Origin of the sequence: Shewanella sp. 10N.286.52.C2, assembly GCF_002874545.1 — a bacterium.
GTDB lineage: Bacteria > Pseudomonadota > Gammaproteobacteria > Enterobacterales > Shewanellaceae > Shewanella.
Genome location: NZ_MCTV01000017.1, coordinates 1 through 57,671 on the forward strand (window position 1 = coordinate 1; position 57,671 = coordinate 57,671).

Sequence of the window (57,671 nt, forward strand, 5' to 3'; positions counted from 1 at the left end):
CCGTGGTGACGTTACATGATGCTCTAGCAGGTTTTGTTACTTCAAAAGAGAAGTCAGGCATTAGACCACTCTCTATTAAACAACTTGAACAGCGAACCTGTCACTTAATTAAGTTACTGCCAACAATCGGTAACCGGTCATCAAAAAGCACTCAAGCTATTTGCACTAACGATATTACCCCGGCCGATGCGATGAAGTACCGTGATGAACTGCTTACACAGGGCAGAAGCTATAAAAGTAATAAAGAATACTTAGCGGCCGTATTTCAGTTTTAATTCGTATGGTCGATGACATAGTAATTGAGTGGAAAAAGAGGCAATAGCACGTTATATATATGAAGTAATTTCAGTTTCTGAAAAACAAAATCATGATAGTCAATTTGAAGTTCCACAGGGTAATAAAACTCAAGATAGACAATAAAAAATAAGAAGTTCTAGAGGTTAGATTTTAAAACTGAAATTAATTAATTTTATGATTAAGATCAGCTTTAATTGGTAATTTCGAAGCTTGTCGCGATTTACTCATATTGAAGTGAATTGAACTCAACTCTTAGCTACGACTTATGGTTGAAATAATTATCATCTTGAGTCGTTATTTTGCTTTAATAAAATATATATAGTGTGTCTATTTTTGAATGAGTCACTTACTTATTGATTATATGAGATAATATCTGTTTTTATCTGTGGCATTTTTTTTATCCGCTTAATTGTTCATTGGCTGAAACTGTGTAGTGCTACAGGCAAGGTTGATGTTTATCCTGTTTGTTGATATTTGTAGATTTGATAATTTACTAATCTGATTTAGACTTAAAACTGTCATTTTTATGGCGTATTTTTAATTTAGGCTGTTAAAGGGTTATTTGTATTTTATTAGACCAAGCTACAATTGATAAAGCTTGCTGTTATGGCTAAATTCAATAAATTGCATTAGTTAGAGTCGAGTCTTGAGGGATCGAATCTGAACTTTACTCAAACAACATAGGTTAATGATTCGGTATGTATTGGGCGGCATAGTAGTTGCGGCTACGGACCAATACTCTATGAGTATTTAGTAGAATTTAAGCTTAACAGCGTCTGCTTTGAAGCATCAGGCTGTAATCTATGAACATTGGAGTTTGCTATGAATTATAAGTCCTTTTGTGATTTGAGTGATGATATTAAAAATAATATTCACAAAATCAATCAACAAGACTTTGATTTAATTGTAGGTATTCCAAGAAGTGGAATGGTACCTGCATATATGGTGGCGTTATTGCTCAATGCTAACAGTATCGATTTACCTGCTTTTATTCGCAATGATAAGTTAGGTAAAGGCATTACTCGTGATGCCAAAAAAGCCTTAAACTTCCCCCATGAAGCAAGCAACATTTTAATTGTCGATGACAGCATTCTAACTGGTGGTTCGATGATAGATGCGCTAGCCAAAATACCTAGCAGCTTCCAAGGCAAGGTGACCACAGCTGCGATTTACACCACTGCGCTTGTCAGTGACAAAGTTGATATCTTTTTTGAGCATGTGGACTTTCCACGGGTTTTTGAATGGAACTTATTTCATCATCCTATCGTGACTGAGGCTTGTGTCGATATTGATGGTGTCCTGTGCCAGGATCCAACTGAGGAACAAAATGATGATGGGGAGAAATATATTCAGTTTCTCGCTGATGCGACTCCTCGATTTATCCCAACCATGAAAGTTGATGTGCTGATAACTAATAGGTTAGAAAAATTTCGACCACATACTGAGCAATGGCTGGCAAAACATGGCGTTAATTATAACAAACTAGAAATGTTAGATTTGCCTTCAAAAGCCGCAAGACGGGCCCAAGTAGATTATTTTTCCCATAAGGCAGACTACTTTAAGCGTAGCCCAAATGTGTTATTTATCGAAAGTGATTATCAGCAAGCAATTGAAATTGCTAATCGGTCTAACAAGTTTGTTTATTGTGTTGATACAAACCAAATGATTGCGCCTAATGGTCTTAAGCGGTTTAAAAATAAAAAATACCTTGCTGAGACGATTAGAATGCAATTTTCAAAAATTAAGCCATTAAGAGCGATATACAAAAAAGTTAAAAATCTGGCTAGGGCTTAATCTATAAGCTCTAAACCTTTATCTGGCGTGAAAAATGGGCAGATTATTACCAGCTGCAGATGTTAGATTTTTAGTGGTGAAATTAAGGTCTTGATTTGTCTAATTAGGATTTTTCATTCTGTAGGAATGCTTTTGAGTTGATCTTTATACTTGCTTTGCTTTTTTAATATTAGGCAATTAAAACCAAGCAGCTTTTAAAGAATACACTTAATTTAAAATAGATTCTTAAGTAGTAATAGTAACAATATACATCGCAATTTAATGCAATTCCCCAGCAAGGGCCTTCTCAAACGGCCGTTCAAATCATTAGTTAAAATCAAAATGTTAAATCAATAACTTAAGTAAAGGGCTTAAACACAGCTTTCTTGCTTGTTCATTGAGCTAGAGTGTTGAGTTTTGAGCAAAAATAATCCTATACTGACGTTAATGTAACAACTCTACTATTTATTAACATTATTGGCTCATGCAAGCCGTTAATTTAAAAAGTAATGCAATTGATTTCAATGCAAGGGAAGGGTATGGCAGATAAGCATAACGATATTTCATCCACTGAATTACCGGCAAATACACCGGAGCAAGCCGTTTTATCAACGCCTACAGATGACATTCATGTTGCTAATGGCGCAGCGGATAAGTCCAAAAATCAGAAAATAAGAAAAGCGACCAATATCATACTGATAGTGGTCGCTTTTTTGTTTGTATTCCATCTTATTGCTGATCGTTATATTCCTTCAACTGATTTAGGTCGAGTTCGCGGTTTTGTGGTCCCCATTACCCCGCAAGTCTCAGGGGAGGTAATTGAAATTTTAACCACGCCAAATACCTTGATCCGTAAAGGGCAGGTGCTTGCGAGAATTAACCCAAGAGATTATGAGATTGCATTATTTACCGCTGAGCAAAATGTGACGCAGGCTGGGCAAAATATGGGAGCTTTAACCGCTAATGTCACCGCTGCAAAAGCAAAGGTTGTTAATGCGGAGGCAAACTTTACTAATGCAAAAGTACAATCTAAGCGTATTTTTACCATGGTTGAGCAGCAGGTGATGTCAGAGGCTGATGCCGACAATGCTAGAGCGGAACTTGCTAGCGCAGAAGCGGGTGTCGCTAGTGCTAAAGCAGATTTAGCCAAAGCAGAAGAAAGGTTGGGCTCAGAAGGTGAAAACAATACCGCGGTAAAATCAGCGTTATTGGCCTTAGAGCAAGCTGAACTTAACCTGGCACGCACCGAAATTAAAGCGCCCACCGATGGCGTGGCATCAAACTTTCGTTTAAAAGAAGGTTTTTATGCTAACGCTGGTCAACCGGTAATGACCTTTATTTCATCTGAAGATGTGTGGATTGAAGCGAACTTTAGAGAAAATAGCTTAGGCAATATGCAAGCGGGCGATAAAGTCGAGTTTGCACTGGATTATGCTCCGGGTGAGGTTTTTACTGGGAAAGTAGCCTATATCGATTATGGTGTTGATTGGGGACAAAGTGAACAAACGGGAAAGCTGGCTCAAACAACAGGCCAAACAGGTTGGTTAAGACAATCTCAGCGATTTCCTGTAACCATTCATTTTGATGACGAAGAGGCTAAAGGGTTGCGACGTGTCGGCGGTCAAGCGGATGTCATGGTGTATACCGAAGAAAGTTCACTGATGAACTTATTTGGTAAGTTTTGGATCCGAGTCGTTAGCTGGTTCTCCTATGTCAGATAGCGAGCTAGCCTTTAAAGCCATTAATGCTCAATTTGCTGAGGCGATATTTACCCGTCGAGTATTACGCTTCACTTTGGGGATAGGCATTGCAGTGGCCATAGCTGCGGTGTTTGATTGGCAATTAGCTTTTATACTACCGGTGTTTGTCGCTAAGTTTTTAGTTGATAGAGTGGTGCCGACAGTGCAAACCATTTACGAATTGCTTATTTCAATGGTGGTCACTATTGCCATTGCTTGGATGGTGAGTTTTGGGCCGGTTCAATATCCATTTGTACTGTTGCCATTACTCGCATTAATGATGCTATGGGCCTATTACCTGTTTTCTGATCCCAAGTGGAATTTTTTCGCCACTATATTAATTGTCTCGACATTAGTATTACCCTATTTAGGGATTTTACATCCAGGTGCGGCGATTTTTTTTGGTGTCGGCTTAAGCTTTTCAGGCGTGGTGGCGGTCATCATTTTTACTTTATTGCATATTTTGTTGCCTGATTTAGCACCAGAAAAAGAAACTCATTCTGAGTCAGAATTATCTAATGACGAGCGGCTTTACGAGTCAGTTAGGGCATTAATTATTTCATTTCCGGTGATCACCTTTTTCTTTTTATTTGAGGTGACCGGCGCATTACTGACCATGATATTTATTGCAATTTTATCTTTGCAAACGGCCGGCACTAAGAGCGTTAAAGTGAGTTTGTTTTTATTACTCACTAATGGCATAGGTGGTGTGCTGGCGATTATTTTTTATAACATGTTAGTTGTCGTGCCTGAGTTAGCGTTTTATATCGGGCTCACTATGATAGCCGCGTTATTTTTTGCACAAAAAATTTATGATGATCCTGCTAAAGCGCCTATTTTTGCGGGGATATTTTCAGCCTTGCTAGTGGTTGTCGGCTCGACGGCTTCGTCAACAGATGCCGATGTCGCAACCAACTTCTATATTCGTATTGCGCAGCTATTTATTGTCGGTGTTTATATGGTTGTGGCTTCATTTTTTTTAGAAACCAGAAATTGGAAGTTCTTACAAACTAATCATGATTAGGCGGTTTTATTGTAGCCGCTAGGCTATATTTTATTGAACGCTAAGTGTTGATTTAATGGAGGAAATCAAATTTTCTCGTTTATCAATACTAGGTTTACTGAAAAATCACCTATTGTTGTGATGGCTTTTCACTGCAATAAGTTCGATGTTCATAAAGGTGTCAATACATTAACTAAGGTTTAATTTTAAAACGCAACAGCATTTAATTAGGGATAGATAAGTTATGAGTGATAAACCAATATCAAGCTCGAAAGAGTTTACTCATGCGGCAGTGGATGCCGCGATTAAAATAGCCCTGATTTTTATCATGGTCATATGGTGTTTTAAGATTATTCAGCCTTTCATTATGCCCATTTTATGGGGCGGTATTATCGCCATTGCGCTGTATCCAGTGGTGTTATTTATCAGTAGCAAGCTGCGATTGTCGGTGAGTAAATCTAGCCTGTTAATTACCTTGCTGGCCTTAGCCATATTATTGGTACCTACCTACTTATTTTCAGGTGCGATAGTTTCAAGCACGCAGGACTTTGTCGCAGAAATACATGACGGCACTTTAGTTATCCCCGCGCCGAAAAGCTCTGTAGCTGAACTCCCGATTGTTGGTGAGAAACTATATGAATTCTGGTCAGACGTCTCTGCAGATCTCGAGCATGTGGTAAAAACCTATGCCGATGAAATAAAAAGCTTTTCGACTAAGGCTGCCAGTGCTTTTGGTAGTTTTGGTATGACAATTTTGCAATTTTTAATTTCAATCATTATCGCAGGGGTGTTTATGGGTAAAGCATCTGGCTCAAGCCAAATGTTCCATAAAGTCTCAGTCAGGCTAGCTGGCAAACATGGTGAAGAGTTTTCTGAATTGGCCGTTGCAACCGTCAGAAGTGTGGTTCAGGGGGTGATTGGGGTAGCCTTTATTCAATCAATATTAGCAGGTGTTGGGCTTGCTTTAGTCGGGGTGCCAGGAACCGGGATTTGGATGTTACTGGTGCTAATACTCGCGATTATTCAATTGCCACCGATTTTGGTTTTAGGTCCTATTATTGCGTATGTATTTTCTGTTGAATCATCAACCACCGCGATTATTTTTATGATTTGGAGCATTTTAGTGAGTGCCAGTGATGCATTTTTAAAACCGATGTTGATGGGCCGTGGCGTTGATATACCTATGTTGGTGATTTTGTTAGGCGCTATCGGTGGGATGATCCTCTCGGGTATTGTTGGCTTGTTTGTTGGCGCGGTGATTTTAGCTTTAAGTTATAAATTATTTTCAGCATGGCTAGTGGTTGAAACGGCTGAAGTTGATGGTGATGAAGTGTTACCGAACTCAGAGAACTCACAAGGGTAGTTGTTGCAATGGTTAAACCTATGTCTGAAGAAGATAACTTCAGCTACCTACTGGGGTCGTTGGTGTTAGTGCTGTTAAGTTCAGCTTTTGTGGAACAGTTTTTTGAACAGGGCCAGCTCATTGTTGTTTCGACAACTGTGATGAGTTTGTCTATTTCAGTGATTGGATTAGGCGCGAATAAACACTGGTTTCGCTCAAGTTTCGGGGTGATGTTTACTATCTTAGTGGTAGCCAGTATCGGCTCAGTTTTTGAATTGTTGAACCTTGATATTATCGCGCTATTTACCATTTTAACTTTTTTTATTTTGGCCAGCTGGCGCGCCGCTAAGCAGGTCTTGTTTAGCGGGGTTATTTCCACTAATCAAATTATCGGATCTATTTGTATATTTCTGTTACTAGGGCTTATTTGGGCATTTATTTATCTATTGCTGATTGAGATTTTTGGTGTGGCTTTCAATGGTATTGAAGCCCAAAATTGGACCGATAATTTAACGACTGTGATTTATTACAGTTACATCACTTTGACTACAGTCGGTTATGGTGAAATATCACCAGCAGTGCCAATGGCGCGTTTTTTCGCTTTTTCTGAAGCGATTACAGGTCAGTTTTATATGGCGATCATTGTTGCCAGTTTAGTTGGAGCCAAAATGTCCAACCACGAACCGAAATAACCTGGAGTGACTTATCATCAACTGTACGCAATATTTATAGCGATAACTGCAATAAAGCTGAGAGATTACGCAACTAACTATTACTCAAAAAGCACTCATTGCGACGTGATATTCAAGGTCAACCGTCTCGCACAACAGTATGGGGAACAATAAACATGAATCTATTATTAAGCCTCGTCATTGTTGGGTTATTGCTATTACTAGGTTGGTGTTTTTGGCGTCTAAAGGCGCAAGTTAATCATGATATTGCCCGCTATTTTGAAGGCGATAAAAATAGGATTTACTTTAGCCTCATCATTGTTTCTTTCTTACTGCTCATCTCATCTATCGCTGCAATTAGTTTGAATGTTGCTTATAAGCATGACTTGCAAAAAAGTGGCTTAGCCTTGGAGTCGGTGTCTAAAACCACTGATGCAGCCTTGGCATCTTGGTTTTTAGGCTGGCAAAACCGAGTGAGTGCAGTGGCCACAAATCCTTTATTACTTAAGCGCACTGCAATGTTAGCTAAGTTAGACTCGAAAAAAGCGCCACTTGTCGGAAATCAACATGTGCTTTGGTCTCGCGAAGCTTACGGGCGTTATAGTCAGGCCTTTGGCACCTTAGGATTTTTTGTTATCTCAGTTGATGGAGTCAATATATCTTCAAGTCGTGACAGCAATTTAGGTCAAATCAATATCGTTAAACAACAGTATCCGATGCTATTTAATCAAGTCTTGGCCGGTAATATTGTCATTACTCCACCTATGCCATCAGAAGTGGCGTTATCAAACCCATTTGGGTTGAAGCAAGCTGAAACACTCACCATGTTTGCCTTAAGCCCCATTACTCAAGATGATGGCAGTATCAGTGGCATTTTGTCACTTCGTATTGACCCTTACATTGAATTTGCCAAGCTGACTCAAAGTGGCGCGGTGGGTGACACTGGTGAATCATACTTTGTCGATGCCCAAGGAAGAATGCTGTCTCACAGTCGCTATGAAAATGACTTGGTGTCACTGGGTTTATTAAAAGCAGGTCAGGTATCAGTACTTAATTTGACTGTGACTAATCCGCAGAGATTATTATCAGAAAAGCAACCTGCTAACGGCCGTCGGGGCAAGGGAGCGTTAACCCTAGCAGCAAAAGAAATTAGCCTTAAACACGATGGTTATAGTTATCAGCCTTATCGTAATTACTTGGGGCAATATGTTATCGGTGTCTGGACATGGGATGAGCGCTACGGTTTTGGTATTGTGACGGAAATGACCCTTGAAGAAGCCAGCCGAAACTATTTATTTTTTCGAAATATTGTCGTGATGCTGATTGGTATTATTGCCATTTCTTGCTTGCTTCTGACATTTGGTGGTTGGTGGCTAAGTCGTCATGTACATCGGCGCTTTAAAGCTGACAATGAAAGGTTAGAAAAAACTATTTCAATACGAACCCAAGATTTACAAGAGCGTGAAGAGCGCTTATGGGATTTATATGAAAACTCTGCTGTAGCTTATGCCACATTAGATCTTCAAGGCCGCTTCACTAAACACAATAAACAATTTGCACAGATTACTGGTTATGACCGCAAAGACTTCTCGTCGTTAACTTGGCATGACGTACTCGCCACTAAGCACGCTAAAGGCGAACAAATCTTTAGCCAAGCGTTGCAAGGCATTGATACGTCTGATGCACGTGTAGAGCTTGTTAATCATTCAGGTCATACCTTAATTGTTTCATTATCGACCCGTGTTGAAACCGATGTTGCGGGTGAATTTAGTGAAATCCGTTTATCTCTATTAGATATTAATGAGCAAGAAACTGTCCGTGCTGAGATGCTACAAAATCAACATCAATATCAAACATTGGTTGAGAATATTCAAGGCGCAGTATTTAGATATAAAGTCACTGATTTTGACATAAACCATTACCATTTACAGTACATTAGCCCCAACATAGAACCAATAACTGGCTATAAAATGGCAGACTTTATCGGTGAACATCCAGTTAGAAGACTTGCTGATATTGCTTTTGAAAATGATATAGAGCATTTAAAAGTCATGGTTGAACAAACCATCAAAGCGCAAGATAAAATTGTCGCGGAGTTTAGAATTATTAATCGCTCAGGTGAGCTACGCTATTTACAAATGAATGCTCAGTTTGACGGTAATGGCAATAACATGTCAGGTTTTTTTGATGGCATTGTGTTTGATATTACCGAACAAAAAATTGCTGCCAATCGGTTACTCGCATCAGAAGAAAAGTTAGAAGTGGCCTCAGAAAGTGCGCAAATGGGAATGTGGGACTTTTATCCTAATGAGCAACAAGTCGTGGTTAACCGCATGTATTCAAAGATGCTAGGTTATGAACCAACTGATTTATGTCAAGAGGATGACAAGTGGTCGCCATTAATCAATGGCGCGCAAACCTTTATTGATTTAGTCCACCCCGATGAGCAAAACTTGATCTCCAATCCGCAACAAGCATTGGCTGCAAGTGACAATAAAATTCTTCGCCATGAACTGAGAATGCGCAGAAAAGACGGCAGTTACGATTGGATTTTAAGCGTTGGACAACCTTACTCTTTTGATAAGCATGGGGTTCCCGATCGGATCAGTGGGGTTCATATCAACATTAATGAAGCGCGAGCATTACAAACTAAACTTGCCGCCGCTATTTCAGCCGCTGATAGTGCAAATCAAGCAAAAAGTGATTTCTTAGCCAATATGAGTCATGAAATTCGTACACCGATGAATGCCATAATTGGCATGTCCCATTTAGCATTAGACACCCAGCTGACCCCTCAGCAACGCAATTATATTGAAAAAACCCATCGCTCGGCACAATCCTTATTAGGGATTATTAATGACATTCTCGATTTTTCTAAAATTGAAGCGGGTAAGCTAGCTTTAGAACATATCGAATTAGATATCGAAGCAGTGTTAAACAATGTTAATAACCTCATTGGGATCAAGGTCGCAGATAAAGGTTTAGAGCTGCTATTTGATATTGATAATACTATCCCTAAAAACCTATTAGGAGACCCACTTCGCCTAGGGCAAGTGCTCATTAACCTCGCCAATAACGCGGTAAAGTTTACTGAACGTGGCAATATTATTATTGCAGTCAAACTCGAAAGGTTAACCAGCCAACAGGCTTTCATTCGCTTTTCAGTAACAGATTCCGGTATCGGAATGAGTCAAGAACAACAATCAAGATTGTTTAAAGCCTTTTCCCAAGCTGATGCTTCAACTACCCGAAAATACGGCGGCACAGGCTTAGGTTTAGCCATTTGTAAGAATTTAGCCGAATTAATGCAGGGCAGCATAACGGTAACAAGTGAGCTTGAGCAGGGAAGTACGTTTAGTTTGTATTGTCCTTTTGAGTTAAGTCGTTCAACGTCAGTGACTCTCGATACCTTGGAAAAACGTCGCTTTGATGGGCAATCAGTGTTGCTGGCTGATGATAATGATATCGCTCGCTCGATACTGACTAACCTATTGGGCTCAATAGGTTTACAAGTAGTAGCCGTTGCCAGTGGCCGTGAGGCTATACAATATATTGCGGCAGGTAATAAGCCAGATTTTGCTTTAATCGATTGGCAAATGCCAGGGGTTGACGGTGTTGATGTAGCTAAGTTTATTGGCGAGCTTGCGCCCGAGCTTAAACCTAAACTCATCATGATTACCGCTTTTGGTAGAGAAGAGCTACTCATGAGTGTAATGTCTGTTCACATCGACCATATTTTAACTAAACCTATTACGTTAACAACATTAACCCAAAGCCTATCTTCATTAGTGTCTGGGAAATCTTTAGCAGATCCTCGAACTAAGGTTCAAAGCCCATTCGATAAGGCGATCACCTCTTTGGTAGGAGCAAAGGTGCTTGTTGTTGAAGATAATGATCTCAACCAAGAGTTAATTGAAGAGTTATTAATTAATAAGCAAATTGATACTGTTTTGGCTGAGAATGGTCAACAAGCCATTGAGTGTTTAGCGCAGCAAGATTTTGATGGGGTGTTAATGGACTGCCAGATGCCGGTGATGGATGGCTACACTGCGACCTCGTTACTCAGGCTGCAGCCACAATTTCAACACTTGCCCATTATTGCCATGACAGCGAATGCCATGGCTGGTGACCGTGAAAAAGCGTTAGCCGCTGGGATGAATGATCATATCTCTAAACCTATTGACGTTGAGTCGATGTTTATCACTATGGCCAAATGGATAAGCCCAACGGTTGCCACTAACACGACTAAGCCAGCGAAATCGGCAATAGAAACGACAGATGCCGATGTCGTTAAGTTTGCCCTAAACCTCAATTCAATTGCCTGTGATCATATTGACGTAGCCCTAGGCTTGAGCCGAATTCAAGGTGATATAAGCTTGTATCACAAATTATTAGTAAGATTTATCCGAGGGCAAAAAGCTTTTCCGCAGTATGTTGAACAAGCTGTTATAGATAATGATACCGAACTGACTCAGCGGTTGGTACATACCTTAAAAGGGGTTGCTGGCAGCATTGGCGCACAAATGCTTGCCACATTGGCAGCAAAGTTTGAACAAACGCTTGATAGTCTATCTGAAGCACACTATGAGCGGGTTTTTACAAAACTATCAATAGAGTTACAAGGAGTATGTCATGACATTGAACGGCTATTGCCTAAGCGACTACAAATATCAGAGCCATTGCAATTATCAAAGCTACAACCAATAGGTGCTGATTTCGCCCAAATTGCATTAGAAAATCAAACTTTGAATAAGTCATTAGCAATTGAAACCTTAGAAGTCCTCATTTCAATGCTATCGAATTTTGATATGGAAGCCACAGAGTATTTTATTAGCCACGGACAATGCTTAAACTTAAAACCATTAATACATGAGTATCAACAGCTTGATTATCAATTGTCGGAATACGAGTTGGATCGTGGTCTCGAAATTGCCAACCAAATGCTTGAGAAAGTAACAGCCATGTAATTGAGGCTTATTCACTAAAAATTTTTGCGTTTAATAGGAGTTCAAATGGAAAGGCAAACCATTTTAGTGGTCGATGATACCGCTGAAAATATCGATGTGTTGGCCGGTGTATTAAAATCTGACTATCAGATTAAAATTGCCAAGAACGGCAAACTCGCGTTAAAAATTGCTAAGGCAATGACATTAGACCTCATTTTGCTCGACATTATGATGCCCGGTATTGACGGTTTTGAAGTTTGCAGGCAATTGAAACAAGATAAACGCACCCAGCACATTCCGATTATATTTGTTACCGCAAAAATATCTGCGGCAGATGAATTAAAAGGGCTCGAGTTAGGGGCTGCAGATTACATCACTAAACCCTTTAATCCACCGATAGTATTAAGGCGAGTGCAAACCCAGTTAGCCTTAACCAGTCAAAGCCGCTTGTTGGCCTTACAGGTAAGGCAAAAAACAGCTGAAATTGCCCAAAATCAATTGAACGTGATCCGCCGCCTTGGGCGCGCTGCTGAATATAAAGATAACGAAACCGGCATGCATGTTATCCGTATGAGTTATTACACCCATATATTGGCCCTTGCAGCAGGGTTAAGCGAAGACGATGCCGAGCTATTAATGCACGCCGCCCCCATGCATGATGTGGGTAAAATCGGCATATCGGATGCCATCTTAAAAAAAACCGACAAATTAGATTTTGACGAATTTGAACAAATGAAAAAGCACTGTGAAATCGGCGCTGAAATTTTAGGCGAGCAAGACTCTGAATTAATGGATGTTGCGCAAACTATAGCCTTAACCCATCACGAAAAGTGGGACGGCAGTGGCTACCCCAATGGTTTAAGCGGAGAGGATATACCGCTTTATGGCCGTATTGTGGCAGTGGCAGATGTGTTTGATGCACTCACCAGTAAGCGTCCTTATAAGGAAGCCTGGCCCGTTGAAAAGGCGCTTGAATTACTTAAAAAAGAAGCTGGAACACACTTTGATCCGCAGCTAGTGCCACTTTTTGTTGAAAAATTAGATCAAATTCTTGAAATAAAGGCTAAATTTAATGAAAGCGATACATAGTAGCAGTTTAAAAGCATGTAATAAAAGTTGAGGTGTTGGGAGTGTTTGTCAAAATTTTGCTATGAATTAGGTACTGTTATCGTCAGTTATTGTTGGATTCACAAGCAGTTATTGGCTAAATAAGCCATTTGTGATTTTAAACGATGAATAGCGAGTATGATCCGAATATAAGCGGCTCATATTCTTGATGTGCCGTTAAATGCTGTCATTAAATACACTCGATAATTGCTATGGCTAAATACATATCGCAATACTTGTTCAACAGAGGAAATATCAATGTCTAATACGCTTTTCAGTAAAAAAATGCTGCTGGCTGCGGTTATGCTTCCAGCACTGTTAACCGGCTGTGCTACAGGTGATACACCAGAGGCTAAAAAAGCCAATGCCCGCAAGGAAACCCAAGCCGCATTGCAAGAAATTTATGCTGAGCACAATGAAGCTAAAGCTGCGGTAGCGAGCTCTGTGGGATATGTCGTGTGCACTGGCAGCAATAGTTACTTATTTGCATTATCAACCGGTGGCGGTGTTTGCGTACTCACCTCTAAAGGCCAAAACTCCTATTACCGTTTTGCAACCGGAGGCGTCGGTGCTGGCATTGGCTGGAAGCAAATGGCATTCGTGCAAGCATTTATGAATAATAATGCTATGACACGTTTTAAAGAGTCAGGCTATGAAGGCCAAGCTCAAGCAGAAGCGAGCGCTAAATATGAAGACAGTGGCGATCAAGCTTCAGCTAACCAATCAGTTGATGTAACAGGTGTAAAAACCTATCAAGTTAACTTAATGGGCGCCGCAGCTCAGGCAACCGTACAAGGTTATAAGTATTGGGAAACCGATTTTTCTGATGATTTCATGGAAAATAGTGAAGACTAATTTTTTCTAATGACTTGAAGCACAAAAAATTAAAAGCCGTAGTAGGCAACTGCTACGGTTTTTTGTAGGTTGTTATATTTGTATATCGCAACAGTCTAATAATTAACCGCCAACAGGGGCTAGTTGTTAGTGGTTGCATAAGGAGTGAACAATTATGCCATTATTGTGGTTAATATTGCTTTGCGATACTCGTTCAATAGGCTAAATTACAACGGTAAGGATATGATAAAAATTCAGGAAGAATACGCTTAAGGTGGGTTGAAGTTGATTTCAGTATATTTAGTTGATGATCATGAGCTAGTGAGAACCGGTATTCGACGTTTATTGGAAGATGAGCGTGGTATAAAAGTGGTTGGCGAAGCGCCGGATGGCGAAACCGCCGTGCAGTGGTCACGTCAAAATGAAGCTGATGTTATTTTGATGGATATGAACATGCCCGGTATGGGCGGTTTAGAAGCGACCCGTAAAATTTTACGTTATCAACCTGAAGCTAAAATCATCGTATTAACCGTACAAACTGAAGACCCTTTTCCTACCAAAGTCATGCAAGCTGGCGCCTCTGGTTATTTAACCAAAGGGGCAACACAGCCTGAGGTATTAAGAGCCATTCAGCAGGTATCTCGGGGGCAACGTTATTTATCTCCAGAGATTGCACAGCAAATGGCCTTGAGTCAGTTTAGTCATACAGACGAAAACCCTTTTAGCAGCCTGTCAGAACGTGAGCTTCAAATTATGTTGATGATCACCAATGGTGAAAAAGTCAACGACATTTCTGAAAAGCTCAATTTAAGCCCGAAAACCGTTAACAGTTATCGCTATCGTTTATTTGCCAAGTTGAATATTGGTGGTGATGTAGAGTTGACCCGTTTGGCGATTCGCTACAAAATGCTTGATGCCAGTTCTTTTTAGTTAATAGGTGTTGAATCAAACTGGTATTTCACACCTATTTTAGGATAGTTGATGCCATCTCGTTTTAATCCAAAGTTATTTCTCAAGAATGTTTCTTCTTCGCCAGGTGTTTATCGGATGTACGATGACAAGGGCGAAGTCATTTATGTTGGTAAAGCAAAAGATCTTAAAAAGCGCTTATCATCTTATTTCAGAGCCAATATTCCCCATGTAAAAACTCAAGCATTAGTGGCGCGTATTGCCAATATTGATGTCACACTGACCCACAGTGAAACCGATGCGTTATTGCTCGAAAATGATTACATCAAGCAATACATGCCCAAATACAATGTATTGCTGCGTGATGACAAATCCTATCCTTACATTTTGCTCAGTGGCCATAAGCATCCACGACTTGCTTATCACCGTGGCCCTAAGCGTGAAAAAGGCCATTATTTTGGCCCATATCCAAATGGCGGTGCAGTTAGAGAAAGCTTACATCTGATGCAAAAGCTGTTTCCTATTCGTCAGTGTGATGATCTTTATTATAAGTCGCGCTCTCGACCTTGCTTGCAGTATCAATTAGATCGCTGCAGTGCACCCTGTGTTGGTCGCGTAAGCGATGATGAATATTCCGAGCAAGTGAAATTAGCCAGCCTGTTTTTAAAAGGCAAAGATCAGCAAGTGATCAGTGAGCTAGTGGTGAAGATGGATAAGGCTGCCAATGAGCTAGAGTACGAACATGCAGCGCAATTTCGCGATCAAATCACCGCCCTAAGGCGAGTGGCTGAGCAGCAAGAAGTGTCTAATCACAAAGGCGATATGGACGTGATAGGGGTACATTACGCATCAGGTATCGTTTGTTTTCATTTATTATTTATACGAGATGGTAAAATCTTTGGCAGTCGCAGCTATTATCCAACCGTGCCAGCACAAACTGAGCTTGAAGAAGTACTCGTCTCTTTTATGGGGCAGTTTTATTTAAATGCCGACATCCAGCGCACAATTCCTAAAGAAGTATTATTAAGTCACTCCTTTGAAGAACTAACTAGATTACAACAAACTATATCTGCGGCATTAGAACGAAAGTTTGAAATCAAAACACATGTCAGAGGTGAGCGAGCAAACTTTTTACGCCTAGCACTAACCAATGCCACCAATGCGGTTAATACGCGCCTGTCCCACAAAAATACCGTTGAGCAGCGCTTTCAATTATTAGAAGAAGCATTAGAGCTAGGTCACCCAATCCAGCGGATGGAATGTTTTGATATCAGCCATACCATGGGCGAAAGTACCGTTGCCTCTTGTGTGGTGTTTAACCGTGAGGGGCCTCACAAGTCCGATTATCGCCGCTACAATATTAATGGCATTACCGGTGGTGATGACTATGCTGCCATGGAACAAGCCTTAAGTCGCCGATTTGATAAAATTGATAGCAAGGGTAAGGTGCCAGATATTGTATTTATTGATGGTGGTTTAGGCCAGTTACGTATTGCACAGCAAATAGTTGATGAAAAATGTGTGCATTTAGATAATGCGCCTTTACTGATCGGGGTAACGAAAGGCGAAGGTCGTAAAGCAGGGCTTGAAACCTTTGTGTTTGGTGGCTCGGAAGATACCTTTGAATTACCCAGTGATTCACCAGCATTTCATTTAATTTTGCATATCCGTGATGAGTCCCACCGCTTTGCAATTACAGGCCATAGAAATAAGCGCCAGAAAACCCGAAATACATCGACGCTAGAATCCATTGCTGGTGTGGGGCCTAAACGGCGCAAACTATTGTTACAACATTTGGGCGGTATTCAAGAAGTGAAGGGCGCAAGTGTCGCTGAATTAACAAAAGTTCCTGGAATTAGCCTAGAAATGGCACAAACAATCCATGATGCATTGCGAGGGGGATAAAATTAAGGCAAGATTGGCGCTGCTTCTGACTATTTGGTTTCGTTCATGCCTTTTAATTTACCTATAGCATTAACTTTATTTCGGCTTGTTTTATTGCCGGTATTTGTTGTTGTGTTTTATCTTCCCTATTCGTGGGCCCCTTTTGCTTCGGCATTTATCTTTTGGCTTGCTGCGGTAACTGATGCGTTAGACGGTTATGCGGCGCGAAAATTAAAGCAGTCGACTCGCTTTGGTGCTTTTCTTGACCCGGTTGCCGATAAAATAATGGTGACCACGGCGTTAGTATTACTAGTGCAGCAAAATGATAATATTTATCTAACCTTAGCGGCATTATTCATGATCGGCCGAGAAATTGTGATTTCTGCGCTACGTGAATGGATGGCAGAAATCGGTAAACGCGGTGTTGTCGCAGTATCATGGATTGGTAAATACAAAACGGCGGCGCAAATGGCGGCGATTGTTGGTTTGATCTGGCAGCCGAATGAATTTTTGACCGATGTGGCTTATGGCTTGTTTTATATTGCTGCAGTGCTGACTTTCTGGTCGATGATGAGCTATATTTCTGCAGCATGGAAAGACTTAACGGCTGAGTAGCGCAATAAAACTTCAATACGTTTACTTAGTGTTCACTCAGTTAATTTTGTTGAAAACAGCAATTGACACCGGCACTGAAATCGGTAGAATGCACCCCCGTAGACAAGGATGCTTCGGCTTATAACCAAAAGGTTTTAGCTACAAGACATCAGGTTTATTTGAAAAGATAAACAAATGATTTACGCGACATTAGCTCAGTTGGTAGAGCGATACCTTGCCAAGGTATAGGTCATCGGTTCGAACCCGATATGTCGCTCCAAATCATGTTTATATCGGCGCGATGGCAGAATGGCTATGCTGCGGATTGCAAATCCGTCGACCTCGGTTCGACTCCGGGTCGCGCCTCCACAAATTTTGTTTAGTTGTTATATTAACAATTAAAACAACACTTATGCCCGAGTGGTGGAATCGGTAGACACAAGGGATTTAAAATCCCTCGCTTAATAGGCGTGCCAGTTCAAGTCTGGCCTCGGGTACCATCATTTACATACGACTTAGTATTAAGGTGTATGGTACAAAAAAGCCTCAACGTAAGTTGGGGCTTTTTTGTATCTGAAATTTGTTGGAATGAATGATTTTACTAAAAAATCCCTCGTCGTTTTAAGATAGGGCGTGCCAGTTCAAGTCTGGCCTCGGGTACCATTATTCTTCTATAAAGCGCTTACATACGACTTAGTATTAAAGAGTATGGTGCGAAAAAGCCTCAACATTAGTTGGGGCTTTTTTGTATCTGAAATTTGTTGGAATGATTTTACTAAAAAAAACCTCGTCGTTCTAAAATAGGGCGTGCCAGTTCAAGTCTGGCCTCGGGTACCATTATTCTTCTATAAAGCGCTTACATACGACTTAGTATTAAAGAGTATGGTGCGAAAAAGCCTCAACATTAGTTGGGGCTTTTTTGTATCTGAAATTTGTTGGAATAAATGATTTTACTAAAAAATTCCTCGTCGTTTTAAGATAGGGCGTGCCAGTTCAAGTCTGGCCTCGGGTACCATTATTCTTCCATAAAGCGCTTACATACGACTTAGTATTAAAGAGTATGGTGCGAAAAAGCCTCAACATTAGTTGGGGCTTTTTTGTGCCTGTAATTCGAGCGTTGGCGAAAGATAAAATCCCTCGTCGTTTTAAGTTGGGGCTTTTTTGTATCTGAAATTTGTTGGAATGATTTTACTAAAAAAAAACTCGTCGTTCTAAAATAGGGCGTGCCAGTTCAAGTCTGGCCTCGGGTACCATTATTCTTCTATAAAGCGTTTATATACGACTTTTAGTATTAAAGAGTATGGTGCGAAAAAGCCTCAACATTAGTTGGGGCTTTTTTGTGTTTGCAATTTGGCTATATCAATTTCATTTCTTAAAGTTATTTTGAAGGGGTGTGGTTGAAGTCTGGCTTACGCTTTCACCTTAATCATGTCGCATGCTTGTTGTCCCCAGTGGGCATAAATAACCTCACTTGGATGAAACCCATCAATGGCCATTGGCGCATCAGCTAACGTCAATTCCATATTAAGTTGTTCGCATGGCAGTGAGCTTGTTTGAACCCAATTAGAAAGAGCTAAGTTGAACTCTCGGCTTCTTGCGCCTAAAAACCACCTAAAAGGCTGTGGTAACGCTGGAAATCGATCCATTGGAGGCACATTAGTAATGATAATTTGTGTTCCACCTAACTTTGATGTGATCAATGCGCACAACTCACTTAATTGTAATATCCATGTTTTTGCCGATATTGGACTCAGCACATCATTTACGCCCAGAGAGATAACAATAACATCTGCTTTTGTTAGCTGATTTTGATGGGTCATGAGTTTGACTTTATTGAGGCAGTTTTGGGTGCTATAGCCACTTTGGGCCACCAGTTGCCAATTGAGCTGATAATCATTAGAGAGCCGCTTAACCATGTTTCCCGCCAGTGCTTGTTGCTGGTGGCTTACCCCTACTCCCGCTGCAGCAGAGTCACCTAGGATCAGTAGCGACAATTGTGGCGAACGGCATGAGGCATTAACGCGCTCGCCGCTTGGCTCTGGTAATTTTATGGTGGTTTTTTTTACCCAAATAGCCTGTACTAAATAAATAGGCCATAAAAATATTAGTGTTAGATAGTGCAATGTTACATTCCTTTGTTATGTGCTTATTTAAGGGGTTACGACCTTAAATTTGATTTCATAAAGCTGTTCAATACCCGGATACACTTCCTGTATTAAGGCTTTTAATACTGCCAAGGGCATATTTTCTTGCTGCGCATGCAAGTCGGTTAATTGTGTAAATGGCACTGTATTAACGGAAATAACCTTGATGTCGCAAAACCATTTATCTTCCTCAAAGGTGGATACGGTTAACGTTTCACCTGCAATAAAGTGGGATTCACTGTCATCGCGTAAGGTAATAGTTTTAGCGCCTGACAGAATGTCTGTTTCAAAGCGGCTGAAAAAAGTGATGCTGTTAAGTGCTGGCATAGTGGCTTTGAGCCTTTATTAATTGCAGGTTTATTGTGCGTTATAGTAAATCAGTTTACTGAGGTTTGCCTTAACTTGTTTATCTGTTTGGCTTATCATGAGCGCCATTGCGACTTACTGCTTATTTTAGGATATTTCCATTGCATACTTTGGCTCAATTACAGTCTGGTGAATTACACCAAAACAAGATAAAACGATTACAGATAGCTGAAGGGTTAACCAGCTTTCCCATGGAAATTATTAAGCTTGCAGATTCCCTTGAAGTGCTTGATTTGTCGAACAACCGTTTATCATCGCTACCTGATGAGTTTGAGCAGTTGCAACAGCTTAAAATTTTATTCCTATCGTTTAATTGTTTTACTGACATCCCAGATGTCATTGCTAAATGCCCAAAGCTTGAAATGATCGGTTTTAAAGCCAATCAAATAACTACAGTTGCCGAAGATTGTTTTCCTGTTGATACCCGCTGGTTAATTCTCACTGACAATAACATTGAGCAATTACCTCAATCCATTGGCAAGCTACATCGACTACAGAAGTTTGCCATGGCAGGCAATAAGCTCAACAATTTGCCGCCATCAATGAGTCAATGTACATCACTAGAGCTATTACGTATTTCAGCCAATGAATTGACTGTTATTCCAGATTGGTTATTCAAACTGCCCAATTTAGCTTGGTTGGCATTTAGTGGCAATCCTATAACAGCGCCTGTTATCAATAGTGATGACGCTGCTGTTAATAGTGGTTGTGCGTTAACGCCAATGGCGCAGTTATCATTAGGGGAGCAATTAGGCCAAGGCGCTTCAGGGGTGATTTATCAAGCACAATGGCAGCAGGACTCTGGCACAGCACTGGACGTAGCGGTGAAAATATTCAGAGGTGCGGTGACATCAGATGGTTACCCAAAAGATGAATTACATTGCTGTTTGCAAGCAGGCTTTCATCCTAATTTAATTGGCGTACTTGGCTTTATTGCTGATGCTGACAATCTTGGTTTAGTCATGGAGCTCATTCCTCAGCGTTATTACAACTTGGGTTTACCGCCGTCACTGGAAACCTGTACTCGCGATACCTTTTGTGATGACATGGATATATCCCTAAGGCAAATCGTCACCGTTATGCGCAGTATGGCAGCTGCGCTAGCCCATTTACATCAACATAAAGTCAGTCATGGCGATATATACGCTCACAACACCATGATTGATAGTGATGCCAATATGCTATTTGGTGATTTTGGCGCAGCAACGGACTTGTCAGCGCTTGCAGTAGAGCAAGCAGCGTATATGCAAGCCATTGAAGTCAGAGCATTAGGTAATATGCTAGATGACGTATTGGGGCATTTTAATGAATTTACAGGCCATGATAATAACCAGCTAAGGTTAGCAACTGCAGATAGTCAGATCATTAGCCAATTAAGCCAAATAGTGTCTAGTTGTTTGCAGGCTGACGTAGCGATGCGACCTCAGTTTATTCATATCCAGCAGCAATTAGCCACCATTCAACAGCAGTTATTGGATTAACAATCGTCGCTTATATTTAGGCCCAGATAGTTAAATTTATAAACAGGATAGGGGAGCGTTATGCCTGCAGCGTCATTAACGTCGTTAGTTGCACAAGTACGTCAATGCCAGCTTTGCCAGCATGCGTTGCCCCATGGCGTTAACCCAGTGATTCAAATTGATCCGCTAGCGCGTATTCTTATTGCTGGGCAAGCTCCAGGCCTTGCGGTGCATAAGTCTGGCATCCCGTTTGATGATAAAAGTGGTGACAGGTTACGAGATTGGTTAGGCATCGACAAAGACACCCTTTACGACCCTAAACAGATTGCGATTTTACCCATGGGCTTTTGTTATCCCGGTAAGGGGAAAAACGGTGATTTAGCGCCAATGAAAATGTGCGCCCAAACGTGGCGGCAACCCTTACTTAACCACTTAACTGATGTGAAGTTAACTTTGCTTATAGGCAAGTATGCTCAAGACTATCACTTGCCAAACAGGCAACAAACGCTGACAGAAACTGTTAAACATTGGCGTAATTTACCCGCGGGCATCATTGCATTGCCTCATCCAAGTCCTCGAAACAATATTTGGTTAGCAAAAAATCCATGGTTTGCTGAAGATTTATTGCCGGTAATAAAATCGACAGTGCAGAATATTTTGCATGCTTAAGTGAAATATTTAATTGAAAGGGCTAATTTAGCTATGTTTTTAGACGAATTGATTGCAAAGTCAGCACTTGAACAATAAGTTTCATTTTTTTATTGATCCATTCTGAAAAACCAGTAAAGTATGCACCAAGTTCAGCGGCAGCAAGCAATTGCAGCAATTGAAAACAGATTTCGTAGCTTGTTTCGACAAGTTACAACAAGTTTGCCCGAGTGGTGGAATCGGTAGACACAAGGGATTTAAAATCCCTCGCTTAATAGGCGTGCCAGTTCAAGTCTGGCCTCGGGTACCATATTACATACGTAAGTATGGTGCAAAAAAGCCTCGACATTAGTCGGGGCTTTTTTGTGTCTGAAATTTGCTCAATGAATGACAAGATATAACAATCCCTCATCGTTTTAAAATAGGGCGTGCCGGTTCAAGTCCGGCCTCGGGTACCATCAGTTTTATTATCAAAAATATACGTCAGTATGGTGCCAAAATGCCTCAACATTAGTTGAGGCTTTTTTGTATCTGAAATTTGCTAAATGAATGACAAGATATAACAATCCCTCATCGTTTTAAAATAGGGCGTGCCGGTTCAAGTCTGACCTTTTTGTATCTGAAGTTTGTGAAATAGTGATATTTGCTCGTTCAAGTCTGGCGAGTACCACGAGTGAACACAGCTAAATTTAGCCGCGTTACATTGAAACTTTGTGTTGAAATCCTGATCCGTATCAGGTGTGTTAAAACGACGAAATCAATCAGATTCATCGACTATTGTTGACGGACTTATTTGAATTGTTCTTGCTAAATTAATGTATTAAATCAATTAGCCATATCGGATTTTTAGACGATAAAAAATCCTCTCAATCAATATCTTTACGTCGCTGGGATGAGTGTTGCCTTTAGCTTTACATATTTGACAGTACACATGCCTCTGCTAAGCTTTTCGATACCCTGAAAGTAAACAAGGTATTATTTACAGGTATGGAAGCAAACAGCAGGAACGACTTAAGTTACCTAGAACGCTTAATGAGATTGTTTACTCATGTGCAACCGGGAGAAGGTAAGTCAACCTTGATGCTCTCCGCTTACGCCTGTTTGCTACTGTTGCTGTATTACATTTTAAAGCCTATCCGTGAAGCACTCATCCTCTCTGAACACACCGCTGAAATACGCACTTACACGATAGCGATTCAAGCATTGGTGTTAATGATATTGGTGCCTTTATACGCTAGCTGGATAAGGACTCAGGGAACGAATGAAATATTGCCCCGAGTCACCTTAGCTGTGGCTGTGAGCTTGTTATTATTCTGGGGGCTTTATTTGTTTAAGGTGCCTATTTCAATCCCTTTCTTCGTTTGGCTAGGTGTGATCAATGTGCTGTTAATTGCCCAGTTCTGGGCCTATGCTGCAGATATTTACAGTCCAGATGAGGGTAAACGCTTGTTTGCTTTTATTGCAGCAGGGGCATCTTTAGGATCATTATTAGGTGCGCAAATTAGCAAACATCTATTTAAGCTTGTTGGCGCTGAAGGCTTGATGCTCGTCGCTGCGGTTTTACTTATCGCGACCATGTGGTTACCCAAATTAATTGGACTGAAATCTAAAAAAAAACAAACAAATGACTACCATGGTCATTCATTCAAAGCAGGTTTTGATACCGTACTGAATAATCGTTACTTGTTGGTGATTGCTGGGTTTGTAGTGTTACTCAACTGTGTGAATACTACAGGAGAATACATTCTGGCCAAATGGGTGCAAATTCATGCGCAGCAGGGAGCCGATGTCAAACTGATTATAGGTGAGTTTTACAGTGACTTTTACACTTGGGTAAACTTATTCAGCATGATAATTCAACTATTACTGGTTTCTCGAATATTCCAGTGGATCCATATACATGGTGCCATTCTAATTTTACCCTTTGTCGCTTTTGTGGGCTATGGATTAGCGACTTTTATCCCTATATTCACCCTATTTAAGCTAATAAAGATTGCTGAAAATAGCATAGATTATTCATTACAAAATACTGCCCGGCATGCACTGTTTCTGCCTTTAAATCAGCAACAAATTTTTGAAGGGAAGACTGTGATCGATGCATTTTGTTGGCGTTTGGGAGATTTGGCTCATGTGGTGATCATCTTTATTGGCCTTAAAGTATTCAAGCTTGATCATTATGAGTTTGCGGCGGTTAATCTGGTGCTTTCCCTGTTTTGGATAATATTGGCATTTAACCTTGCTCGCAAGCATAAGCAATTGGTCAATGAGCATGATTAATACCTGTTTTAATTCTGATGTCTTGCTAAGCGCTAACTAATTTTAAGTAGTTGCATTGTCATAAACGGATTTGTTATCTGTGGCTTAAAGAGCCTAAATATATCGATATAAGTGAAATCCATCGCCCTTAAAAATAGACTTTACCAGCGTGATATCTCATCGATTGAATAGAAGGAGCGCAATATGCAATATTTGAAGATGGCTTTTTTTCTGACGATATATTTAGTCGCTTTCTTGTCTCACGCTGTAACCGTTCCTTTAATCCGAGATGAAACGGTTATCTTTGACTTATTAAATGATGGCGATATTAATCTTTCTAAAAGTGTTGCTAAAGCGTTCACGACAAAAGAAAGTATTATGGAAATTCGCAGGGTAGGTTTAGTCAAAAATAGTGTACAGATACGTGCCGCCTTTCGAGATAAAACAGTAAAAGATTATGCTAGAGGTAACGTTGGTTTAATGTATTACGATAGCTACTACAATGAATTAGCAGCATATATTATTTCAAAATACCTTGGCCTTAATATTATTCCTGCGACAGTGCTTCGAAGTATACCAATAGGGAAAAAAGGGCTAAAACCGAGTAAAAAATTGAGAAAAGGCAGTTTGCAATTATGGGTAGAGAATAGTGTCGTGCTTTACGATTTAACTGCTCTTAGCCTGCCTTACCCGGGATCCGCCGAATATAAAAATCACCAAATAAAAGAAATCAAAACATTCGATTGTATTATTGGCAATGTTGACAGGCATGCTGGCAACCTTTTAGTCGATCTGAATGAAAGATTTGAAGACCCAAATGAAGTGACGGACAGGAAAAAAGCTTATCTTGGTAAAATTTGGGCCATCGATCACTCTAGATCTTTTTATCGAGGGCCTCGGCTAGACATCCGAACTTGTAAGCTAAGTAAGTTAAAGTCAGATGCTATCAGCATGCAGTTTATGCAAGGGATGAGAGATTGGAAAATTGAAGAACTAGAAAAAAGACTCCGAGCGAGTGGTCTATCTGAGCAACAATTAGCTCACCTCAGATTGGAATCTATTGAGCATCGCTTTCAAAAAGTAAAACAACATTTTGAGGAACAGCAGCGAAAGAGTGGCATGACTGATGAAGAATATTACAGCTCGGGGCTTTGGCATCGGGTTTGGTGAAGGTTAAGCGATTAAGTTCGAAGACGGCTTAAAAGATGACATGTCAAACCCGCTGTAATATAGCGCTATTTACAGGGGCTTACAATCTCTTGGTTACAGCCTCAGTAAATCTACAATCATTTAAGTCAATATCAGTATCTTGCCTGTTATCCTCTCTATGAGTTTGGTTAACTCTTTATCTTAATTAGAGTATTTGGCGTTTATGGGCTAGTACAGCGCTTTTGCTTAAGCTCTTATATTGAAAATAAACACGGAATTACTGACAGGTATGGCATAAATCACTTAAGCGGCTTAAGGTAGCGAGCGTAGTTAATGAGGATTTTTACTCATGTTCTGCCAGCTTTTTTAATAACAGATCACGACGTTTGAGTAACGCCTTGATTTGTTTTCTCTTGAGTAGGCCATTAGTGAGTTTATCTAGGCTTTGATAGTCTAAGTTTTTTAATTGATGTTCAATTTTTAGCGAGTGACGCAAACGTGCCGCCTTTAAATATTTTGGTGCGTGTTTGCCAGTTCTAAAGCTTCGAGAGTGGTCTATCATCCACATCATCCAATCCGCTTCTGTATAGAGAATATTGCTTTGGGTTCTATCTACATTGAAAATTAAAATATCAAACATATTCATCAGGCTGGCTTGGTATGACAGAACGCAATACTCGCTTGGATAACGTTCATCCTCGATGCGATTTTTTTCGTTAAAAGTGTCATCTATCCACAATTGTAGCGAGCCCTGTTTATTTTTGATGGTTCGAAGTACCGTTGGCGGGATCATATTCAATCCAAGGTGACGGGCTATCCTGTACGCTGCTATTTCGTATTTATAACTGTCGGTATTGCGATATTTATCTTTAGAGGCATTTCTGGGGATGATATTTTCAGTTTTAAAAATAGCTTTGAAACGCAGTCCGTTATGTTCCAAATAAGCTTTTTTCGACTGTGTCACACCAGTCCCTATAGGCTCAAGTTTAGTGATAATTGCCTGTGTTAATAACTGTTCCCAGTCCTGATAGCTGTGGCCTTGGTAAATCTCACGGTATTGACCATCGTCAACCTCAAAAGGACGCCATTGATTACCATCAAATTGTTGAAGTTCATCTTTGTTAATGGCTAATAACATTGGATTGCCCTGATAATATTTTCGGTACAGTCCAGTGTCAGTATTGATCACCTTGCCCTTCATTCTGCTTTCAAAAACGCGGCTACTCGTGGTTGTGTGACCAATCACCAATTGTTTGGCCTTATAGTGTTGCAAAACGCGATCAAGTATCTCTTCCTCAAAGATTGGATGGCAAAGAGCTGAGCCTCTATACCAGAATTGACTTTCTCCATCGAGGTAAAAAGACTGGCTGAGATTAACAAAGCTTTGGTACAAGGATTTATGTTCGTCAGAGCCTGCAGATAGTAACCGCCGTGCTATTTTTTCTTGGCGACTAAAGAAATCATCAAGGTGACTTAATGCGCCTTGGAGTTTTAATTGCTCAAAAGCTTCCATGTAATCATGTATTACTTTTGCTGATTCGTTGTTTACTTCGGCTAAGGTTGACAGAGGGAACTTGGCAGAAAGTCCACCATGGAGAAATAGCACCTCATTGATCTTTAATATACTGGGCTTGCTCAACAGCCAACGGCCATATTTACCCTTGGTAGAAAAGAGCTGCATATGGCCAAAGTAGCCGGGAGGGTATTCAGTGTTAAAGGTCGATAATAGCGATTGCTGACTCATTCCGGCACTGGTTTCAGTTGCATATGAAAGGTATTGCTGCCAGTAATTTTCGCGTACGTCCGCAGATTCATCATCCAGGTAGTGTTTATATTCATCAGTGGGTACGTAGTTAAGTTCACGGATAAGGTTCATCAATTCATGATTACCCAACACAAGATGTACTGCGCCTCCTGCTGCGGTGGCCTGTTGCTCTAAACGCATAAACAAGTCCATTACTTTGCGGGAGTCAGGGCCTCTATCTAGCAGATCGCCGACACTGACTAGCTGAGTGTCGCCAGCTTGCCAGTTCAGTTGGTCATCGATAATGCCTGCTGCACGAATTAATGTTTCAAATTCACCATAGTCGCCATGGATGTCACCAACAACAATAATTTTTGCTGTTGTTGATAGCTCAAAGCTCTCGTAGGAGGCTGAGGTTTCCTGTAATGGAATAAAAGTGCATAGCAGTAGAACAACACTTATCACAGCATGGTTAAGGTTCATGGTTGAGCGCTGGGTAAGGTGACTTTGACTTTAAGTTTAGAAGATGATTATGAAATGGTGTAGTTATTGGTAAAAGCCTTGCTGCTATTACTAGTAAAACAAGGCCTTTGAAATGGGATTATGGCTTTATTACTGATTGATGAGTTTTTTCAATCCAGGCGCAGCTTTAAAGCTTGGTTGGTTAAATCCTGGAATTTCCATTGCTTCACCGGTTTGTGGGTTGTAGCCATTTTTCGCTAAATGGTAGCGTAATTCAAATGTGCCAAATTGCGGAATGTAAACTTTTTCACCTTCGGTAAGTGCTTTATGGATCTGAGAAACAATTTGATCGATTTGAATTTTCGCTTGAGATTGTGAGATACCGATGTCCGAGGCCATCACTTGCATGAGTTGTTTTTTATTCATATTAACTGCTGTGAAATTAACGTAATAAGTATTGCGGAGTTTGTTTATAGCAGTTATGCCCATCGTTTAACAGAACTCGACTTATCACAGCTCTACCACTGTCGAATTGCTGCGCTAAATCCGCTATCTATCTCCAACTTTCGTATTATCTTTTAACAGTGTCATATTTTATGTAACACAAGGATGGTATTTCTTTGCCATACTCAAAAGCTCGTAGTCAGTATTTAGGAGGATAATTCATGGTGAGATGCTGTTTTCATCGAGTTGCGTTATCTTTTGCAGTGATATTATTCTTGTATTTTACGCCAATGACTAAGATTGCGGCTTCGGATGCGGTTTATAACACCCTTGCGCAACATGTATTATTGATTTCGTTGACTGACTCCAGTGTTCAATGGCAAGCATATTTAACGATTCTGCGCCAGGGTACAGAGGCTGAAAAGCTTGAATATATCGACACAATACAAAATGAAGTTGATAGGTTTTGGGCTGATAAGTCTGTTGAACTGCAGTATCGCAATCTTGCTTCCAACGCTTCACTTCAAAACAAAGTTTTTTCTTTAGAGCCTCCGGTAGATGATTACTTGAGAGTTCTTAACCATATTAGACGATTAATGTGGCTTGATAACCGCCATGAATGGCAGCCAATTGTCCCCGGCGGTTTTTTACGGCCTGGCGATAGCCATCAGACTATCAGTGCTATTTCACAGCGTTTATGGTTACTTGGGGACTTATCATCTCGTTCAGAAGCGCAACATATTTATGATGACACTATAGCGAACGCGGTGGTGTCATTTCAGCAGCGTCATGGCTTAAAAGCCGATGCTGTTATTGGTCCCAATACCTTACATTGGTTAAACCAAACACCTAAACAGCGCGCCATATTACTTGCCAGTAATTTTGTGGCTAAAACCAGTTATCAACATCAACTGTCAGAGCGTTATTTATTGGTAAATATTCCCGCCTTTGAAATGGTGCTAGTCAATGATAGTCAAATCGCCATGACCTCTCGAGTAATTGTCGGCAAGGCCTATCGAAGAACCCCTGTGATGTCAGGACAAATATCCAATGTGGTCATTAATCCTACTTGGACAGTACCTAAAAAGCTGTTACGACGGGATATCTTGCCTAAAGTGGCTAAAGATGGTGATTATTTTCGCGATCGACAATTTGATGTTTTTGATCGAGCTGGGATTAAAATTGATAAAACCGCTGATGAATGGCAAATGGCCGCAACTGCAGCCTTTCCATATCGTTTGGTGCAGCGACCCGGGGAAATTAATGCGTTGGGGCGTTATAAATTTCATTTTAAAAATGATCTGAATATATACTTACATGACACACCAGATAAATGGCTTTTTAATAAGGCAAATCGAGCGCTTTCATCGGGCTGTATTCGCATTGAAAAAGTGCAGCAATTGGCTGAGTGGTTCGCGGATAATGTGGTAATAGATAAACGCACTTGGGCGCGTATGCAGTCTAATCAAAAAAATACTCAATGGTTTTCGCTGTCACAGACCATTCCTGTGCATATAGTGTATTGGAATGCTTGGGTTGGTGAAGATAACTTGGCCCAATATCGAAATGATATTTATCATTTAAATAACACAGATAAAACAGTAGTAGCAAATAACGCAACAAGCCCATTACAGTTGACGTCACGTTAAGTGCCTGACCTTATTAGAAGTTGCTAAACTGCACATGGTTTATACATAACTTATGTGCTTTTAGAGTTGCTATTGTTTGCCATAAGCTTTAAATTCATCCTCGTTTGTGCAAAAAGTGCACAGTTTGAATTTTTAAAAAGTGGTGAGTTAATGTCGTTAGTTTGTCCTTCGCGTAGGCAGTTAATCCTTGGAATTAGTGGGGTGGCTGTCGCTTCAATGTTTTCTAATTCCGCTCAAGCAAGCCGATCTACAATAGGGCAGCGTGATCTGAGCTTTTACAACCGTCATACTGGTGAGCGCGGGCAAGGCAGTTTTTGGGTTGATGGTGAATATCGCAGTGATACCTTAACGCTTTTTAGCAATGTATTACGTGACCATAGACAAAACCAAGCGGCGCCGATGGATAAGCGTTTATATGAAATCCTGTATAAGCTTCAACAGACACTGAATAACTCAGATGAAATTCATGTGATTTCTGGTTATCGCTCTCCGATCACCAATAATATGTTAGCGGCCAACAGTAATGGTGTTGCCAAGAAAAGTTATCATATGAAGGGAATGGCAATGGATTTAGCCATACCCGGCATTGCTCTTAAAACCTTACGTGATGCAGCAATGTCGTTAAAAATGGGCGGGGTTGGTTATTACCCTCGTTCTGGTTTTATTCACCTTGATACTGGCCCGGTAAGAAGCTGGTAAAACCCACGGCCTGATATTTAGCATGATTTAAAGGCTATATAGTTAGTTCATGTGGATAAAATACCGGCGTGATGCTTGTTGACGCTATTTAGCTGTGTTAGAATCCGCGCGCTTAGTTTTATAACGAGCACGAGTTGTTATTGGTCGAAAATAACAACAAAAATTATTTTATATAAGTGAGAATTACATGTCTTATACTATCAATGCTGAAATCCGTACTGAAATCGGGAAAGGTTCGAGCCGCCGCCTACGTCATGCGAATTTAGTTCCTGCTGTAATCTACGGTCCAGGTAAAGAGCCTATTTCTATCAAATTCGCTCAAAAAGATATCATCAACCAACAGTTGAATGAAGATTTCTACACAAGCGAGTTAACTATCGTAATCGATGGCAAAGAAATTAAAGTTCGTGCACAAGCTGTACAGCGTCACGCGTACAAAATGCTTATCGAACACATCGATTTCAAATTTGCTTAATTGCTAATTTGAATGAAAAAAGCGCCTTAAGGCGCTTTTTTTGTGACTAAAATTTGGTTTATAACGCTTAATCAATATCAAAGCTATAGTAAATATCTAAGGATTGATTTAAGTTGCCTGATACGGTTTCTAGGTAAAGCTGTGAAAAAATATAATACCTTACCGTCATTTCATAGCCGGGGTTAAAAACACCAATACCGTATTTCACCATCAAGTCTTCGCCAATATAACCGCTAATGGCAAAGCGTCCTTCATCGTTGGCATCAAGTTGTACATTAGAAAAGCCCATTTTTTCAATTAAGCCCGTCGCTGTTGAGCCAATGTTGTTCATTGCGCCGCCGCCAAACTGTGAGCCTAAGCTTAACGCCGCGCTCATCATTAAAGCATTATTTTGATCATTACCAGAGTTCGCAAAGCCTGTGCCGGTGACTATGTAGGATAGAATTTCGGCTTGCTCTTTGGCAGGGTTTGAAAACAAGGTCACTACTGGCTGCATGGCTGTGCCTGTGACTCTCACGCCTGCGGTGAGATCTTCATCTTTGATTTCTTTTACTGCTTCAATATTTAAGTTGGGTACTGAGCTTGGGCCAACAAACTGCACTTCACCAGTACTGATGGTTAGGGTTTGCCCCATAAATTTATAACTGCCATTATTCACTTTAATATCACCAAATAACAGCGGTGGTTTGAAGGCTTGTTGCTGTAGCAATAATGTTCCTTCTAACTTGCCGTTTAAGCCCATGCCATCAATGTTAAGGTTCTTGCCCACATTAATATTGAGATCGGCGACGATAGCGTAAGGGCTGACTTTTTCTTCTTGTTCTGAAATCGAGTCTTTAAATACCACATCGCTAGATATCGCTACACCACCCTCAGCTAGTTGAACTAATGTAATTTCCCCGCTAGGAATATCGACAGTGCCCGTGATCGCCAGCTGATTTTTACTAAAGTTAATTTTTACATCAGGAGTAATATCCAATATTGCGATAGGGGGCTGAATAAAGGCGAGCTTTTTACCTTTTATATCAATTTCACCATTAAAGTTACCCTCTGGCCAAGCCAACTTACCATTGATATTTGCCTGGCCTTTCCCCATGGTTAAATCGCCTGTTACATTACCTTGTTGGCCAGCGAGCTCCATTATTAAATTGATATTTTCAATCAAAGTCGGGTTGTTTGTAGTGGCAATAGCTGCTTTTGATAGTGTCATTTTGCCACCGACTTCAGGCTCATTTAAAGTGCCTAATAAGGTTAAATCAGTGGAAAACAGTCCTTGTAATGTCGCCAGCTCAGGGAAGAAGCCCTGTAAGCCAGTTAAATCTAACTCGTCAATATTGATATGCCCTGATAGCTCTCTTGAAGGCAGGGTGCTGATGTTAACTTGGCTGCTGATATCTGAGATGCTATCTGCTTGCACTGATAATTGACCCGTTAGTTGCTGCTCATCTAATGTGACATGTAAGTTAACTAAGTCGTAAATGATATCGATGCGATCATTCTCTGAGCGCTTTAATTCTAATTTGCCCTCAGATAAGGTTAAATCAACATCTGCTTGTAACTTTTCAACCTCAGACCAATTCAGTTTGGCATCAAGGCTAGAGTCACCAATCCATACCAAGCGTTCGGGTAATATTGGCTGCAGTAGGCGGCCAGGTGTGCCTTGTGCAAGAATATGAATATCCCCTTGGGTACCAAAATTTGCAGGTTCAATCAGGCACAGGCTATTGCTGGGGTGATTAATGCAAAAAGGACTGGCGCTGCCAAGTTGATTGAGTTGATCCCAAACGATCGTGATGGGCTTATCTAACTGCCAATCTCCGAGCATATTGGTTAAGGATAAGGCGTTAACTTCAGTATCAAAGCGTTGTTTATCTGCCGTGTATATATTGCTCAATTGGGTGTTAATGGCTAGCTCTCCACCCGTAGACAGTTGCAATGTTTGCTGGCCAAGATCTCCTGAGGCGATTAGCTCTACGTCAGTTAAGTCCAGTTCGCTCCAGCTAAAAGCAGTACTGGCGAGATTCACGCTAAATTGATGCTCATTTAACGGTAAGTAGTGACCCGTTAATGTCAGTCTGTCGAGCTTCATATCGGCAAAATCAAAATCGGCCACTTGGCCGTTAATATCAACGATAGGTTGTTTGGCATCGCCAGTGACATCGATTTTTGCGGTAATTGACCCTTTACTATCTGGTAGCCACTGGCTGATGTCAGGTACATCAAGTAATGCATCTACATCCCATACTGTATCTGCTTGACCATTGATAAGTAGGGTTGTGCCGAGGGCTTGTGCTTGTAGGTCTTTGGCATTGATGGCGAAGTTATTATCAAATTGTACCTGACCTTTAACGCTAAGAGGGTACTGATTTAAACTGCCGCTTAAATCACTGTCTACAATATTTACTTCCCAGCTAGTATCAGAAACCTTACCTGTGGTGGTTAATATCCCACTGATGTGGCTGCTAAGCTCGGTGAGTTCATAAAGATAATCGATTTTTTCTAGCTGTAAATCAGTGGTGTCGAGTTTGGCTTGCCAGCTAAAATCATTACCCCAATCAAGACTCGCTTGACCTGCGATATCCCCCGCATCTGAGCTAATGACAATATCTGCAATATCCACATTGGTATGTGATAGCTGCATTGCGCTATTAACTTCAAGCTGCGGGTGATAGGGGCTGAGGAATTGCCCATCAAGGACAACATGTTGTTGGTTGAAGTCACCGGTACTTGATAATGTTTTGATATCAGTGACATAGTCAGGCTTAATCAAAGGCCACTGAATTTGGGCTTTGCTTATATCAATTCGATAAGGCATTTCGGGCTTACTCAAAGTGATATTTGAGTCAAAATTAATGGTAAAGTCACCTTCAGCGGCAAGGGTAACGGCTAAATCATCAAAGCCGTTGTGTGCACTGAGTTTGATTTTTTGCTGGGTTAATTCAGGAATTTCGGCCACATTGTTAAGGCTAAAATCGGCGTTAATATTCATTGGGTAATCGTGATTTAAACGGATATCGCCTTCTAATGTTGCCTCACCGTAATCATGAGTGATTGCTAATTGCTGCACATCAATTAAGTCATCAACATAGCTGCCTGCTAAGGTTATTTTTGCGAAATCATCGGTTCTTGCTCCCAAGACCATCACGCTGTTATTACTAATCAGTTGTTCAAGGTAAATAGGGAATGACATATAAACCACTGGTAATGCTGCCATAGCCCAGTCGTCATTTACCTCAGTGGTATTGTTCGGCGCTGCAACATCATCACTGGCAAGAGGAATATCAACCAGCAAACCGTCACTATAAAGGTAATTAACTCTTAAGCCTTTGCTATTCCATAGTGCTTTGCCTTGCAAGCGGCTGGCGTTATAGCGCATGTCATTTACGCTGACCTCAACTGAGTTTAAGTCTAATTCGTTAAGGCCAATAACTACAGGTAAAATCAGCGGTTCAGGTACTTCATCTTTACTTTCATTAGTTTTATCAGTGTTAGCTGGCTGATTATCTGCTAATGCAGCTTGAGTTGTTCGAGCGTTTGCAACGGTACTTTCACTAGGCACATCATCGGCAAACTCATCAGTAGCTACTCGTACCCGCACGCCACTTGCGTGTAACTTATCGACACAAATTTGCTTGTTAAACAAACAGGTTGGCAGCCAAGATAAGCTTAAGTCATCAACCTCTACCGCTACGCCATCCATTGACCAGCTTGCATGGTTAAATTCGAGTTGCTTATTGATGGTGCCAGAGCGTAAGTCTAATGCGAGATTGGGCACAAATTGATTGGCTAACATCACTGACATACGTGCGCCGAAAGGCGTGCCAATGAGCACTGCTAGCAAAATTAAAATCAGCAGTGGAATATAGATAATCACTCGAGTGGTATGTTTGAAGTATTTCCATAATCGCGCCCAAAGCGTTAATGGCGGCTTTGCTGGCACTTTATCTAGTGGTGTAGCGTCATGGGCTTCATGGTCGTTATGATGCTGGGGTAGCTTGGATTTTTCTGTCATTACAAATCCGTCCCCATGGTTAAATGAATTCGCCAAGATCTATCGACCGTTTCTGTTTCTTTCAAGCCGACACCTAAATCGAATCTAATGGGTCCGATAGGAGAGATCCAGTGAACGCCGCCGCCGACGGAGGCAATAGGTTCAAATGTTTCTGTATCAAAAGCGTTACCCGCATCCACAAAGCTGGCAAGTCGCCATGTGTCAGTTAAATAAAATTGATACTCTAAACTGCCCACCATCAAATAACGACCGCCGACAACCTGACGTGACGTGCTACCGTCTTCGTTGGTGTATTCAATGAATGGCCCTAGCTCTTGGTAGCCATAACCGCGAATACTCTGATCGCCACCGGTAAAATAACGTAGCGAAGGTGATATTTGGGCGATATCGTCACTATCAGCAATGTTGGCGCCTAAGTCGAGTCGGGCTACAAAACGATGCCGCTCGAAAAAGGTATCAATCCATTTAAAGTTAGCTTCAAATTTTAACAGTCGAATTTCAGAGCCTAAATTAGGGTCACCATATTGCATACTGTAAATATGACGGTAGCCCGACTTGGGGTCTAAGGTGTTATCGCCGCGAACGGTTTTGCCAATACCAAAGCCTGCAAGAAGGAATTTTGAATCGTAATCAATATTGGATTGATTATAAAGCTCTTGGCTATATTCAAGTGAATAACCAAATAGCCATTGGTCGGCTAGGGTTTGTTGTCTGATCACCCCGAGTAAACGTTTCTCTGACTCTAGCTGGCCAGTGTAATCGTAGCTTCTATCTTCTTCATTATAATCTTGGGTAACGCCATATTTATCTCGCAGTAATCCAATCTTAAATTGTAGCTGATCATCTAACGGGTGCTTTAACGGAATAGTATAGGTGGTTAAAAACTTAGGCCTGTCAGGTGACCATTCCATAGTAGTTTCTTGAGTATGGCCATAGCTGTTAATTTGCGGCATCCGCCAAGTGAGCCTGACCCTTGGCTCAATGGTTTTTTCGGCATTGGTACCAATATCGGCACCCAAACCTAATTCAAATGAGTGTGTTGGTCTTGGGCTTAAGTCAACTCTGATGGGGACATCGACGTCGGTCATGGCATCAACTTGTGGTAACACTTTGATATTACTAAAGTAGCCAGTATCGATAAGGTTGCGGTTCAATCGATTTAACCGCCGGGTTGAATAATTTGAATTGGGTTTAAACGGGATGAGTTTTTTCATGAACTCATCATTGAGAGTATGACCATGAAACTCGACGTTACCCAGTTGATAGCGTCTACCTGAGTCATAATGCAAGTGGATTTTAGCGGTATTCACATCCCGATTAACCACCACTTCAGCCCGTGAGAACTTTCCATCGAAGTAGCCTCTGGCCATAGCTAATGTAACCAGCTGATTTTTTAACTCTTGGTATACGCCGTGATCTAACACATCACCAGGTTTGATAGTTAACTGATCAAGCCAACGATTAAAGCTGTTATCTTCAATCATTTGCTCACTGAATTTAATGTCTATCCACTGAACAATGGTAGGCGCACCTTCATCGATATCGATGTTAAGTTTCCAGGGGCCCTTGGTCGCTTCTTCAACGTTAATCGATACTTTTGCGTGATAATGGCCGATGGATTCCAGCGCGGCGTTAACATTGTCTTCTACAGTAAATAAATAGGCTCTGCGTTGTACTTCAGAATCGGGGTTATTGCCTAAATGCGCTTGGATATTTTTGGTTAACCGTCCTGATGCGCCCGTTACCTTGACCGTTAACCAGTTATCTTTTGCCCAAGCGAAATTAGGTACCATCATGACAATGGCAGCAAAGGCGACAACGCAATATTGAAAAGATTTAAATAACAATTATAGGATGCTTATAAAGGCCATAAACTCATACTGTATTGTCGCTAGAATATGTGAAACAGGCAAGTTGTGGATTGAAATTAACCTTTGAAATGCATAGAAAGAATCGTCTGATTAAAGCATTAATATAAAAACCAGTCATTCCAGTGCTCGGCTTAAGATAGGTTTTGGCCATGCAAGGTCAAAGCTACCTTGATTTTACCTTAATGTTGGAGTGATTTAATCGTCCAAATAAAAAAGCAGAACTAATTACTGTTCTGCTTTGTTGTTTAGTGTTGGTGAAGCTATTAAATTAAGGTTTTTAGAGTTGTCTTAACAAAGAGAATGCTTGTTGAGTACAATCTCGAGTCACCACAAATCCCACCATGTTATCGGCGCTGTCATAGCCTTTAGCGACAATCCCTTGTGATTGAACATCAATATTCCAACGTGCTACTGAGGCTGCATCAGTTTTACCACCAATTTGAATCGGGTAATTAGGGGGGGGAACCTTGACCATCATATTGGGCAGTTTCACGCTAGTCACTTCACCCAATAAGGTTTTTGCTAATGCAGACGCACTGATTAAGGTCGGTTGTAAATACGCTTTTACTTGCCCTTCAAATTCAGCGCAATCCCCTAAAGCGTAAATATTAGCATTAGACGTTTGCATGAACTCGTTAACACATATGCCGCGGTTAACCTCAAGCTTGGCAAGTTATTTAGCTAATAGTGAAAAACTGACCGCGATCGCCAAACCGCTGGGCTTGAGTGCAGGTAAATTACATCGATTAATGAAGCGGCTTAATTTAAAGTAAATAATGCCTTCATTAATCTAAAACGATTTAAGGATTTCTGTGGGTTCAAAATTACCCCGTAGGGTGGAATATGGCGCATTTGTGCTGGCAGGGCTTATTATCATGGCTTCGTCACTATCACTATCTCAAAGTGATGAGTTGCAGCTTTGATTAATATTACTTTTCCCATAGAATCAATTCACTTAGAGTATAATTTAGGGCTATAACTTAGACTGTAAGCCCCTTGATAAATATGAGAATAACAATGAATAAATTAACCATGTTGTCATGTATCACCTTGCTGGTTTCGTCTTTTGGCAGTGTTGCCAATGACAAGCCGTTTGCCATTGCGATCCATGGCGGAGCAGGCACGATAAACCCCAGTAGTTTTACTCCTGAGCAAGAACAAGCCTATCGCGCTAAATTAAAAGAGGCCGTTGATACGGGTTATGTGGTGTTAGAAAAGGGCGGTTCAAGCCTTGAAGCAGTAACTCAAGCTATTAATGTTTTAGAGGATTCGCCATACTTTAATGCAGGCAAAGGGGCGGTTTATACCCACAATGAACAGCATGAAATGGACGCCTCTATTATGGATGGAAAAACCATGAATGCAGGCGCTGTATCGGGGGTTAAGCACGTTAAAAATCCCATTGATTTGGCGCGTTTGGTGATGGATAAATCAGTACATGTGATGCTCTATGGCGAAGGCGCTGAAGAGTTTGCCTTAACCCAAGGGGTGCCGCTGGTTGCCAATGAGACTTTTAATACTCAACACCGCTATGAATCATTGCAACGGGCTAAAGCTAAAATGGAGCAAGCAAAATTAGATAATAAAGACTATATCGCTTCCCATAATGCACTCGATGTCGAATTTAAAGTGGGCACAGTGGGCGCGGTAGCTCTGGATAAAAGTGGCAATATTAGTGCGGGTACATCAACAGGAGGCATGACCAATAAGCGTTATGGTCGTATTGGTGACGCACCCGTTATTGGCGCAGGCACTTATGCTGAAAACGGTGTCTGTGCAGTATCAGCAACTGGCCATGGTGAATATTTTATTCGCTACCATGTGGCTGGGGATATTTGCGCCAAAGTGAAATACCAAGGTAAATCCATTATTCAAGCTGCCGATGAAGTGATTAATCAGCGCCTTATCACTGCGGGTGGCACCGGCGGGGTTATCGCTATTGATCATCGCGGCAATATTGCCACACCATTTAATACCGAAGGTATGTACCGTGCGACCCGTAAAAAGGGTGAACAAGCCCAAGTGATGATTTGGCGAGATAAGTAAGCCCTTTAGTGCGTTTTTTAATACAAGTATTAAGCACTAGCTAAAAAGGCATCAAGTATTCACTTGGTGCCTTTTTTCTTTTAAGCCTTGTTTAAAACTGTTTAAAACTGTTTAATGTGATTGTGCTTGATTATTAATCACTTGAGGCGGGCAAATATTCCCTTTATCTTAATAGGGTTATTCAAATGTTGAGCTTGTGGTGAATTGTATTAGCAAGATCAATGCTAATAGGTATTACATAAGCGTGAGTCAGCGGTAAGCGATTAAAGTTTCTATAGTGCAAATAGAAAGTGATTGATGGTAACTCGTTAGCTGTTGTTGGACTATAGTTAATAATTCTATTTTTGAAATAAAATGGTCGTTGCTTTGTGTTTTTGTTGCAAAGTTTACAGCTTGTTTTGTTACTGCTTTATGGCTGTTGTACATAAGTATAAAAGTCGAGTTTATATGAGCTAAGCCTCTAAATTATCCGTGAGTTAGATACACAAAACCGTATAGTTATACTGAATTATGATTATGTACCAGCCTCAATAACAAGCTAGCTAAGCACAACACTAAACATAGGTTGTGAGACACAAGCTAAGTAAATGAATATTGAAGGTAGGCGATTAATGGGAAAGTCATTTTTCACATTGAATTTGAATGAATACACGCAAGTTGTGATTTGAAGTCAAAAGGCTACAAATACCTAAACGGCGCTGTTAGCCAGTAATGCAAAGACGATATGTAGTATTTAGGAATTTCTTTAAGATTAAGTATTATTAAGGCTAGTTATGAAAGTGGTTAAAGATGGTGTTTACGAGACGGCAAAAATGAACGTTGTGATTGAGGCTAGCTCTGTCATTAAAACATTCAAAAAGGTGAAGGATTACAAGAAGCGCTACTTCAGAGAAAAAATAGCCTTACAACGATTAATCGGGCTCGATAATTTCCCAAAACTACTTCATTTCGACGATGAAAATACCACGCTGACCATGAGTCGTTTAAAAGGTACTGCACCAGAAACCTTATCAGTGAAACAAATTATCCTGTTACGGGAAATGGTTGCCAATATGCTCGCTCAAGGTGTCGCGCGCCATGCAATGCCTGTGCGAGATTTATTAGCAGACAGTGATGAGAACCTGGGCATGGTTGATTTCGAAAGAATTACATTTCGAAGCTTTGAATGGTCGCCAATTTGGTTGATTGCCAAAAAGGTCAGTCATTACCATTTATATCGTTTAATACGAACTTATCAGCCGCAACAATTAACTGAACAAGAATATGCTTTTCTTGCAAAAACTGACACTATTCGTGATTATCTAATGAAGCTAAAACCATTAAAATTAAAACTAAAAAACATGTTTAAAAACCGCAGTAATAAGTAAGTATTAACTTGCCCCGTGATATAGCGATTTATGCCAAGCTTTAGGTTTAATAATAGCGTGTCAGCAATAGAGCGGTCATCATGTCAGGTATTACAGAATTAAATGCACTATTAAAGTCGATGGAGCCACAACTGCTGCCAGCAGAATTTGTGTTCTGTAAGGTTTCAGGTACGTTAGTTGATTATATTTCCCTTAATCCTGTCGCCACATTTTGTGAAGCAGAAGGATTAACGTTAGTGTTGGATAAAACTGCCGCCCAACAAGCTGGTTTAGGGTTTGAAGGCTCATTTCGCCAAATAACGTTAACAGTGCATTCAAGTCTTGAAGCTGTAGGGTTAACCGCGGCGGTATCTGCCAAATTAACGGCTTATGGTATTAGTGCTAACGTCATTGCGGCTTATTATCACGATCATATCTTTGTTCCATCAGCTAAGGCCGAGTTGGCTCTTTTAGCCTTAAAAGAGTTTAACGCAGTCACTTAAAGCAATTCTATCAACTTGCTTTAAGTGAGTTGGCCATCGCTACTATATTTAACTTAGCGTAGTATTAAACTGCCTTGATACGATTCAACAAACTGCAGCTAAAGTTGCAATTCCTAATCTAGGTGTTAATGTTATTTTTAAATCTTTGATTGGTATGGATCATAGCTTGAATTGTGATAATTCGAGCTTTGTTTAAAATGGATAAAGGCTGAGAAGACATCTTGCTTCGACGTTTTATAGCTTATATTTAACTAAAGGATTAAGCTAATAATGATAGGTAAACACAATAAAATGTCAGGGAATGACTATTTTCTTTTCTTTTTAGAAAGCAGCTCAGATTTTATTTATTTTAAAGACAGGGATTTTCGATTTACCTATGCCAGCAGACCTTTTCTGGATCTTCTGCAAATAAAAAACCTTGAAGATATTATCGGAAAATCAGACTTTGATCTTTTTGATGAGGAGCATGCCGCTCATTATCGACAGGTTGATAAAGACATATTAGCGGGTAAAGTTATTGATTCATTGCAAGAAACTTATTTTGATCAACATGGGAAGCTGTGCTGGATAAGCACCAGCAAAACCCCGATTTTTAATGATTCTAACGAAATAATAGGCATGTTTGGGATTAGCCGAGATATCACCCGAATAAAAGAATTAGAAGCGGAAACAACCAAGCTTGCCCAAACAGATAATTTAACCGGATTATGCAACCGTAACAGCTTTTTACAGCAGTCAAGATATACACTCAACCTTGCTCAGCGTAGCGGGAGCCATGCTTATTTATTCTTTATTGATGTAGATAGGTTTAAAGGCATTAATGACACCTATGGTCACCCATGTGGCGATGCTATTTTAAAAGAGATAGCGAGTCGCTTACAGCTTTCATGTCGAAAATCAGATTGTATTGCACGATATGGCGGTGATGAATTTTTAATATTGGTGACCGAAAATGATAGTTTAGGCATCCAAACTTTAGCTCGCAAAATTCATGAACTCAACAGTGAAACAATTACATACGAACAAACTACTTTTAATCTGTCATGCAGTATTGGGGTAGCCAAATTCCCAACAGATGCAGAAAATGCAGAAGGTTTAATAAAAGTTGCAGATGATTTGATGTATGAAGCTAAGAAATTAGGAAAAAATCGAACAGTGTTTTCACCTCAAATCGTCTTTACTTCAAATGATAACTAATGGGACGGTAAAGTCATTGGCTAGTCCTACCTTGTGCCTTGCTGGGTTAATGTGGCAAAAATGCAACGCAGTAATTAAAGTCGCTGTGATTTTTATATGAAGTCTCTATATCAGCAATTCATGCTATGACTGTTATAGCCTGCCATCGCTTAACTCAGCGCTTAATTGACCTGATCCATTAACTGCTCCATGCTATTGCCAATTAATTTAAAAGCCCTATTACAGCAATCTAATTATTCAATCTGCTGATGTTGTTAAATTTGACTACACTAAATAAGTGAACCGACAAATAGCAGTCACTGACGATCTCATTTTAGCCTGTTGAATTTAATGAATTAAGCTTCAGTGGTTCGGTCAAGCGTAAGCGCATAAAAACGATTTAAGGGGTAAATATTATGGATTCAATAAAAATATCTGATTATATGGATCGACAACCCGTACTTTTAAAAGCCGATATGTCACTGGCTACAGCTGTGGAGCATTTATTAAGCAACAAAAAAGCGGGCGCCGCCGTTATTGATAATAGCGGCGCATTGGTAGGCTTTTTATCTCAGCAAGATTGTATGTCGGTAATGCTTAAAAGTAGTTATCACTGCGATATGACAGAAACTGTGAAAGATTGCATGCAAACAGAGGTACTAACCGCATCGCCCGATGGCAGTATTTTACAACTTGCAGAGCAAATGCTGGGGGCGAAACCTAAAATTTATCCGGTAGTAGAAGGCGGTAAAGTGATTGGCACCATTAACCGAACCAATGTACTAAGTGCGATGAATTTGTACATGCAGCAATGTTATTTAACCCCAGCATAGGCAGGAAAAGTCTAAACTAATACCATTCAGTCTAGTTCCTTGCTAGGATCGCATTTTTTGAAATACTTGCTAGGAATTAGATTTGAATTCAGATCAACACCCGCTCTCTAAAGCATACCTAAACTCATGTTATCAAACCGATGCGGCTAAAATTCGTCGTCGGTTGTTTCAGTTAAAAAAAGAGCCGCAATCTGAAAAGAAAGATCAACTCCTGGCTAAGTTATCAGAGCAAGCCGTTAAAGCGTTTGATAAAGCCCAATATAGGCTTAATAACATTCCTAAAGTGAGTTACCCTGACTCGCTACCTGTATCGCAAAAACGTCATGATATTGCCTCAGCCATTGCCAATAATCAGGTGGTGATTGTTGCTGGTGAAACCGGCTCAGGTAAAACCACTCAGTTACCAAAAATTTGTTTAGAGTTAGGCCTTGGTACCCGTGGCTTAATTGGCCATACCCAGCCAAGACGATTAGCCGCAAGAAGTGTGGCAAATCGCGTCGCTGAAGAGATAAACAGCCCGCTAGGCGAGGTTGTTGGCTTTAAAGTCCGTTTTGCTGATGCCATTAGTCCAGATAGTTACATCAAGCTAATGACCGACGGTATTTTATTAGCGGAATTGACCTCTGATAAGTTCTTGAATCAATACGATGCCATCATCATTGATGAAGCTCATGAGCGTAGCCTCAATATCGATTTCATTTTAGGCTACTTAAAACAAGTGCTTAAAAAGCGTCCTGATTTAAAAGTTATTATTACCTCAGCAACCATTGATGTTGAGCGCTTCTCGAAGCATTTCAATCAAGCCCCTGTCATTGAAGTATCAGGACGTACTTTCCCGGTTGAGACTCGCTACAGGCCATTAGTCCGTGATACCGATGCAGACCTAGATGTCAGTGACGGTATTTTTTCTGCTGTTGATGAGTTAATGGCAGAAGGCCCTGGTGATATCTTGATTTTCATGAACGGTGAGCGAGAAATTCGTGATACCACCGAAATGCTGCGTAAGCAAAACTATCGCGATACAGAAGTGCTGCCGCTATATGCGCGTTTATCCTATGGCGAGCAATCAAAAGTCTTTAAAAGTCATGTAGGCCGCAGAATTGTATTGGCAACCAATGTCGCTGAAACATCATTAACGGTACCTGGGATTCGCTATGTTATTGATCCCGGCACAGCGCGTATTAGCCGCTACAGTTACCGCACTAAGGTGCAGCGTTTACCTATTGAACCAATATCACAAGCCAGTGCTAATCAGCGCCAAGGTCGTTGTGGTCGTGTTGCGGCGGGTATTTGTATTCGTTTATACGATGAAATGGATTTTATGCAGCGTCCGGAATTTACCGACCCTGAAATCCTGCGTACTAACTTAGCATCGGTTATTTTGCAGATGTTAGCCATTGGTTTAGGCGATATCGCTGGATTCCCGTTTATTCAGCCGCCAGAAGAGAAACACATCCGTGATGGTTTCTTATTGCTTGAAGAGCTACAGGCGGTTAAAAAGCAGCGCAAAGATCTGGTGCTGACAAACTTGGGTCGAAATCTCGCTAAAATCCCGTTAGATCCTCGCTTAGCCCGTATGGTGCTTGAAGCAAAAGATATGAATTGTCTACATGAAGTGATGGTTATTGCTGCTGGTTTGTCGATTCAAGACCCACGCGAAAGACCCATAGATAAGAAGCAAGCGGCGGACGAGTGTCACAAACGTTATACCGATAAAGACTCTGACTTTGCCAGTTGGGTTAATTTGTGGAATTACATTAAAGATCAAAAAAACGAGTTATCGGCAAGCCAATTTAGAAAGCAGTGCCGTGAAGAATATTTAGCCTATTTACGGGTACGTGAATGGCAAGATTTATACACCCAGCTTAAACAAGCCGTGCATGACTTAAAGTGGCGTTTAAATGATACCCCTGCAAGTTATGACAACCTGCATAAAGCCTTATTGTCAGGTTTGTTGAGTCATATTGGTTTTAAAGATGCCAATAACGAGTACCTTGGTGCCCGTAACCGTAAGTTTTTTGTGTTCCCGGGGTCACCACTGGCTAAAAAAGGCCCTAAGTGGATCATGGCAGCAGAGCTAACTGAAACCTCGCGTTTATTTGCTCGCTGCTGCGCCAAAATTCAGCCTGAATGGTTAGAGCCTCTTGCTGCGCATTTGATTAAGAAAAATCATATCGAGCCGCACTTTGAAGCCAAACCCGCTAGTGTTATCGCTTTTGAAAACCAAGTGCTTTACGGCTTAACCGTGGTTAATCGCCGCCGAGTGCAATATGGCCCGATAGAACCTGTGGAAGCGCGGGAGATATTTATTCGCAGCGCATTAGCAGAAGGGCAGTTACAAACCAAAGAACCGTTTTTTGTTAAAAACCAGCAGCTACTTAATGATATTGAATCCCTAGAGCACAAATCACGTCGCCGCGATATTTTAGTTGATGAACAAGTGCTGGTGGATTTTTACGAACCGATAATTCCGCAAGGGATTTATAACGCGCCACTATTTTTTAAATGGTGGAAAGAAGCCCGTAAAGCCTCACCTGAGTTACTTGATTTTAACCAAGAGCTGTTAATGCAGCGCAGTGCTGACCATGTTTCAGCATTGGATTTTCCTGAGATTTGGCATAAAGCCAACTTGGGCTTAAAAGTGAGTTATCACTTTGAGCCCGCGGCGGTTGATGATGGCGTGTCTATTCATATTCCTGTGGCGTTAATTAACCAAATTGATACTGCAGACTTTGATTGGTTAGTGCCGGGGTTACGCGAAGAAAAAGTAGTGGCGCTGATTAAATCATTACCTAAAACCCTGCGTCGTAATTTTGTCCCCGCACCTGATTATGGCCGAGCTTGTGTACAAGCGATGGAGCCGTTTGCAATGCCAATGCTTGATTCTATGTGCAAACAGTTATTAAGAATGACAGGGACCCGTATTAGCGCTGATGATTTTGATTTAAGCCAGTTAAGCGCGCATCTGACAATGAATTTTAAAATTGAAGATGATAAACATCGCTTGGTAGATCAAGGTAAAGATCTCGATGCCTTGAAAGATAAACTGCAAGGTGTGGTGGCTAAAGCCATTCGCAATGTCGCTGAAGATGGCATTGAAAAGAAAGATATTACTACTTGGTCATTTGGCGACTTACCTAAGCAATATCAAAAACGCAGGGGCAACTATGAAGTTAAAGCATATCCAGCGCTAATTGACGAGAAAAGTCAGGTGTCGATTAAACTGTTTGATGATGAATTTGAGGCAGAGCGACATCATAGAGCAGGTTTAAGACGCTTATTGCTGATTAACATTCCGTCACCGGTTAAGCATTTACAAAAAGCATTGCCTAACAAAGCCAAGCTTGCGATGTATTTTAATCCGTTTGGACAAGTACAGTTGTTAATTGACGATATAATTTCGGCATCAGTGCAGCAACTACTTGATGAAAAACAATTAGATGTGCGCAATGAACAGCAATTTGAGCAAGCTAAAGATTGGGTTAGACAAGAGCTTAATGGCTATGCTGAACAAATCTCACTGCAAGTGGAGCAAGTGCTGACTATCTATCAACGCATCAAAAAACGCTTAAAAGGCAAGATCAGCTTAGATATTGCCTTTGCGATGAGTGACATCAACAACCAGCTTGATAAGTTAGTGTTTAGAGGTTTTGTTGAGCATTGCGGTTGGAAACGGCTCGCTGATGTCGGCCGTTACCTTAAAGCGATAGAGAATCGCCTTGAAAAGCTGCCTGTTGACCCAACCCGTGATCGCTTACATATGGTGAGCATTAGTAAACTTCAGGACTTACTTTCAGCGCAATTAGCCAAGGTACCTAAAACTCAACCAGTGCCAGAAGCACTGCTTGAAGCCCGCTGGATGATAGAAGAATACCGAGTGTCTTGCTTTGCGCAGGTACTTGGTACAGCTTATCCTATTTCTGAAAAACGGGTCGTCATGCATATAAAGCAGGCATGATGGGTGACTAATCCTGTTTGTTAAGTTTAAATACCAATAAAAACGCGTAATTTACGCGTTTTTTTATGGGTAAATTTTGCGCCGCCGCGAGTGACAAGTGTTTAAATGCCCTGACAGTGAAATCTGTTGTTGAAGTTAAAATTCTAACAATTTAATGCTAATTTGTGATCTTTTATGAAAGACTTTCAGTTTTAGGAGCGTAAAAATCGTATATAAACGAATATCTTGTATATTGAACATACGATTTGGTAAGTTTTTCGTAATTATTGGTATCATTAAAAGTGTTGGCTTGCTACAATTAGCCTTAAGAAGACCGATGGTTGCGCTTCTCTGTATTGGTAAATGTCACCCCTAATTATAGACATGCCATGCACCTTACAAACGACCTAAGATTGATAGGAGTTATTATGGAAGTTCATGAATATGATAATGCTTATTACCAAGTAAAAGACGATGTTTTAGAGTCGTTACCTACTGAAGAAGAATAAGCGGATCGAACTAATAGTATTAGCTCTTTCACAAGCATAAAAAAAGCAGCCTCAGCTGCTTTTTTTATGCTTAAAATTGGCGAGTCGAGCTAGCTTAACTCACGTTGGCTAAAGACCGCTTACAGGTCAATGCGGCCCTTTTCAGTTATTACGCCAGTGATGGTCCAACGGTTACCGTTTTTAATGAGTTTAATGGTACGGTCATCAACCCAAGGGTTGCCGCCTTTTAAGCCTTCCATTTTAACTTTTACATCAACTTCATCGGTAAATTTGCGGAAAAAGTCGATATTGATATCGTCAACACTCATATTAACCTCTGTCATGGACAGCCCCAACACATGGCGCTGTACTGCTGAGGCAATATGGTAATGGGAGATGATATCTTTTAATTCTTGATTGACATAAATCATGGCTTGATTGATATCTCTATCAACATAAATAGCATTAAAGAATCCCAATGATACTTCTTCAGGGGAGAGTGGTTTTTCTAATCGGCCTTGAGGGTTTTGTTCAGAAGGACTGCAGGCACTTAAAAGTAATAAACAGATAATAACAACGATTTTATGCATGATGAGTTGATAAGGTAAAATAAGATGATTGAGTATCGCTATTTAAAGGCTCAGACACAAGAATAACGCAAATATTCCAGAAAATATTAAATAGATCTTGACTGAAAAACTCAGCCGTGGCATATCTTAGTAACTCAATACTTCGACAGCTATGTATAACTTCATGTTATCCACAAAATCTGTGGACAACTATGTTGAAGACTATATTCTGCCTGCGTAACGTTATGAAAATTAACAGTTATCAATGCTGGTTAAAAAATAACATCATAATTTCCCCCTCGAATCTTTTTACTTTTCACTTGCTTTTTTATCATTTTATCCTTGCATTTGGGTAATAAATCCTTTTAGGTCGTTGAAAATTCAACCCTTGTTTAATGCTGAAACCCTATGCAGATTCATGTCATAAATGCAGTGTGAATAGCGGCGTTCTTGCTGGGGATATTTAGTGGCTTACAGACCACAACAGATTTTTATTACTCGATGACGTATGACGTGCATGGATGAGCAATTTACTGATAATGGCATAGGTTTTTTTACCATAGAAGGTTACTGAGGTATTTTTAAGGTGGTAGCGGTTAATGGCAGGGTATTTTAAGTAGGGGAAGTGAGAGTAGCAAGTTGTAAAGTCGCCTGCTTGTTAGCTTAAATTTTGGTTTTACAGCCTAATAACAGGGCTGTCATTGTTCAGCTTTTGTAATTACGGCTTAGTTTTAAATGAATTTGGCCCCAAAAAAAAGCACTAGCGTTAGACGTTAGTGCTTTTCGGCTTAAAACTTAGCGCAGCTTACATCGCGCTACTTAAAGTCATTAAGCTTGTTCGTTTTGTTTAGCTTGAATCGCAGTCAATGCGATGGTGTAAACAATATCATCGACCAATGCGCCGCGTGATAAATCGTTTACTGGTTTGCGCATACCTTGCAGCATTGGACCAATACTGATCAGATCAGCACTACGCTGTACCGCTTTGTAAGTCGTATTACCAGTATTTAAGTCTGGGAATACGAATACCGTCGCTTTACCAGCTACAGGGCTGTTAGGCGCTTTAGAACGGGCCACATTTTCCATCACTGCCGCATCATATTGTAATGGACCGTCAATGACTAAGTCAGGGCGTTTTTCTTTCGCGATACGGGTTGCTTCACGTACTTTATCAACATCAGAACCGGTACCTGAAGTACCCGTTGAGTAGCTGATCATCGCAACGCGTGGCTCAATACCAAATGCAGCAGCAGATTCAGCTGATTGAATGGCAATATCTGCTAATTGATCAGGGTTTGGATCTGGGTTAATCGCACAGTCACCATAAACAAGTACTTGATCAGGCATCAACATAAAGAAGATAGATGACACTAAGCTTGAGCCTGGCGCTGTTTTAATTAACTGCAGCGGTGGGCGAATGGTATTGGCAGTGGTATTTACTGCGCCTGAAACGATACCGTCAACTTCATCTTGCGCCAGCATCATGGTGCCTAACACCATGTTATCTTCTAACTGCTCTTTAGCGACAACTTCAGTAAGGCCTTTGTGACGACGTAAATCAAGCATACCTTCTACATAGCGCTCACGTGCTTGCAGTGGATCGATGATTTGTACGCCTTCACCTAAAACCACATCTTGTGATGCAGCAATACGTTGAATTTCTTCTGCATTACCTAAAAGTACACAACGGGCAATGCCACGTTCAGCACAAATAGCGGCAGCTTTAATGGTTCTTGGCTCTTCACCTTCAGGCAGGACAATGGTCTTTTTCGCAGCGCGAGCAAGTTCAGTTAACTTGTATCTAAATGCTGGTGGCGATAAACGATGTTCTCTTGGCGAGTTTTCAGTAACGCTTTCAATCCAGCTTTGATCAATATGACTGGCAACATATTCTTGAACGTAGTCAATACGTACAGCGTCATCAACCGGTACTTCATGGTCAAAACGTTGAATATTAAGCGATGTCTGCCATGTGTTACTGTCTACAAGGAATACCGGTAAACCGGTATCAAAGGCACGTTCACACAATGCCATGACTTCTGGTTCAGGCTCGTAACCACCAGTCAGTAATAACGCACCAATTTTCACGCCGTTCATGGCGGCAAGACAGGCTGCGACAATCACGTCAGAGCGATCCCCTGAGGTGACCAATAATGAGTCGGTGCGCATATGAGTAACCATGTTTGGAATACTACGGGCACAGAAGGTCACTTTACGTAAACGACGGGTGTTCATTTCACCGGCATTGATGATTTTGGCATGTAAATGCTTGGCTAAATCAGATGCACGTGGAGACACTAAGTCCAGGTTATATGGCACGCTACCTAAAATGCGTAATGGGCTTTTACCTGGCAGTTGGAACATCGCTGATGAATCAGCTTTGTTAATGTCGGTGTGATCAAATATCTCTGATAAGTCAGGACGTGTTGCGCCTTCTTCATCAACAGGTGCACCAATTTTATTGATGATAGAACCAATAAGACGTTTGTTTTTAACGCCGCCCCAAGAGTTATAAGCGATTTCTAAGCGGTTCATTAGACCGTTAGGTGAATCGTTACCCGGAGTCGCGATGAAAATGATATCCGCATCTAATGCTTTAGCAATTTCAAAGTTAATGTCATCTGAGAAAGGGTGGTTACGCGTTGGCACTAAACCTTCAATAACGATGGTCTCAGTGTTTGATGCACATTCACTCGCGCGAGCAATGATTTGCTCCATGAGTACATCAATTTGCTCTGCACGGATCAGGTTCTCAGCATGTTCCATTGAAAATGGCTCAAGCGGGTTAACCGTTGGAGAGTGACTTAAAATGGTGGTTGAACGTTCAGGGCCGGTATCGCCGTTACGGATTTGCGCGATAGGCTTGAAAAATTGAACTTTAACACCTTTGCGCTCTAAGGCACGTACCATCCCAAGGCTTAATGAGGTTAAACCTACACCTGTGCCGATTGGAATTAACATGATATTACGAGACATAAAAACCTCTAATATAAATTGAACAAAGCCTGTTTAATAACAGGCTTTAAAAAGAATTAAGCAATTAACGATTAAGCAGTGATCAGCTTGATAGCATCTTCTGCGATAACCCATTCTTCGTTAGTTGGGATAACCATCGCAACTGTGCTGCCTTCTTCAGTGATAATACCTTCATTACCGAAACGCGCTGCAGTGTTCTTTTCTGCATTCACTTGGAAGTTGAAAATTTGCAGCATATTAAGTACTTTTTCACGGATGAGATCTGAGTTTTCACCGATACCACCAGTGAAGATAACAGCATCTAAACGACCTAATGGCACAGTGTAAGAAGCAATGTACTTAGCTAAACGGTAGCAGAAAATTTCTAATGCTAAGGTTGCGCCTTTATGGCCATCTTTATAACCGTCTTCAATACCGCGGCAGTCGTTAGTCAGCTCTGAAATACCTAATAAACCACTTTGCTTATTGATTAAGTTATGAACTTCATCAAGGGTGTAACCTAATTGGTTCACTAAATGGAACACGATTGAAGGATCCATATCGCCACAACGTGTACCCATTACTAGGCCTTCAAGTGGTGTTAGACCCATTGAAGTATCAACGCTCTTTCCGCCTTTAATGGCAGTAACAGATGCACCGTTACCAAGATGGGCAACGACAACATTAGTATCAGCAACGTCTTTGTTTAATACTTTAGCGGCTTCGCGGCTAACAAATAAGTGGCTAGTACCGTGCATGCCATAACGACGAATACCATGTTCACGGTATAGTTTGTAAGGAAGTGCATAAACATAAGCACGCTCAGGCATGGTTTGGTGGAAAGCTGTATCAAATACCGCAACTTGAGGAAGTTTTGGGAATGATGCAATAGCAGCGCGAATACCAATTAAATGTGCAGGGTTATGAAGTGGTGCCAGTGATGCACAGTCTTCGATACCTTTGATCACATCTTCAGTGATAAGCACTGAACGAGAGTATTTCTCTCCACCATGAACAATACGATGACCAATAGCTTGGATTTGAGCAGCAAGTTCTGGCTGACCAGCAAGAATATCTTTAACAATAAATTCAACCGCTTCACGGTGAGCAGTAAATGCACCTAAACTAGCTTCATTTTTCGCGCCGTTTACTTTCCATTTAATACGTGAATCTTCTAAACCGAAACATTCCGCAAGACCAGAGATATAATCATCACCTGAAACGGCATCAATAACGGCAAATTTTAAAGAAGAGCTACCACAGTTGAGAACCAATACGAGTTTTTCTGACATGTTGAGACCTTTACATTCTAATCGAACAAAATTTAAATTGATGTGAAACCTTGTTATTTCAACAATCAATCATAGTTAATGATTTACAAATTAGCCGATAAATTTAGCTGAAATTTGGGGCTAAATAGGGCTGTGTGCTATTGTGCATGTATCTATTAATTGATTTAGGGCATACCGTTGAACGTAAAAGTATTCAAAATCATCGGCGATGGTCGACGTTATATGAAAACGTGGCCAATGATCCGACAACTTGGGTTTTATTTCCCTGAATACCGCGTTGTAAGGGCAACCCATTTAGGCATCATGTTCATGCCTTTTTTTGCTATTTTGGCTGCAATGAGCCAAGTGTATGTCAATGGATGGGCGTTTTTGCCCCAAGCCATTGCCATTTTATTATTTTTTATCAGCTTACCTGTTCAAGGCTTGCTGTGGTTGGGCTGGCGTGCAAGACACCCGTTGCCACTGACCTTATTTGATTGGGCTAACCAACTCAGTGCAAAGCTAACCGCAATGGGGATTAGCAATAAACCGTTGGGCCCTAAAGCGTGTTACTTAGATATGGCAGTGATTTTAAAAGTGGCCTTTGACCGTTTAGATCGCAGTTACTGGGAAGAGCTATAGCCTTCAAGGGTTACACACTTTAAAAATGACTGAGTCAATCATAAGTTAGCGAAACTTAATAATTGGCACTTATTCCACGCTCGACGAATACCGCTTTAATGGCTTCCATCGTTTCTTTACTTGGCGGCTCTACACCTTCTAACGGATAGGTTTCACCGAAAGCTTCCCACTTATGGGTGCCAAGCTGGTGGTAGGGCAGTAATTCAACTTTCTCAACGTTTGTCATCGGCTTGATAAAATCTGCCAAGGCAATGGCTGAGTCGATATCTTCAGTAAAACCGTTAACCACAACATATCTAACCCAAGTTTTTTGCTGACGCTTAGCAAGGTGCTGTGCAAATTGCAGTGTGCGTTGGTTGCTCACTTTGGTTAAATCAATGTGTTTGGCATCATTCATTTGCTTGATATCAAGCAATACTAAGTCGGTGTTATCGAGTAGTTCATCGATAATCGGTGTGTATTTTCGAACGAAACCATTGGTATCGAGACAGGTATGCAAATCGTTTTGTTTACAGGCTTTAAAGAGCTCGTTTACGAAATCAGCTTGAAGAATCGCTTCTCCACCAGTTGCTGTAACGCCACCTGATTTTAAGAAAGGTTTGTAGCTGATGATTTGGCTCATGAGTTCATCAACACTGACCTCTTTACCACCATCTAAATCCCAAGTGTCACGGTTATGGCAGTATTGGCATTTCATTAAGCAGCCTTGCATAAAGGTAACGAAACGAATGCCTGGGCCATCTACTGTGCCAAAAGACTCGATTGAGTGAATGCGACCTGTGGTCATGAGAACTCCGAACAAACAAATGAAAAAAGGTTGTGCTAATTAGCAATAGTGACATCACTTATATTAGCACAACCGATTTTAGTTGATATTACATGCTTTTAGTAAAGGTACGTGTAATAACATCTTGTTGCTGTTCAGGTGTTAACGCGTTGAAACGTACCGCATAACCAGACACTCGAATGGTTAACTGTGGGTATTTTTCAGGGTTAACAATCGCGTCTTCAAGCATTTCGCGGTTCATTACGTTAACGTTTAAGTGTTGACCACCTTCACTGTTAGCGTTGCTCATGAAGTAACCATCCATCAATGATGCAAGGTTAGCACGACGTCCAACTTCATCTTTACCTAGTGCATTTGGCACGATAGAGAATGTGTAAGAAATACCGTCTTGTGCGTGAGCAAATGGCAGTTTAGCTACTGATGTTAATGAAGCGATTGCGCCATTTTCATCACGACCATGCATTGGGTTAGCACCCGGAGCAAATGGTGCGCCAGCTGGACGACCATCAGGTGTAGTACCCGTTTTCTTACCGTATACAACGTTAGAAGTAATAGTAAGAATAGACTGTGTTGGAATCGCATTACGGTACATTTTCATGGTACGGATCTTAGCCATGAAACGTTCAACTAAGTCACAAGCGATGTCATCTACACGTGGGTCATTGTTACCAAATTTTGGATATTCACCAGAAATATCAAAATCAATTGCAATGCCGTCTTCGTCACGGATTGGCTTAACAGTACCGTATTTAATTGCAGATAGTGAATCGGCTGCAATTGAAAGACCTGCGATACCACATGCCATGGTGCGACGTACATCACGGTCATGTAATGCCATTAATGAAGCTTCGTATGAATACTTATCATGCATGTAATGGATAGAGTTAAGTGCTGTCACGTATTGTGTCGCTAACCAATCCATTAAGCCGTCTAAACGACCCATTACATCATCAAATTCTAATACTTCTGATGTGATTGCATCTGCTTTAGGTGCAACTTGGATTTTTAGTTTTTCATCAACACCGCCGTTGATAGCGTAAAGCATGGTTTTCGCTAAGTTGGCACGGGCACCGAAGAACTGCATATGTTTACCCACAATCATTGGGCTAACACAACAGGCAATTGCGTAATCATCTGATTCGAAATCAGGACGCATTAAGTCATCATTTTCGTACTGGATTGAGCTGGTATCGATTGATACTTTTGCACAGTAGTTTTTGAAACCTTGTGGCAGCTCATTTGACCATAATACGGTAATGTTTGGCTCAGGGCTTGGGCCCATGTTGTAAAGCGTGTGTAAGAAACGGAAGCTTGATTTAGTTACCAAAGTACGACCGTCTAAACCCATACCAGCAATTGATTCAGTTGCCCAGATTGGGTCGCCTGAGAACAATTCATCGTATTCAGGAGTACGTAAGAAACGCACCATACGAAGTTTCATTACGAAATGGTCAACCATTTCTTGTGCTTGTTCTTCAGTGATAACACCGTTAGCGATGTCACGTTCAACGAAGATATCGATGAAAGTAGAAGTACGGCCCAATGACATTGCTGCGCCATTTTGGCTCTTAACAGCTGCAAGGTAACCAAAGTATGTCCATTGGATTGCTTCTTTTGCATTCGTCGCAGGAAGAGAAATATCACAGCCGTATTTTGCTGCCATTTTCTTGATTTGACCCAATGCACGATGTTGCTCTGCAATTTCTTCACGCAGTTGCATTGTGTAAGTTAAATCTTCGCCAGCTTCAAAACCTGCTTGAAGTGAAGAGAATTGAGCGTATTTATCTTGCATTAGGTAGTCAATACCGTAAAGCGCGATACGACGGTAATCACCAATGATACGACCACGGCCATATGCATCAGGTAAACCGGTTAAAATACCAGATTTACGACAAGCCATAATTTCAGGAGTATAAATATCGAATACACCTTGGTTATGGGTTTTACGTAATTCAGAATAAGTGTATTTAACGTCTGCGTTTAATTCGCGGCCATAAGCTTTACAAGAGCCTTCAACCATACGAATACCACCATTTGGCAGCATTGAACGCTTAAGCGGCGCATCAGTTTGCAAACCAACGATAGTTTCTAAATCTTTATTGATGTAACCAGCATCATGAGAAGTAATGGTCGAAACCATTTCTGTGTCGAAATCAACAGGTGCGTGGGTTGCATTTTCTTGCTTGATGCCAACCATCACTTTTTCCCAAAGTGATTCAGTAGCTGCGGTAGCGCCAGCTAGGAAAGATTCATCACCTTCATATGGGTTGTAGTTTTTCTGAATAAAGTCACGAACGTTGACTTCTGTTTTCCAGTCGCCAGCTTCAAAACCTTGCCACGCATTTGCAAATAACTCTGTTTTATCGGTCATGGTAATTTACCTTCTCGTCAATTAACTGCTGCTGAACTGCGACTTGATGTTAGTTGATGTCTATTACAAACAAGTTAGCAGAACAAAAATTGAGATCCCTATTGATGGATGATCGCAAGGGCATCTAATCCGTTGGCTTAACCGTTATCGTAATAGCGATTAAGCTAAATTTCCCATTTATCTAAATTGGTAAGACCAATTTACCCTGCAAAGATTAACATAGCTTTGGGTTAACTTCACTTAAAAAAATAAAATTTGGCTATGCGAACAGTGAAACTGTTAAGTGCTTAACAGTTTCTGAGCAAAAAGTTTTTTATTTAATCAATTGGGTCTATTCTTGCTAACCTTTTGCAAGCGTGCTGCTAAGGCTGCTTAGCCCTATATTGCTTGCTATACTGATTTATAGCACCTTTTAGCAAAACTGATACTTAATTAGTGGCTGTTAATCTAATTGGGTCATGGTGCTGGTAGATTTTTTAATCTTTGCTCTTGGTCATACCAATTTAACTTATAGTTTTACTCGGGGTTTTTATGAAAAATGCATCTGGCGATCAACAGCAAATTGCTGCGACGCCAACCACCTTCCAAAATGCTGAAGCATTTGGTTTAGCTAAAGTTGCTAAAAGCCCTTGGCAATCATTTATGTTATCGATATTTGCCGGTGCATTTATTGCGATTGCATTTGTGTTTTACATTACAGTGACTAACGGCAGTACTATGGGCTGGGGCATGACACGCTTTATTGGCGGTATTGCGTTTAGCTTAGGATTAATTTTAGTTGTGGTGTGCGGCACAGAGTTATTTACTAGTACAGTGTTAACCTCGATCCCTTGGGCGCAGAAAAAAGTCAAAACAGCGACCCAATTACGTTGTTGGGCCAGAGTTTATGCGGGCAATTTAGTCGGCGCACTATTGATGGTGTTTCTGATCATGAGTGCGCGCATGTTTGAACTCAATGATGGTCAATGGGGGTTAAGTGCAATGAAGCTTGCACAGCACAAAATTCATCACACTTGGTCACAAGCATTTACCTTAGGTATTTTATGTAACATGTTAGTGTGCTTAGCTGTGTGGATGACCTTTGCCACCAAAGATCTCCTGACGAAATCCTTACTGATGATCCTGCCTGTAGCCATGTTTGTGAGCAGCGGTTTTGAGCATAGTATTGCCAACATGTTTATGGTGCCAATTGGTATTGCTATCCATTCATTTGCACCGGATAGTTTTTATGTAGCACTTAACCTAGACCCGCAACAATTTGCCGATCTTACTGTGAGTAACTTCGTGTTTCATAACCTGATCCCTGTAACCTTAGGTAATATAGTGGGTGGTGGGGTGTTTGTTGGCATCGGCTTTTGGTTAGTTGAACAAGGTAAATTAACCCTTGGCACTGACGGCGCAAGTCACGGCACTATTACAAGCCGTGTTGAGCCTAAAAACGATTAAGCCCCTTAGAGTATGAAGTCTGCATAGAACTACTGTCAGTCTTAATTTGAATGCCCAGCCTTTGCTGGGCATTTTTGTAGCTAGCCTTTTTTACCAAAGCAATTTCAAACTCAGCAGCATTTGATATCAAGCAATAATATCATCAGGCTTTTATTGTTGACTGGTTTTTATTCGATTAAACTTTTTCAATAACAAACGAATATGCGTTAAGCTACTTTTTAGGCGCTAATATATTGTTAACCTGCCATTTTTAGATATTTTAACTAAAAGTCTGCAATATTTAAGACTATTTAAATGCTAGTATTTTATAAATAAAACCTACCTGATAATAACAATAACAGTGGTAATGAAATGTTAGAGCAACAAATAGCCAGTAATCCCCCCCAAACAACCAAAGTAATGCCTGATACCTTAGTGATCATATTCTTTGTTGCCTTTGCTGCAGCACTGTTGACCTATGTGGTGCCCATTGGCTCCTTTACTACCCAAGAGGCACATTATGTTGTCGATGGTGTGGAAAAGACACGCAGTGTTGTCGACCCTAATTCGTTTAGCTATGCAACAGATGAACAAGGTGAGCCACTACTTAGCCCAATGGGGCTATTTAAAGGTGATGGTGGCATGGGCTTTTTTAACTTCGCCTTTGAAGGCTTAGTTTCTGGTTCTAAGTGGGGCAGTGCCATTGGCGTGATTATGTTCATGTTAGTGATCGGCGGCTCATTTGGAGTGGTGATGGCCACTGGCACCATTGATAACGGTATTTTACGCTTAATCGATAAAACCAAGGGCAACGAGCAGTTATTTATTCCGGTTATCTTTAGTT

Annotated in this window: 41 protein-coding genes and 4 tRNA genes (1 of these 45 running past the window's edge); 33 read left to right on the top strand and 12 right to left on the bottom strand. The window is 40.8% G+C overall.

Annotated elements, in window-relative coordinates:
- The 15 genes from BCU94_RS19575 to BCU94_RS07655 form a co-directional block, all read left to right on the top strand.
- On the top strand, positions 1-275 hold a 275-nt coding region (locus BCU94_RS19575; protein WP_198590865.1), incomplete at its 5' end, for a hypothetical protein.
- A gap of 844 nt (positions 276-1,119) precedes the next feature.
- The gene (locus BCU94_RS07590) at positions 1,120-2,091 is read left to right on the top strand and encodes a phosphoribosyltransferase family protein (RefSeq protein ID WP_102476055.1); all 972 of its coding nucleotides are present in this window, start codon (positions 1,120-1,122) and stop codon (positions 2,089-2,091) included.
- 518 nt (positions 2,092-2,609) lie between these two features.
- Positions 2,610-3,791: an HlyD family secretion protein gene (locus BCU94_RS07595; protein ID WP_102476056.1), complete on the top strand. Its 1,182-nt coding sequence runs from the start codon at positions 2,610-2,612 to the stop codon at positions 3,789-3,791.
- On the top strand, positions 3,781-4,833 hold the full coding sequence (locus BCU94_RS07600) for a DUF2955 domain-containing protein (protein ID WP_102440284.1): 1,053 nt from the start codon (positions 3,781-3,783) through the stop codon (positions 4,831-4,833). Before BCU94_RS07595 ends, BCU94_RS07600 begins: the two co-directional genes overlap by 11 nt.
- 223 nt (positions 4,834-5,056) lie before the next feature.
- Positions 5,057-6,175 carry an AI-2E family transporter gene (locus BCU94_RS07605; protein WP_102440283.1) on the top strand — a complete coding sequence of 373 codons (1,119 nt, stop codon included), beginning with the start codon at positions 5,057-5,059 and terminating at the stop codon, positions 6,173-6,175.
- A 20-nt stretch (positions 6,176-6,195) separates the two neighbouring features.
- The gene (locus BCU94_RS07610) at positions 6,196-6,846 is read left to right on the top strand and encodes an ion channel (protein ID WP_157937390.1); all 651 of its coding nucleotides are present in this window, start codon (positions 6,196-6,198) and stop codon (positions 6,844-6,846) included.
- A gap of 155 nt (positions 6,847-7,001) precedes the next feature.
- Positions 7,002-11,792 (top strand): response regulator, encoded by a 4,791-nt coding sequence (locus BCU94_RS07615; RefSeq protein WP_102476058.1) that lies wholly within the window; start codon positions 7,002-7,004, stop codon positions 11,790-11,792.
- A gap of 45 nt (positions 11,793-11,837) precedes the next feature.
- Positions 11,838-12,860 carry a two-component system response regulator gene (locus BCU94_RS07620; RefSeq protein WP_102476059.1) on the top strand — a complete coding sequence of 341 codons (1,023 nt, stop codon included), beginning with the start codon at positions 11,838-11,840 and terminating at the stop codon, positions 12,858-12,860.
- A 276-nt stretch (positions 12,861-13,136) separates the two neighbouring features.
- A complete protein-coding gene (locus tag BCU94_RS07625; RefSeq protein WP_102440279.1) occupies positions 13,137-13,733 on the top strand; it encodes a hypothetical protein in 597 nt (198 codons plus the stop codon).
- Positions 13,734-13,997: 264 nt separating this feature from the next.
- Positions 13,998-14,642 (top strand): UvrY/SirA/GacA family response regulator transcription factor, encoded by a 645-nt coding sequence (gene uvrY / locus BCU94_RS07630; RefSeq protein ID WP_076539929.1) that lies wholly within the window; start codon positions 13,998-14,000, stop codon positions 14,640-14,642.
- 51 nt (positions 14,643-14,693) lie between these two features.
- Positions 14,694-16,526 (top strand): excinuclease ABC subunit UvrC, encoded by a 1,833-nt coding sequence (gene uvrC, locus BCU94_RS07635; protein ID WP_102440277.1) that lies wholly within the window; start codon positions 14,694-14,696, stop codon positions 16,524-16,526.
- Positions 16,527-16,571: 45 nt separating this feature from the next.
- Complete coding sequence (pgsA, locus tag BCU94_RS07640; RefSeq protein ID WP_076539933.1) at positions 16,572-17,120, top strand: CDP-diacylglycerol--glycerol-3-phosphate 3-phosphatidyltransferase; 549 nt, start codon at positions 16,572-16,574, stop codon at positions 17,118-17,120.
- Positions 17,121-17,303: 183 nt separating this feature from the next.
- Positions 17,304-17,379 (top strand) — tRNA-Gly (locus tag BCU94_RS07645).
- A gap of 15 nt (positions 17,380-17,394) precedes the next feature.
- Positions 17,395-17,468 (top strand) — tRNA-Cys (locus BCU94_RS07650).
- 45 nt (positions 17,469-17,513) lie between these two features.
- Positions 17,514-17,599: transfer RNA gene (locus BCU94_RS07655), tRNA-Leu, on the top strand.
- A 909-nt stretch (positions 17,600-18,508) separates the two neighbouring features.
- Here the strand turns inward: BCU94_RS07655 and BCU94_RS07660 are convergent.
- The gene (locus BCU94_RS07660; protein WP_102440276.1) at positions 18,509-19,222 is read right to left on the bottom strand and encodes an SGNH/GDSL hydrolase family protein; all 714 of its coding nucleotides are present in this window, start codon (positions 19,220-19,222) and stop codon (positions 18,509-18,511) included.
- A 27-nt stretch (positions 19,223-19,249) separates the two neighbouring features.
- Complete coding sequence (gene yqfB / locus BCU94_RS07665) at positions 19,250-19,570, bottom strand: N(4)-acetylcytidine aminohydrolase (RefSeq protein WP_102440275.1); 321 nt, start codon at positions 19,568-19,570, stop codon at positions 19,250-19,252.
- 140 nt (positions 19,571-19,710) lie between these two features.
- Between yqfB and BCU94_RS07670 the strand changes: the two genes are divergently transcribed.
- The 5 genes from BCU94_RS07670 to BCU94_RS07690 all read left to right on the top strand — a co-directional run bounded on the left by BCU94_RS07670 (position 19,711) and on the right by BCU94_RS07690 (position 25,143).
- Positions 19,711-21,090 carry a leucine-rich repeat-containing protein kinase family protein gene (locus BCU94_RS07670; protein ID WP_102440274.1) on the top strand — a complete coding sequence of 460 codons (1,380 nt, stop codon included), beginning with the start codon at positions 19,711-19,713 and terminating at the stop codon, positions 21,088-21,090.
- A gap of 60 nt (positions 21,091-21,150) precedes the next feature.
- Positions 21,151-21,738 (top strand): uracil-DNA glycosylase family protein, encoded by a 588-nt coding sequence (locus BCU94_RS07675; RefSeq protein ID WP_102476060.1) that lies wholly within the window; start codon positions 21,151-21,153, stop codon positions 21,736-21,738.
- 203 nt (positions 21,739-21,941) lie between these two features.
- Positions 21,942-22,027 (top strand) — tRNA-Leu (locus tag BCU94_RS07680).
- A gap of 677 nt (positions 22,028-22,704) precedes the next feature.
- A complete protein-coding gene (locus tag BCU94_RS07685; RefSeq protein ID WP_102476061.1) occupies positions 22,705-23,994 on the top strand; it encodes a hypothetical protein in 1,290 nt (429 codons plus the stop codon).
- 183 nt (positions 23,995-24,177) lie between these two features.
- On the top strand, positions 24,178-25,143 hold the full coding sequence (locus BCU94_RS07690; RefSeq protein WP_102476062.1) for a hypothetical protein: 966 nt from the start codon (positions 24,178-24,180) through the stop codon (positions 25,141-25,143).
- Between the two features lie 322 nt (positions 25,144-25,465).
- Here BCU94_RS07690 and BCU94_RS07695 read toward each other — a convergent pair whose 3' ends face one another.
- Both BCU94_RS07695 and BCU94_RS07700 read right to left on the bottom strand, forming a co-directional pair.
- On the bottom strand, positions 25,466-27,349 hold the full coding sequence (locus BCU94_RS07695) for a metallophosphoesterase (RefSeq protein WP_102476063.1): 1,884 nt from the start codon (positions 27,347-27,349) through the stop codon (positions 25,466-25,468).
- Between the two features lie 129 nt (positions 27,350-27,478).
- A complete protein-coding gene (locus BCU94_RS07700) occupies positions 27,479-27,754 on the bottom strand; it encodes an HU family DNA-binding protein (protein ID WP_076539954.1) in 276 nt (91 codons plus the stop codon).
- A 239-nt stretch (positions 27,755-27,993) separates the two neighbouring features.
- On the opposite strand from BCU94_RS07700, the gene BCU94_RS07705 reads away from it, so the two are divergent.
- The 3 genes from BCU94_RS07705 to rplY all read left to right on the top strand — a co-directional run bounded on the left by BCU94_RS07705 (position 27,994) and on the right by rplY (position 30,595).
- Entirely contained in the window at positions 27,994-29,421 is a 1,428-nt protein-coding gene (locus tag BCU94_RS07705; protein ID WP_102476064.1) for a L,D-transpeptidase family protein, read from the top strand.
- A 150-nt stretch (positions 29,422-29,571) separates the two neighbouring features.
- A complete protein-coding gene (locus BCU94_RS07710; protein ID WP_102439896.1) occupies positions 29,572-30,120 on the top strand; it encodes a DUF882 domain-containing protein in 549 nt (182 codons plus the stop codon).
- 187 nt (positions 30,121-30,307) lie between these two features.
- The gene (gene rplY, locus BCU94_RS07715) at positions 30,308-30,595 is read left to right on the top strand and encodes a 50S ribosomal protein L25 (protein ID WP_076539958.1); all 288 of its coding nucleotides are present in this window, start codon (positions 30,308-30,310) and stop codon (positions 30,593-30,595) included.
- 67 nt (positions 30,596-30,662) lie between these two features.
- On the opposite strand, the gene BCU94_RS07720 is transcribed toward rplY, so the two are convergent.
- The 3 genes from BCU94_RS07720 to BCU94_RS07730 all read right to left on the bottom strand — a co-directional run bounded on the left by BCU94_RS07720 (position 30,663) and on the right by BCU94_RS07730 (position 37,106).
- Positions 30,663-34,607: a translocation/assembly module TamB domain-containing protein gene (locus tag BCU94_RS07720; RefSeq protein ID WP_102476065.1), complete on the bottom strand. Its 3,945-nt coding sequence runs from the start codon at positions 34,605-34,607 to the stop codon at positions 30,663-30,665.
- Complete coding sequence (locus tag BCU94_RS07725; protein ID WP_102476113.1) at positions 34,607-36,403, bottom strand: autotransporter assembly complex family protein; 1,797 nt, start codon at positions 36,401-36,403, stop codon at positions 34,607-34,609. The genes BCU94_RS07720 and BCU94_RS07725 overlap by 1 nt, the downstream gene beginning before the upstream one ends.
- 352 nt (positions 36,404-36,755) lie before the next feature.
- On the bottom strand, positions 36,756-37,106 hold the full coding sequence (locus BCU94_RS07730) for a hypothetical protein (protein WP_102476066.1): 351 nt from the start codon (positions 37,104-37,106) through the stop codon (positions 36,756-36,758).
- Between BCU94_RS07730 and BCU94_RS19580 the strand changes: the two genes are divergently transcribed.
- From BCU94_RS19580 to hrpA, 7 genes are all read left to right on the top strand, one after another.
- Positions 37,105-37,251 (top strand): hypothetical protein, encoded by a 147-nt coding sequence (locus tag BCU94_RS19580; RefSeq protein WP_157936132.1) that lies wholly within the window; start codon positions 37,105-37,107, stop codon positions 37,249-37,251. The genes BCU94_RS07730 and BCU94_RS19580 overlap by 2 nt on opposite strands.
- A 232-nt stretch (positions 37,252-37,483) precedes the next feature.
- Positions 37,484-38,524 carry an isoaspartyl peptidase/L-asparaginase gene (locus tag BCU94_RS07735; protein ID WP_102476067.1) on the top strand — a complete coding sequence of 347 codons (1,041 nt, stop codon included), beginning with the start codon at positions 37,484-37,486 and terminating at the stop codon, positions 38,522-38,524.
- A 773-nt stretch (positions 38,525-39,297) separates the two neighbouring features.
- Entirely contained in the window at positions 39,298-39,891 is a 594-nt protein-coding gene (locus BCU94_RS07740; RefSeq protein WP_102439886.1) for a hypothetical protein, read from the top strand.
- 80 nt (positions 39,892-39,971) lie between these two features.
- A complete protein-coding gene (locus BCU94_RS07745; protein ID WP_102476068.1) occupies positions 39,972-40,373 on the top strand; it encodes an ACT domain-containing protein in 402 nt (133 codons plus the stop codon).
- A gap of 270 nt (positions 40,374-40,643) precedes the next feature.
- Positions 40,644-41,570 (top strand): GGDEF domain-containing protein, encoded by a 927-nt coding sequence (locus BCU94_RS07750; protein ID WP_102476069.1) that lies wholly within the window; start codon positions 40,644-40,646, stop codon positions 41,568-41,570.
- A gap of 395 nt (positions 41,571-41,965) precedes the next feature.
- On the top strand, positions 41,966-42,382 hold the full coding sequence (locus BCU94_RS07755) for a CBS domain-containing protein (RefSeq protein ID WP_076539977.1): 417 nt from the start codon (positions 41,966-41,968) through the stop codon (positions 42,380-42,382).
- A gap of 82 nt (positions 42,383-42,464) precedes the next feature.
- The gene (gene hrpA / locus BCU94_RS07760) at positions 42,465-46,340 is read left to right on the top strand and encodes an ATP-dependent RNA helicase HrpA (RefSeq protein WP_102476070.1); all 3,876 of its coding nucleotides are present in this window, start codon (positions 42,465-42,467) and stop codon (positions 46,338-46,340) included.
- A 607-nt stretch (positions 46,341-46,947) separates the two neighbouring features.
- On the opposite strand, the gene BCU94_RS07770 is transcribed toward hrpA, so the two are convergent.
- From BCU94_RS07770 to ackA, 3 genes are all read right to left on the bottom strand, one after another.
- Positions 46,948-47,397 (bottom strand): hypothetical protein, encoded by a 450-nt coding sequence (locus BCU94_RS07770; RefSeq protein ID WP_102439878.1) that lies wholly within the window; start codon positions 47,395-47,397, stop codon positions 46,948-46,950.
- Between the two features lie 807 nt (positions 47,398-48,204).
- Positions 48,205-50,352: a phosphate acetyltransferase gene (gene pta, locus BCU94_RS07775; protein WP_102439877.1), complete on the bottom strand. Its 2,148-nt coding sequence runs from the start codon at positions 50,350-50,352 to the stop codon at positions 48,205-48,207.
- A gap of 71 nt (positions 50,353-50,423) precedes the next feature.
- A complete protein-coding gene (ackA, locus tag BCU94_RS07780; protein WP_102439876.1) occupies positions 50,424-51,623 on the bottom strand; it encodes an acetate kinase in 1,200 nt (399 codons plus the stop codon).
- A gap of 177 nt (positions 51,624-51,800) precedes the next feature.
- Between ackA and yfbV the strand changes: the two genes are divergently transcribed.
- Positions 51,801-52,244, top strand: a complete 444-nt coding sequence (gene yfbV / locus BCU94_RS07785) for a terminus macrodomain insulation protein YfbV (RefSeq protein ID WP_102439875.1) — start codon at positions 51,801-51,803, stop codon at positions 52,242-52,244.
- 55 nt (positions 52,245-52,299) lie between these two features.
- Here yfbV and pflA read toward each other — a convergent pair whose 3' ends face one another.
- Complete coding sequence (pflA, locus tag BCU94_RS07790) at positions 52,300-53,031, bottom strand: pyruvate formate lyase 1-activating protein (protein ID WP_102476071.1); 732 nt, start codon at positions 53,029-53,031, stop codon at positions 52,300-52,302.
- Positions 53,032-53,119: 88 nt separating this feature from the next.
- On the bottom strand, positions 53,120-55,402 hold the full coding sequence (gene pflB / locus BCU94_RS07795; protein ID WP_102439873.1) for a formate C-acetyltransferase: 2,283 nt from the start codon (positions 55,400-55,402) through the stop codon (positions 53,120-53,122).
- 531 nt (positions 55,403-55,933) lie between these two features.
- On the opposite strand from pflB, the gene focA reads away from it, so the two are divergent.
- Positions 55,934-56,848 carry a formate transporter FocA gene (focA, locus tag BCU94_RS07800; protein ID WP_102439872.1) on the top strand — a complete coding sequence of 305 codons (915 nt, stop codon included), beginning with the start codon at positions 55,934-55,936 and terminating at the stop codon, positions 56,846-56,848.
- Positions 56,849-57,199: 351 nt separating this feature from the next.
- A protein-coding gene (gene yfcC, locus BCU94_RS07805) for a putative basic amino acid antiporter YfcC (protein ID WP_102439871.1) crosses the window boundary here: on the top strand, positions 57,200-57,671 show its beginning. The gene runs 1,055 nt beyond the window's last position; only the first 472 of its 1,527 coding nucleotides appear in the window; the start codon lies at positions 57,200-57,202; the stop codon falls past the right edge of the window.

What these genes read in the sequence shown, in the direction of transcription:
- BCU94_RS07675 (WP_102476060.1), top strand. Translation starts at nt 21,151, where the DNA reads ATGCCTGCAGCGTCATTAACGTCGTTAGTTGCACAAGTACGTCAATGC.
- BCU94_RS07620 (WP_102476059.1), top strand. Translation starts at nt 11,838, where the DNA reads ATGGAAAGGCAAACCATTTTAGTGGTCGATGATACCGCTGAAAATATC.
- BCU94_RS07590 (WP_102476055.1), top strand. Translation starts at nt 1,120, where the DNA reads ATGAATTATAAGTCCTTTTGTGATTTGAGTGATGATATTAAAAATAAT.
- rplY (WP_076539958.1), top strand. Translation starts at nt 30,308, where the DNA reads ATGTCTTATACTATCAATGCTGAAATCCGTACTGAAATCGGGAAAGGT.
- uvrC (WP_102440277.1), top strand. Translation starts at nt 14,694, where the DNA reads ATGCCATCTCGTTTTAATCCAAAGTTATTTCTCAAGAATGTTTCTTCT.
- focA (WP_102439872.1), top strand. Translation starts at nt 55,934, where the DNA reads ATGAAAAATGCATCTGGCGATCAACAGCAAATTGCTGCGACGCCAACC.
- BCU94_RS07690 (WP_102476062.1), top strand. Translation starts at nt 24,178, where the DNA reads ATGCAATATTTGAAGATGGCTTTTTTTCTGACGATATATTTAGTCGCT.
- ackA (WP_102439876.1), bottom strand. Translation starts at nt 51,623, where the DNA reads ATGTCAGAAAAACTCGTATTGGTTCTCAACTGTGGTAGCTCTTCTTTA.
- yqfB (WP_102440275.1), bottom strand. Translation starts at nt 19,570, where the DNA reads ATGCCAGCACTTAACAGCATCACTTTTTTCAGCCGCTTTGAAACAGAC.
- pflA (WP_102476071.1), bottom strand. Translation starts at nt 53,031, where the DNA reads ATGACCACAGGTCGCATTCACTCAATCGAGTCTTTTGGCACAGTAGAT.
- BCU94_RS07740 (WP_102439886.1), top strand. Translation starts at nt 39,298, where the DNA reads ATGAAAGTGGTTAAAGATGGTGTTTACGAGACGGCAAAAATGAACGTT.
- BCU94_RS07685 (WP_102476061.1), top strand. Translation starts at nt 22,705, where the DNA reads ATGGAAGCAAACAGCAGGAACGACTTAAGTTACCTAGAACGCTTAATG.
- BCU94_RS07735 (WP_102476067.1), top strand. Translation starts at nt 37,484, where the DNA reads ATGAGAATAACAATGAATAAATTAACCATGTTGTCATGTATCACCTTG.
- BCU94_RS07720 (WP_102476065.1), bottom strand. Translation starts at nt 34,607, where the DNA reads ATGACAGAAAAATCCAAGCTACCCCAGCATCATAACGACCATGAAGCC.
- pflB (WP_102439873.1), bottom strand. Translation starts at nt 55,402, where the DNA reads ATGACCGATAAAACAGAGTTATTTGCAAATGCGTGGCAAGGTTTTGAA.
- BCU94_RS07730 (WP_102476066.1), bottom strand. Translation starts at nt 37,106, where the DNA reads ATGCAAACGTCTAATGCTAATATTTACGCTTTAGGGGATTGCGCTGAA.
- pgsA (WP_076539933.1), top strand. Translation starts at nt 16,572, where the DNA reads ATGCCTTTTAATTTACCTATAGCATTAACTTTATTTCGGCTTGTTTTA.
- BCU94_RS19580 (WP_157936132.1), top strand. Translation starts at nt 37,105, where the DNA reads ATGAACTCGTTAACACATATGCCGCGGTTAACCTCAAGCTTGGCAAGT.
- BCU94_RS07755 (WP_076539977.1), top strand. Translation starts at nt 41,966, where the DNA reads ATGGATTCAATAAAAATATCTGATTATATGGATCGACAACCCGTACTT.
- BCU94_RS07695 (WP_102476063.1), bottom strand. Translation starts at nt 27,349, where the DNA reads ATGAACCTTAACCATGCTGTGATAAGTGTTGTTCTACTGCTATGCACT.
- BCU94_RS07700 (WP_076539954.1), bottom strand. Translation starts at nt 27,754, where the DNA reads ATGAATAAAAAACAACTCATGCAAGTGATGGCCTCGGACATCGGTATC.
- BCU94_RS07750 (WP_102476069.1), top strand. Translation starts at nt 40,644, where the DNA reads ATGATAGGTAAACACAATAAAATGTCAGGGAATGACTATTTTCTTTTC.
- BCU94_RS07600 (WP_102440284.1), top strand. Translation starts at nt 3,781, where the DNA reads ATGTCAGATAGCGAGCTAGCCTTTAAAGCCATTAATGCTCAATTTGCT.
- BCU94_RS07615 (WP_102476058.1), top strand. Translation starts at nt 7,002, where the DNA reads ATGAATCTATTATTAAGCCTCGTCATTGTTGGGTTATTGCTATTACTA.
- BCU94_RS07705 (WP_102476064.1), top strand. Translation starts at nt 27,994, where the DNA reads ATGGTGAGATGCTGTTTTCATCGAGTTGCGTTATCTTTTGCAGTGATA.
- BCU94_RS07595 (WP_102476056.1), top strand. Translation starts at nt 2,610, where the DNA reads ATGGCAGATAAGCATAACGATATTTCATCCACTGAATTACCGGCAAAT.
- BCU94_RS07625 (WP_102440279.1), top strand. Translation starts at nt 13,137, where the DNA reads ATGTCTAATACGCTTTTCAGTAAAAAAATGCTGCTGGCTGCGGTTATG.
- BCU94_RS07610 (WP_157937390.1), top strand. Translation starts at nt 6,196, where the DNA reads ATGTCTGAAGAAGATAACTTCAGCTACCTACTGGGGTCGTTGGTGTTA.
- BCU94_RS07770 (WP_102439878.1), bottom strand. Translation starts at nt 47,397, where the DNA reads ATGCATAAAATCGTTGTTATTATCTGTTTATTACTTTTAAGTGCCTGC.
- BCU94_RS07745 (WP_102476068.1), top strand. Translation starts at nt 39,972, where the DNA reads ATGTCAGGTATTACAGAATTAAATGCACTATTAAAGTCGATGGAGCCA.
- BCU94_RS07725 (WP_102476113.1), bottom strand. Translation starts at nt 36,403, where the DNA reads ATGATGGTACCTAATTTCGCTTGGGCAAAAGATAACTGGTTAACGGTC.
- BCU94_RS07710 (WP_102439896.1), top strand. Translation starts at nt 29,572, where the DNA reads ATGTCGTTAGTTTGTCCTTCGCGTAGGCAGTTAATCCTTGGAATTAGT.
- pta (WP_102439877.1), bottom strand. Translation starts at nt 50,352, where the DNA reads ATGTCTCGTAATATCATGTTAATTCCAATCGGCACAGGTGTAGGTTTA.
- BCU94_RS07605 (WP_102440283.1), top strand. Translation starts at nt 5,057, where the DNA reads ATGAGTGATAAACCAATATCAAGCTCGAAAGAGTTTACTCATGCGGCA.